Source organism: Pseudomonas grimontii, assembly GCF_007858185.1.
GTDB classification, from domain to species: domain Bacteria; phylum Pseudomonadota; class Gammaproteobacteria; order Pseudomonadales; family Pseudomonadaceae; genus Aquipseudomonas; species Aquipseudomonas grimontii.
Genome location: NZ_VFES01000014.1, coordinates 166,313 through 219,838, shown reverse-complemented (window position 1 = coordinate 219,838; position 53,526 = coordinate 166,313). Strand labels below are relative to the sequence as shown.

The 53,526-nt window shown below is 61.2% G+C and carries 45 protein-coding genes, 2 tRNA genes and 1 pseudogene (1 of these 48 running past the window's edge); 20 read left to right on the top strand and 28 right to left on the bottom strand.

What is annotated here, in order from left to right; translation table 11 throughout:
* Positions 1 to 167: 167 nt before the first annotated feature.
* The 4 genes from FIV39_RS21930 to FIV39_RS21915 all read right to left on the bottom strand — a co-directional run bounded on the left by FIV39_RS21930 (position 168) and on the right by FIV39_RS21915 (position 4,785).
* Positions 168 to 1,454 carry a virulence factor family protein gene (locus tag FIV39_RS21930; protein WP_090400626.1) on the bottom strand — a complete coding sequence of 429 codons (1,287 nt, stop codon included), beginning with the start codon at positions 1,452 to 1,454 and terminating at the stop codon, positions 168 to 170.
* On the bottom strand, positions 1,454 to 4,096 hold the full coding sequence (gene mprF, locus FIV39_RS21925) for a bifunctional lysylphosphatidylglycerol flippase/synthetase MprF (RefSeq protein WP_090400625.1): 2,643 nt from the start codon (positions 4,094 to 4,096) through the stop codon (positions 1,454 to 1,456). The genes FIV39_RS21930 and mprF overlap by 1 nt, the downstream gene beginning before the upstream one ends.
* A gap of 266 nt (positions 4,097 to 4,362) precedes the next feature.
* Positions 4,363 to 4,439: transfer RNA gene (locus FIV39_RS21920), tRNA-Met, on the bottom strand.
* A 269-nt stretch (positions 4,440 to 4,708) separates the two neighbouring features.
* Positions 4,709 to 4,785, bottom strand: a tRNA-Met gene (locus FIV39_RS21915).
* 282 nt (positions 4,786 to 5,067) lie between these two features.
* Here FIV39_RS21915 and dinB point away from each other — a divergent pair.
* Positions 5,068 to 6,126, top strand: coding sequence for a DNA polymerase IV (gene dinB / locus FIV39_RS21910; RefSeq protein WP_090400624.1), 1,059 nt, complete (start codon positions 5,068 to 5,070; stop codon positions 6,124 to 6,126).
* A gap of 131 nt (positions 6,127 to 6,257) precedes the next feature.
* Here the strand turns inward: dinB and FIV39_RS21905 are convergent, their stop codons facing one another.
* The 4 genes from FIV39_RS21905 to FIV39_RS21890 all read right to left on the bottom strand — a co-directional run bounded on the left by FIV39_RS21905 (position 6,258) and on the right by FIV39_RS21890 (position 10,993).
* Positions 6,258 to 7,211 carry a hypothetical protein gene (locus FIV39_RS21905; protein ID WP_065925011.1) on the bottom strand — a complete coding sequence of 318 codons (954 nt, stop codon included), beginning with the start codon at positions 7,209 to 7,211 and terminating at the stop codon, positions 6,258 to 6,260.
* Between the two features lie 20 nt (positions 7,212 to 7,231).
* The gene (locus tag FIV39_RS21900) at positions 7,232 to 8,947 is read right to left on the bottom strand and encodes a proline--tRNA ligase (protein WP_090400623.1); all 1,716 of its coding nucleotides are present in this window, start codon (positions 8,945 to 8,947) and stop codon (positions 7,232 to 7,234) included.
* A 155-nt stretch (positions 8,948 to 9,102) separates the two neighbouring features.
* Complete coding sequence (locus FIV39_RS21895; RefSeq protein WP_090400622.1) at positions 9,103 to 10,635, bottom strand: AmpG family muropeptide MFS transporter; 1,533 nt, start codon at positions 10,633 to 10,635, stop codon at positions 9,103 to 9,105.
* A 43-nt stretch (positions 10,636 to 10,678) separates the two neighbouring features.
* Positions 10,679 to 10,993, bottom strand: coding sequence for an MGMT family protein (locus FIV39_RS21890; RefSeq protein ID WP_276544300.1), 315 nt, complete (start codon positions 10,991 to 10,993; stop codon positions 10,679 to 10,681).
* A 192-nt stretch (positions 10,994 to 11,185) separates the two neighbouring features.
* Here FIV39_RS21890 and FIV39_RS21885 point away from each other — a divergent pair, with 192 nt between their 5' ends.
* From FIV39_RS21885 to groL, 5 genes are all read left to right on the top strand, one after another.
* Positions 11,186 to 12,193 (top strand): DUF481 domain-containing protein, encoded by a 1,008-nt coding sequence (locus FIV39_RS21885; protein WP_090400620.1) that lies wholly within the window; start codon positions 11,186 to 11,188, stop codon positions 12,191 to 12,193.
* A 94-nt stretch (positions 12,194 to 12,287) separates the two neighbouring features.
* Positions 12,288 to 13,019, top strand: a complete 732-nt coding sequence (locus FIV39_RS21880) for a HugZ family pyridoxamine 5'-phosphate oxidase (protein ID WP_090400619.1) — start codon at positions 12,288 to 12,290, stop codon at positions 13,017 to 13,019.
* Positions 13,020 to 13,085: 66 nt separating this feature from the next.
* Positions 13,086 to 13,562 (top strand): FxsA family protein, encoded by a 477-nt coding sequence (locus FIV39_RS21875; protein WP_024077215.1) that lies wholly within the window; start codon positions 13,086 to 13,088, stop codon positions 13,560 to 13,562.
* 248 nt (positions 13,563 to 13,810) lie between these two features.
* Positions 13,811 to 14,107, top strand: coding sequence for a co-chaperone GroES (locus FIV39_RS21870; protein ID WP_090400618.1), 297 nt, complete (start codon positions 13,811 to 13,813; stop codon positions 14,105 to 14,107).
* 50 nt (positions 14,108 to 14,157) lie between these two features.
* On the top strand, positions 14,158 to 15,804 hold the full coding sequence (gene groL / locus FIV39_RS21865) for a chaperonin GroEL (RefSeq protein ID WP_090400617.1): 1,647 nt from the start codon (positions 14,158 to 14,160) through the stop codon (positions 15,802 to 15,804).
* 78 nt (positions 15,805 to 15,882) lie between these two features.
* Here the strand turns inward: groL and FIV39_RS21860 are convergent, their stop codons facing one another.
* Complete coding sequence (locus FIV39_RS21860; RefSeq protein WP_090400616.1) at positions 15,883 to 16,602, bottom strand: phosphatase PAP2 family protein; 720 nt, start codon at positions 16,600 to 16,602, stop codon at positions 15,883 to 15,885.
* Between the two features lie 51 nt (positions 16,603 to 16,653).
* The gene (locus tag FIV39_RS21855; RefSeq protein WP_090400615.1) at positions 16,654 to 18,603 is read right to left on the bottom strand and encodes an LTA synthase family protein; all 1,950 of its coding nucleotides are present in this window, start codon (positions 18,601 to 18,603) and stop codon (positions 16,654 to 16,656) included.
* A gap of 201 nt (positions 18,604 to 18,804) precedes the next feature.
* Here FIV39_RS21855 and colR point away from each other — a divergent pair, with 201 nt between their 5' ends.
* From colR to FIV39_RS21830, 5 genes are all read left to right on the top strand, one after another.
* Entirely contained in the window at positions 18,805 to 19,488 is a 684-nt protein-coding gene (gene colR / locus FIV39_RS21850; RefSeq protein WP_027605482.1) for a two-component system response regulator ColR, read from the top strand.
* Complete coding sequence (locus FIV39_RS21845) at positions 19,478 to 20,758, top strand: sensor histidine kinase (RefSeq protein WP_090400614.1); 1,281 nt, start codon at positions 19,478 to 19,480, stop codon at positions 20,756 to 20,758. Before colR ends, FIV39_RS21845 begins: the two co-directional genes overlap by 11 nt.
* A 188-nt stretch (positions 20,759 to 20,946) precedes the next feature.
* On the top strand, positions 20,947 to 21,627 hold the full coding sequence (locus FIV39_RS21840) for a class I SAM-dependent methyltransferase (protein ID WP_090400613.1): 681 nt from the start codon (positions 20,947 to 20,949) through the stop codon (positions 21,625 to 21,627).
* Positions 21,628 to 21,631: 4 nt separating this feature from the next.
* The gene (locus tag FIV39_RS21835; protein ID WP_090400612.1) at positions 21,632 to 22,351 is read left to right on the top strand and encodes a lipopolysaccharide kinase InaA family protein; all 720 of its coding nucleotides are present in this window, start codon (positions 21,632 to 21,634) and stop codon (positions 22,349 to 22,351) included.
* Positions 22,348 to 22,575, top strand: a complete 228-nt coding sequence (locus FIV39_RS21830) for a hypothetical protein (protein WP_090400611.1) — start codon at positions 22,348 to 22,350, stop codon at positions 22,573 to 22,575. Before FIV39_RS21835 ends, FIV39_RS21830 begins: the two co-directional genes overlap by 4 nt.
* Before the next feature lie 88 nt (positions 22,576 to 22,663).
* Here the strand turns inward: FIV39_RS21830 and FIV39_RS21825 are convergent, their stop codons facing one another.
* The 3 genes from FIV39_RS21825 to FIV39_RS21815 are packed head-to-tail and all read right to left on the bottom strand — an operon-like array spanning position 22,664 to position 26,299.
* The gene (locus tag FIV39_RS21825) at positions 22,664 to 23,761 is read right to left on the bottom strand and encodes a DUF1513 domain-containing protein (protein ID WP_090400610.1); all 1,098 of its coding nucleotides are present in this window, start codon (positions 23,759 to 23,761) and stop codon (positions 22,664 to 22,666) included.
* 2 nt (positions 23,762 to 23,763) lie between these two features.
* Positions 23,764 to 24,828: an imelysin family protein gene (locus FIV39_RS21820; RefSeq protein WP_090400609.1), complete on the bottom strand. Its 1,065-nt coding sequence runs from the start codon at positions 24,826 to 24,828 to the stop codon at positions 23,764 to 23,766.
* A gap of 31 nt (positions 24,829 to 24,859) precedes the next feature.
* The gene (locus FIV39_RS21815) at positions 24,860 to 26,299 is read right to left on the bottom strand and encodes a di-heme oxidoreductase family protein (RefSeq protein WP_090400608.1); all 1,440 of its coding nucleotides are present in this window, start codon (positions 26,297 to 26,299) and stop codon (positions 24,860 to 24,862) included.
* A gap of 139 nt (positions 26,300 to 26,438) precedes the next feature.
* On the opposite strand from FIV39_RS21815, the gene FIV39_RS21810 reads away from it, so the two are divergent.
* A complete protein-coding gene (locus FIV39_RS21810) occupies positions 26,439 to 27,002 on the top strand; it encodes an NAD(P)H nitroreductase (protein WP_090400607.1) in 564 nt (187 codons plus the stop codon).
* 110 nt (positions 27,003 to 27,112) lie between these two features.
* On the opposite strand, the gene FIV39_RS34135 is transcribed toward FIV39_RS21810, so the two are convergent.
* The 8 genes and pseudogenes from FIV39_RS34135 to gap all read right to left on the bottom strand — a co-directional run bounded on the left by FIV39_RS34135 (position 27,113) and on the right by gap (position 36,375).
* Entirely contained in the window at positions 27,113 to 27,868 is a 756-nt protein-coding gene (locus FIV39_RS34135; RefSeq protein ID WP_390897239.1) for a methyl-accepting chemotaxis protein, read from the bottom strand.
* Positions 27,869 to 27,970: 102 nt separating this feature from the next.
* Positions 27,971 to 29,110, bottom strand: a pseudogene (locus tag FIV39_RS34130) (PDC sensor domain-containing protein); the annotation flags it as partial.
* 281 nt (positions 29,111 to 29,391) lie between these two features.
* Positions 29,392 to 29,793, bottom strand: a complete 402-nt coding sequence (locus FIV39_RS21800; RefSeq protein WP_090400605.1) for a YbaN family protein — start codon at positions 29,791 to 29,793, stop codon at positions 29,392 to 29,394.
* Between the two features lie 394 nt (positions 29,794 to 30,187).
* Positions 30,188 to 30,796 (bottom strand): biliverdin-producing heme oxygenase, encoded by a 609-nt coding sequence (locus FIV39_RS21795; RefSeq protein ID WP_090400604.1) that lies wholly within the window; start codon positions 30,794 to 30,796, stop codon positions 30,188 to 30,190.
* A 134-nt stretch (positions 30,797 to 30,930) separates the two neighbouring features.
* Positions 30,931 to 33,495 carry a TonB-dependent receptor gene (locus tag FIV39_RS21790; RefSeq protein WP_090400603.1) on the bottom strand — a complete coding sequence of 855 codons (2,565 nt, stop codon included), beginning with the start codon at positions 33,493 to 33,495 and terminating at the stop codon, positions 30,931 to 30,933.
* A 117-nt stretch (positions 33,496 to 33,612) separates the two neighbouring features.
* Entirely contained in the window at positions 33,613 to 34,581 is a 969-nt protein-coding gene (locus FIV39_RS21785) for a FecR family protein (RefSeq protein WP_090400602.1), read from the bottom strand.
* A gap of 74 nt (positions 34,582 to 34,655) precedes the next feature.
* Positions 34,656 to 35,174, bottom strand: a complete 519-nt coding sequence (locus tag FIV39_RS21780) for an RNA polymerase sigma factor (RefSeq protein ID WP_090400601.1) — start codon at positions 35,172 to 35,174, stop codon at positions 34,656 to 34,658.
* Positions 35,175 to 35,373: 199 nt separating this feature from the next.
* Positions 35,374 to 36,375, bottom strand: a complete 1,002-nt coding sequence (gene gap, locus FIV39_RS21775) for a type I glyceraldehyde-3-phosphate dehydrogenase (protein WP_090400600.1) — start codon at positions 36,373 to 36,375, stop codon at positions 35,374 to 35,376.
* Positions 36,376 to 36,596: 221 nt separating this feature from the next.
* Between gap and edd the strand changes: the two genes are divergently transcribed.
* The 4 genes from edd to FIV39_RS21755 all read left to right on the top strand — a co-directional run bounded on the left by edd (position 36,597) and on the right by FIV39_RS21755 (position 41,704).
* Positions 36,597 to 38,423: a phosphogluconate dehydratase gene (gene edd / locus FIV39_RS21770; RefSeq protein WP_090400599.1), complete on the top strand. Its 1,827-nt coding sequence runs from the start codon at positions 36,597 to 36,599 to the stop codon at positions 38,421 to 38,423.
* Positions 38,420 to 39,376, top strand: a complete 957-nt coding sequence (locus FIV39_RS21765) for a glucokinase (RefSeq protein WP_090400598.1) — start codon at positions 38,420 to 38,422, stop codon at positions 39,374 to 39,376. The genes edd and FIV39_RS21765 overlap by 4 nt, the downstream gene beginning before the upstream one ends.
* A gap of 134 nt (positions 39,377 to 39,510) precedes the next feature.
* A complete protein-coding gene (locus FIV39_RS21760) occupies positions 39,511 to 40,245 on the top strand; it encodes a response regulator (RefSeq protein WP_090400597.1) in 735 nt (244 codons plus the stop codon).
* Positions 40,235 to 41,704, top strand: a complete 1,470-nt coding sequence (locus FIV39_RS21755; protein ID WP_090400596.1) for an ATP-binding protein — start codon at positions 40,235 to 40,237, stop codon at positions 41,702 to 41,704. Before FIV39_RS21760 ends, FIV39_RS21755 begins: the two co-directional genes overlap by 11 nt.
* Positions 41,705 to 41,828: 124 nt before the next feature.
* On the opposite strand, the gene FIV39_RS21750 is transcribed toward FIV39_RS21755, so the two are convergent.
* On the bottom strand, positions 41,829 to 42,758 hold the full coding sequence (locus tag FIV39_RS21750) for an AraC family transcriptional regulator (RefSeq protein WP_090400595.1): 930 nt from the start codon (positions 42,756 to 42,758) through the stop codon (positions 41,829 to 41,831).
* Between the two features lie 327 nt (positions 42,759 to 43,085).
* Between FIV39_RS21750 and FIV39_RS21745 the strand changes: the two genes are divergently transcribed.
* Both FIV39_RS21745 and FIV39_RS21740 read left to right on the top strand, forming a co-directional pair.
* Positions 43,086 to 43,427 (top strand): antibiotic biosynthesis monooxygenase family protein, encoded by a 342-nt coding sequence (locus tag FIV39_RS21745; protein ID WP_090400594.1) that lies wholly within the window; start codon positions 43,086 to 43,088, stop codon positions 43,425 to 43,427.
* Between the two features lie 42 nt (positions 43,428 to 43,469).
* The gene (locus tag FIV39_RS21740; protein ID WP_090400593.1) at positions 43,470 to 43,715 is read left to right on the top strand and encodes a hypothetical protein; all 246 of its coding nucleotides are present in this window, start codon (positions 43,470 to 43,472) and stop codon (positions 43,713 to 43,715) included.
* Between the two features lie 125 nt (positions 43,716 to 43,840).
* On the opposite strand, the gene FIV39_RS21735 is transcribed toward FIV39_RS21740, so the two are convergent.
* From FIV39_RS21735 to FIV39_RS21715, 5 genes are all read right to left on the bottom strand, one after another.
* The gene (locus FIV39_RS21735) at positions 43,841 to 44,473 is read right to left on the bottom strand and encodes a flavin reductase family protein (RefSeq protein WP_090400592.1); all 633 of its coding nucleotides are present in this window, start codon (positions 44,471 to 44,473) and stop codon (positions 43,841 to 43,843) included.
* Positions 44,474 to 44,609: 136 nt separating this feature from the next.
* Entirely contained in the window at positions 44,610 to 45,929 is a 1,320-nt protein-coding gene (locus FIV39_RS21730) for an MFS transporter (RefSeq protein WP_065925869.1), read from the bottom strand.
* A gap of 168 nt (positions 45,930 to 46,097) precedes the next feature.
* Positions 46,098 to 47,432 (bottom strand): sigma-54-dependent transcriptional regulator, encoded by a 1,335-nt coding sequence (locus tag FIV39_RS21725; protein WP_090400591.1) that lies wholly within the window; start codon positions 47,430 to 47,432, stop codon positions 46,098 to 46,100.
* A complete protein-coding gene (locus FIV39_RS21720) occupies positions 47,426 to 49,192 on the bottom strand; it encodes an ATP-binding protein (RefSeq protein ID WP_090400590.1) in 1,767 nt (588 codons plus the stop codon). Before FIV39_RS21720 ends, FIV39_RS21725 begins: the two co-directional genes overlap by 7 nt.
* 106 nt (positions 49,193 to 49,298) lie before the next feature.
* A complete protein-coding gene (locus FIV39_RS21715; RefSeq protein WP_010208051.1) occupies positions 49,299 to 50,822 on the bottom strand; it encodes a fumarate hydratase in 1,524 nt (507 codons plus the stop codon).
* Between the two features lie 216 nt (positions 50,823 to 51,038).
* Between FIV39_RS21715 and FIV39_RS21710 the strand changes: the two genes are divergently transcribed.
* The gene (locus tag FIV39_RS21710) at positions 51,039 to 51,971 is read left to right on the top strand and encodes an iron-sulfur-binding ferredoxin reductase (RefSeq protein ID WP_090400589.1); all 933 of its coding nucleotides are present in this window, start codon (positions 51,039 to 51,041) and stop codon (positions 51,969 to 51,971) included.
* A 30-nt stretch (positions 51,972 to 52,001) separates the two neighbouring features.
* On the top strand, positions 52,002 to 52,751 hold the full coding sequence (locus FIV39_RS21705; RefSeq protein ID WP_090400588.1) for an enoyl-CoA hydratase-related protein: 750 nt from the start codon (positions 52,002 to 52,004) through the stop codon (positions 52,749 to 52,751).
* A 111-nt stretch (positions 52,752 to 52,862) separates the two neighbouring features.
* Here the strand turns inward: FIV39_RS21705 and pyk are convergent, their stop codons facing one another.
* Positions 52,863 to 53,526, bottom strand: partial view of a pyruvate kinase gene (gene pyk, locus FIV39_RS21700; protein WP_090400587.1) — the end only. It continues 788 nt past the right edge of the window; the window shows 664 of its 1,452 coding nt (coding positions 789–1,452); its start codon lies off the right edge, out of view — the gene reads right to left on this strand; it ends in the stop codon at positions 52,863 to 52,865.

Here is a 53,526-nt window from a genome sequence, read left to right as displayed (position 1 = left end):
GCTTGTCGTTATTTACTTGCCTTGAAGAGTGGGGAACGATAAGTCGGAAACTGCGTGAATCCCCGCGAAAACGGGGATACCAGCAAGATGAGCTATGGAGTGGGAGATTTGGTTAGCGCATATGGGGCAAGCCCCCTCCCACATTTTTTATCGCCTACAGCCTGAGATTACTCGGCTTTGTCCTTGGCCTGGTGCTTGACGATGATATCCACCAACCGCTTGGCCAGCGCCGGGTAGTTCTCATCGAAGTGATGCCCGCCCGGCAGCTTCACGGCCTCGCCCACGGCGGTCTTGTCGGTGCAGCCACTCTCGTCGACTTCTTCGGCACCGTAGATGCACACCACCTTGTCAGCCGGCAGCTTGGCCATTTCCGGGCCGGTCGCAGCTTCTTTGCCGGCGTTGCCCAACCAGCCTTCCACTTCGATTTCAAAGCTGCCGGTGCGGGCGAATGCCAGCAGGATGATGACGTCTACCCGCTGCTGTTCGTTTTCCGGCAGGCGGTTGTAGATCGCCGGCAGTACGTCGGCGCCGAACGAGTAGCCGGTCAGTACAAAGCGCTTGGTGCCCCACTTCTGCCGGTAGTGCTGCATCAGCTCGGAGAGGTCCTTGGCGCTTTGTTCCGGGGTCTTGTGCTGCCAGTAGTAGCGCAGGGTGTCGATGCCGACCACCGGGTAGCCGATCTTGGCCATCTCGCCGGCCACATCGCGGTCCAGGTCACGCCAGCCGCCGTCACCGGAGAGGAACAGGGTCACGGTGTCCTTGGCCTGGCCAGCCGGTACTTCCACTACAGGAATCGCCAGGCCGCCGTTGTCCGAACCCACCAGTCGCTTGCGCAGTTCGTTGTTCAGTACTTGCGGGTAGTGAATATCGTAGTCGCTGATGCTGGTGGTGGCGCGCGGAGTGTCACGTACGAAACTGGCGCTTTCATCGTCAGGGTTGTCGTTCCAGGCCACCAGCCAGTTACCGTGCGCGGCGGTTTTCGGCAGTGGGTCCTTGCAACCTTCCTGCACCAACGCGAAGCCGACGGAGATGGCGTTGGCCTTGTCGTCGTTCTGTGTGGCCAGCCAGCGCCAGGCGAGGGCGGCGCCAGGGCCGATGCCGCTGACCAGGGTCGCGGGCCCTTTGAGCTGGCCCAGGGCGCTTTGCAGCGCTTGTTCCTGCAGCTTGCAATCATCCTTTGGCAGGATCACCTGGACAATCTGCGCCTTGCCGCCTTGGCTCAGGGTAATCAGCTGGCTATCCGTCAGGGTTTCGTCAGCCATCACCGCTACCGCGACGCGGGCTTTCGGGGTGCCGGCCGGGGTCACGCGGGTCATCACCGAGCCGTCGGCCTGGGGCAGTTGCTCCAGGGTCGGCTGCGGGGCAGGGCGGTTCCAGAACCAAAAGCCGCCGCCCAGGACCAGGGCGAGCAGCACTACAAAGGCCAATACATACCGCCAGGAGCGTCGAATCATCAGCGTTTCACCAATCCAGTCAAGCCGCCCGCGATCAGGGCGGCGGTATCGGCCAGTGCCACCAGCGGGTCAAGTCCCGCGGGCACAGCCATGTAACGGGGTTCCCAGTCAGGCTGGAACTTGTCTTTGAAGCGGCGCAAGCCTTGGAAGTTATACAGTTGCTCGCCGCGACGGAACACCATCGAGCCCAGGCGCTGGGTCAGTGGTGCGCCGCGTCGCGGTTGCAGGCCCGACAACGGCACCATGCCGAGGCTGAAACGGGCGTAGCCGTGACTCTTATAATGTTGAATCAGGCCGACCATCATGAATTCCATGGTCAACTTGGGCGCATCCGGGTGGGCGCGCATCAGGTCGAGACTGGCCAGGTCGTGGTTGTAGGTCTCGAGCAGGTTGGCGAAGGCCACCGGGCGCCCTTCGAAGCGAATGATCGCGATGCGAAAGTGCTTGAGGTAGTCGTCGCTGAAGCGTCCGAGGGAAAAGCCTTTTTCCCGCACATTCTTACCGGTCAGCCAGGCGTCCGAGATGACTTTTAATTCATCCATCGGCGCCGTGCCCGGTTCAAAGATCTCCAGGGACAGGCCGTCGCGGGTGCCACGGTTCCAGGTGTAGCGCAGGTCCTTCATCTCTTTGCCCTTGGCTTCCAGGTCAAAGCGTTTGAGGTCGACGCGGGCCTCTTCGCCCAGTTTGATCGCGGTGAGACCGATGTCCATGTAATAGGGCAGGTTCTCGGCGCGTACCTGATAGAACACGGGGCGCGCATGATGGATGTCGCACAGGTCGCGGAACTGCCAGATCATTTCGGCACGGGGCTGGGTCGGGCCGATCGGGTCATACAAGGCCACCAGGCTACGCCCGCGACGGGCGTACATCAGGAACGCTTCGTCATTCGGGTGGAACAGCAGCGCCTTGTCGCCGGTCAGCGCCAGGCCGCCGTCGGGTTGCGACGACGCCATCAGGATCTTGGTGGCGCGTTCCAGCTCATCAGGTGTCGGCAGGTGGATCACCGGGCGTGCGGTGCGCAGCAACCAGGTCAGCGAGACGATAACCAGCAGCACCGCGGCGCCCAACAGCGAGCGCAGGCCGCGTGGGGCGTTGGCGTCGAGGGTGAACTGCCACCATAGTTGATGGCTGTACGGTACATCTTGATACGCGAACAGCAGCAGCCAGATAGAAGCCCCCAGCACACAGACACTGGCGACCAGATACAGCGGTGAAAAAGGCAGCTCGGTCAGGCGGCTGGCGCGATAGAACGAGCGGCGGAAGATCGCCAGCAGTATTGCCGTCATGGTCATCAGGCTGGCTTCTTCCCAGTCGAAACCCTTGAGCAGCGAGAGGAGGGCGCCCGCCAGCAGCAGCACCATGGTCAACATCCAGGCCGCCGACAAGCGTCGACGCAGGCCCTGGGCCAGTAACAGGCACAGCACGCCGATCAGGCTGGCACCAAAGTGCGAGGCGTCAATCAGGCGGTGGGGAATCAGGAAGCCGATGTTTTCCAGGCGTGAGTCGATTTCCGGCGTGGCGCCGGAAAACAGCAGGACCACGCCGGACAAAAAAACCAGTACGGCCAGCACCGGTGCGGCCAAACCCGAGGCTACCCGCAGGCTTTGCTGAGTCTGGAACAGGCGCTGGGCTTCGTTGACCAGCAGGAATACGCAGGCGATCAGCAGCGGCAGGACCACGTAGATCATGCGGTACAGCAACAGGGCGGCGGCCAATGGCGCGGCCCCGAGCTTGTCGGCGAATGCGGCGAGCAGGATGGCTTCGAAAACGCCTACGCCACCTGGCACATGGCTGAGTACACCCGCGGCCAGCGCCAGCAGATACACCAGCAGGAACGGGCCGAAAGGCGGTGCTTCCGGCAGCAGCATATAAAGGACGGTAGCGGCAGCGGCAACGTCCAGTGCGGTGATGATCAGTTGCAGGAGCGTCAGGCGCCGGCCAGGCAGGCGCAGGGTTCGACGGCCAGCTTTTACCAGCAGGTTGTCCGGGTACGGTTGTTCCGGCAGGCGGCGGCGATAGATGCCGATGCACAACACGGCCGACAGCAACAGCACCGCGCCGGCCACACCGCCGAGCACGCTTTGCGGTAAATGCAGGTAGGTCGACGCCGCCGGCAAGTTGCTCAGCGTGGCCAATGCCGCCAGCGGGGGCAGGGCGCAGCCCAGTGCCAGGCTGGCGAACACGGTCATGTGGGCGACTTCCGAAGCCCCGATGCCATGGCGTGCATATAAACGGTAGCGCACCGAGCCGCCCGAGAGCATCGACAAGCCAATGGCATTGCCGATCGCAAAGGCAGTAAAACCGCCAAGGGCCAAGGTCTTGGCCGGTAGATTCACCCCGGCATAGCGTGCGCCGGAAAACTCATAGCCCAACAGAATCACAAACCCGGCGACGGCGGCGGCGAATGCGCCGAGCAGCGCGGGCTTGGGCACTTCCAGGATCGAATCGTGGAGGGCGTAGAGGTCCAGTTCCAGCAACAGGTGTCGGCAGGCGATCAGGGCGATAGCGAACAACAACAAGGTCACGGCCAGCCCGATGGGTTGCCGGTATTTGCTCAACAGATCCAGCCAGCGCAAGCGGGTGGGAGCGATAGGTTGTTCTGCTGTGACGGTGTCTTGTGGTTCAGACGAGTTGGCGCGCATCAATCACCTCGTGGATTGTGCGCGACAGGATGGGGGTATCCAGCCAAGTTACCAATCCCTATGGACAAAATAATTACAAATATTAACGCGGATCACCGGGGGCGGCGACTGCGGCCATTGGTCGTAGAGGCGTAAGCGTAGCTTGCAATGAGATGGACTCTACAAACCGTCTACGGTTTCATGAAAGATGCCATGCCATTGTTTCAGAAGAACTTTTTCATCGGATACAAAAAAGGCCACTCTTTCGAGTAGCCTTTTTTGATGTTTGGTTGCGGGAGCCGGATTTGAACCGACGACCTTCGGGTTATGAGCCCGACGAGCTACCAGACTGCTCCATCCCGCGTCTGTGGGCGGCATTCTACAGCCAAGCGGCGAGGTGTCAACCGTTAATGAGCCGATGGGTCAAATAAGTGCGAAATAGCTGACATGTAACCTAAGTTCGCGATTGAAAACGCTTTTTGTAGTGAGCGGGCTTGCCCCGCGCCGGGCTGCGGAGCAGTCCGTGGTGAAGTGCACACTATCTTGTGTGGGGCGGCTTCGCAGCCCAGCGCGGGGCAAGCCCGCTCGCCACAACAAAAAAGGCCACTCTTTCGAGTAGCCTTTTTTGATGTTTGGTTGCGGGAGCCGGATTTGAACCGACGACCTTCGGGTTATGAGCCCGACGAGCTACCAGACTGCTCCATCCCGCGTCTGTGTGTCGGCATTCTACAGAGGATGCCGACTGTGTCAACCCGTGAATCGAAGAAAAGCGCTTGTGGTTCAATCGGTTAGCTCTCCAAACAGAGCCATTTTGGCCGTGCGGGCCAGTCGGGCCAAGGGTTTCAGCTCTATTGAGATGCTAATTTCGATTGAGAAAATAAATTCATCTGGGAAATCTCCTACCGCTCAGGCGGAAGATTCAAACTACTGGTGCTATATACAGGGGTGGATGCGATACTGCCCACCCGTTGGATTACACCCCTCTTCTATCTATGACGCAGCGCAAAATCATCCACGTTGACTGTGATTGCTTCTACGCCGCCATTGAGATGCGTGATGACCCGAGCCTGGCGCAAAAGCCCCTGGCGGTGGGTGGATCGGCAGATCGAAGGGGCGTGATCGCTACGTGCAACTACGAAGCGCGCGCGTATGGGGTGCGTTCAGCCATGTCATCGCGCCATGCCCTCAAGCTCTGCCCGGACCTGACCATCGTCAAACCGCGCATGGATGCTTATAAGGAAGCGTCGAAGGAAATCCAGACGATCTTTCGCGATTACACCGACCTGATCGAGCCTCTGTCGCTGGACGAGGCCTACCTGGATGTCTCCGACAGCCCGCACTTTGGCGGCAGCGCCACACGCATCGCACAAGACATTCGCCGCCGGGTCTCCAACCAATTGCACATCACCGTGTCTGCCGGTGTGGCGCCGAACAAGTTCTTGGCCAAGATCGCCAGCGATTGGAAAAAACCCAATGGCCTGTTCGTCGTCACCCCGGATCAGGTCGAGGACTTTGTCTCCCAATTGCGCGTGAGCAAGTTGCACGGCGTGGGCAAGGTGACCGCAGACAAGCTGGCGCGCCTGGGCATCGAAGACTGCCTGCAATTGCGCGAATGGAACAAGCTGGCGCTGGTGCGTGAATTCGGCAGCTTTGGCGAGCGGCTCTGGAGCCTGGCCCGTGGGATAGATGACCGTGTGGTGCAGAATGACAACCGGCGGCAGTCTATCAGTGTGGAAAATACCTACGATGTGGATTTGCCGGATCTCTCAAGCTGCCTGGCGAAACTTCCAGAGTTGATGGAAACCCTGGCCGGGCGAATGGCGCGTATCGACAGCAGCTATAAGGCGGGCAAGCCGTTCGTTAAGGTGAAGTTTCATGACTTTACCCAGACGACGTTGGAACAGGCGGGAGCGGCGCGGGATCTGGAGAGTTATCAACAACTGATGACCCAGGCGTTTAATCGCGGTGGGAAACCGGTGCGGTTGCTGGGGATTGGTGTGCGGTTGCTGGACTTGAGCACCGGCAATGAACAGTTGGAGTTCTCCTGGTAGAAATCGGGAGCAAAAAATGTGGGAGGGGGCTTGCCCCCGATTGCGGCGGGTCAGCTATATATAAGCTTGCTGATCCACTGCTATCGGGGGCAAGCCCCCTCCCACATTTGGATCTTCACATGGCTTGAAGCTCAGCGTGCGCCGGGATCCGCCACCAACCGCCCCGCATCCTTGGTCAGCGCTTGCAGGAACTCCTGCTGCAACTCGGGATCATTGCGGGTCAGTTCGATCAGGCTTTGTTCCAGTTCGCTGGCTTCTTCTTCCAGGCCCAGCTCCGACAGGCGCTTGACCCGGTGCACCCACTGGCTGACTTCATCGTCTTCCAGGTCGTCGTAGATCAGGCCATGGGCTTCCAGCAACTTGCCGCGCAGGGTGCTGCTGATCGCCAGGGTCGAGTCCGAGTGCACGTCGTCCTGGCCATCTTCCACGCTGATCTTCAAGGTTGTGACGCGGTTCAGGTCCTGCTCGGCAAACGGGCTGTCCAACAGGTTAAGGCGCAGGACGCCGTTGCGGTCGGTGGTCAGCTCATGGGTCTGTTTGCCGGCGGTGACCTGGACCGGGCGTTCGCTCCAGGGCAGGCTCGAATACTCCACGCGCTTGTCGCGCTGGACTTCATCGATACCTGCCAGGTTCTGTTGCGCACGGCCATGGGATTGCACGTTCATGAACGGGTTGAGACCGTCCACGCCGTAGGTCAGCCAGTCGTGGGTCATGCTGGTGGGCAGGTTGCCGAGGGCGAAGATGTTCGCCACATTGGCGCCCGCACCCGCTACCAAGGCAACTGCACCCAGGGGCATCTCATAGAGTTTGCGCCAGGGCTGGTAAGGGGTGTAGCGGTCGTAACGACGGGTGACTTCGAATTCGGTGACCTCGAAGGTCTTCTGCTCGTGAATACGAACCCGGCGTTGCGGCAGTTCCAGCACTTTGGGTTCGCCTACATCGATCTGCAGGCTGTGGTCGAGCAACTTACGCTCGACCCGCTCCTCGTGCTCACTGCGTTGCGACATCTGATTGGCGCAGCCGCTGACCAGCAGGGCGCCGCACAAGGCGGCGCCCCCCAGGGCTCTGGTGTTTCGCTTGAACATGACTTCTCTTGATCTGGTTTTCAGCGACGAATACGCGCCTGGAGGAAAGACAGCACGTCAGCCACCGGCAACGGTTGGGCTTCGGCTTCGGTCCGGCTCTTGTATTCCAGATTGCCATCGGCCAGGCCGCGGTCACTGACCACGATCCGGTGCGGGATGCCAATCAGCTCCATGTCGGCGAACTTGATGCCCGGGCTGGTTTTCTTGTCCCGGTCATCCAGCAGCACTTCAAAACCGGCAGCCGTCAGTTCGGCATACAGTTTGTCGGTGGCTTCGCGTACTTGCTCGGTTTCGTAACGCAGCGGTACCAGGGCCACCTGGAACGGCGCCAGGGCGTCACTCCAGATAATGCCTTTCTCGTCGTTGTTCTGCTCGATGGCAGCGGCAACCACACGCGATACGCCAATGCCGTAGCAACCCATGTCCAGGGTGATCGGCTTGCCGTTCTCGCCCAGCACTTCGCACTTCATCGCCTTGCTGTACTTGTTGCCCAGCTGGAAGATGTGCCCGACTTCGATGCCGCGCTTGATTTCCAGGGTGCCCTTGCCATCCGGGCTTGGGTCCCCGGCCACCACGTTGCGCAGGTCGGCAACGGTCGGAACCGGCAGGTCACGCTCCCAGTTCACGCCGAAGTAGTGCTTGTCGTCGATGTTCGCGCCGATACCGAAGTCGCTCATCAGTTCGACCGAACGGTCGATGATGATCGGCAGCGGCAGGTTCAGCGGGCCGAGGGACCCGGCACCGGCGCCAATGGCGTCGCGCAGTTCGGCATCGCTGGCCATGACCAGCGGGCTGGCCACGCCAGGTTGCTGGGCAGCCTTGATTTCGTTGAGTTCGTGGTCGCCACGGATCACCAGGGCGATCAGCTTGCCTTCTTCTTCGGCGTGCACGATCAGGGTCTTGATGGTCTTTTCAATCGGCAGATTGAATTTCTCCACCAACGCCGCGATGGTCTTGGTCTCTGGCGTATCCACCAGGCGCAGCTCTTCAGCCGGGGCTGGACGGGACGTTTCCCGTGGCACGGCTTCGGCTTTCTCGATGTTCGCCGCGTAGTCGGAACCGTTGCTGAACACGATGTCGTCTTCGCCGGACTCGGCCAGCACGTGGAATTCGTGGGAGCCGGCACCGCCGATGGAGCCGTTGTCCGCTTCAACCGGGCGGAACTTCAGGCCCAGGCGTGTGAACACGTTGCAGTAGGCCTGGTGCATGCGGTCGTAGGTGGCCTGCAGCGATGCCTGGTCAGCGTGGAACGAATAGGCGTCCTTCATGATGAATTCGCGGCCGCGCATCAAGCCGAAGCGTGGGCGGATTTCATCACGGAATTTGGTCTGGATCTGATACAGGTTGAGGGGCAGCTGTTTATAGCTGCTCAACTCGTTGCGCATCAGGTCGGTGATCACTTCTTCGTGGGTCGGGCCGGCGCAGAAGTCGCGGCCATGACGGTCCTTGAAGCGCAGCAACTCAGGGCCGTACTCTTCCCAGCGCCCGGATTCCTGCCACAGCTCGGCCGGTTGGGTGCTCGGCATCAACACTTCGAGAGAGCCGGCAGCGTTCATTTCTTCGCGAACGATGGCTTCGACCTTGCGCATCACCTTCAAGCCCATGGGCAGCCAGGTGTACAGGCCGGAGGCCAGTTTGCGGATCATGCCGGCGCGCAGCATCAGCTGATGGCTGATCACGACCGCGTCGGAAGGCGTTTCTTTCTGTGTGGCGAGCAAATATTGACTGGTACGCATGGTAGGCCGTTGTCGGTTGCTTGGACTTGAAATGACTTGGGATTGTACGGGCGCAAACTGCCGCCGTACAGGCATCAGAATGTAGGGCTGTTTGTAGGAGCAGAGCTTGCTCGCGATGGGGGCGCCGCGGTCTGGCTTTTAAAGGGCCCCCAAAATCAGTCCTCTGCCGGCGGATTCAGCCGAATCCTCCGATTCTCCTGATACCAGTGCAACGCAATCAGCAGCAGTGTCGGCACGCCCAGCATGCAGGTGATCAGGAAGAAGTTGTGATAGCCGAACTTCTCGACCATTACCCCTGAATACCCACCGATCAGGCGCGGTAGCAGCAGCATGATCGAGCTGAGCAGTGCATATTGAGTGGCGGAAAATTTGAGGTTGGTCAGACTCGACAGGTAGGCCACGAACGCCGAGGTGGCCAGGCCCGAGCTGAAGTTATCCAGGGAGATGGTGAAGATCAGCATCTGCAGGTCGGGGCCCATGTCGGCGAGCATCACGAACAGCAGGTTGGTGCCGGCCGACGCGATACCGCCGATAAACAGGATCGGCAGGATGCCGAAGCGCACGATCAGCAGGCCACCCATGCCGGCGCCGAGCAGGGTCATGATCAGGCCGAAAATCTTGCTGACCCCGGCAATCTGGTCCTTGGTAAAGCCCTGGTCGATATAGAACACGTTGGCCATCACGCCCATCACCGTGTCGGACATGCGATAGGTGGCGATCAGCCCCAGCAGCAGCAATGCCTGCCAGCGGTAGCGCAGGATAAAGTCGTTGACCGGCGTCAGCACCGGCGCCAGGCCCCGGCGCCCCATGGCCGACAGGCAAATCGCGGTGAGGGTGATATACAGAATGGCGCGCAGGAAGGCGCGGTCCTCCATCAGCAGGTCCCACAGGCTGACACCTTGAAACAGCACGCTGGCGAAGTCGGTGTTGTACAGCTGGGTAAACATGGCGGGCACCGACACCAGCAACACGATCAGCACAAACACCGACACCAGTTGATGCACGAAGCTGTAGCGCCCGGCTTGCAACTGGGTGCGCAGTGGCACATTGGGTTCGCGCATGAACAAGGTGGTCAGCAGCGCCGGGATCATCAGCACGCCGAACAACACATAGGTGCCGGTCCAGGCCGAGTGCTTATAGTTGAAGCCAGTGGAGCCGAAGCCTTCGGCAAAGAACAGCGCACCGGCCGTGGCCAGCAGGGCGGCGATGCGATAGCCGGACATATAACTGGCGGCGAGGGCGGCCTGGCGGCTGTCGTCGGCGATTTCCAGGCGGTAGGCGTCGACCGCGATGTCCTGGGTGGCGGAAGCGAAGGCGACCACGACGGCAATGGCGATCAACCAGGACAGGTGTTTCTGCGGGTCGCAGAAACCCATGCCGATCAATCCGAGGATCACCAGCGACTGTGCAAGCACAAGCCAGGAGCGACGACGTCCGAGTTTACCGAGCAGCGGCAGGCGCCATTGGTCAAGCAGTGGCGACCAGACCCATTTGAAGGCATACGCCAAACCGATCAGGCTCGCATAGCCGATGGTCTCGCGGGCCACACCGGCCTCACGCAACCACACCGAAAGCGTCGAGAACACCAACATGTAAGGCAAGCCGGCGGCAAAGCCGAGCAACAACAGCACTAACGTCGAGGGGCTGGCATAGGCGGCGAGCGTGGCGCGCCAGGTTTTACGGGGCATGGGCTGGAGTCTGCCTCAGATTCACGGAAACAAAGCGCGCACTCTAACCGCTGTGCTCTACCGGGCGCCAGCCATGGCGCTGAATATCCACGCGATTGTTGCGCACCGTGACGCCCTCGTCGCGCAAGCGCGCGCGTTGCTCGTCGCCTGAGGCGCTGCCCACCGGCAGACTTATCCGACCACCGGCACCCAGCACGCGATGCCAGGGCAATGTGGTGCCCTCGGGAAGTTGACTCAAGGTGCGTCCCACCCAGCGCGCCGCGCGTCCCAGCCCGGCCAGTTGCGCCAGTTCGCCGTAACTCACTACGCAACCTGGTGGAACTTGCGCCAGTGTCAGGTACAGCGCGGTGCGGCGCATCTCGGCGGGGCTTTGTGGCGCATCGGCAGGTTGATTCACTGTGGGCCTATCCGTTGGGATTGTCGGTCTTTTGTAAGAAACGTCTGTAAGTATGCTGATGAGAATTGAACTCAACACAAATCCTTGAGTCAGTCCTAGCTATCTAACACGATAATCGCCCCTTTTCGCCAACCTCGAGCTCCCTATCCGCTTATGTTGTCCAGAACCCTGCTGTGCCTCGCTGTTTTCAGTGCATCCACGCCCCTGCTGGCCGATACCGTCTGGTTAAAGAACGGTGACCGCCTGACCGGCAAGATCAAGGTCTTCGACGGTGGCAAGCTACTGATCCAGACCGACTACGCCGGCGCCATTCCGGTGGACTGGAAGCAGGTGAAAACCCTCGAGAGCGACCAGGAACTGCTGGTCAAGCAGGATGCTTATACCGGCGAGAAGGCCAAGTCCCTGCAGGCGGCGGACGATGGCAAAGTGGTGCTGGCCAATGGCGAGGCGCCCAAGACGGTCGAGCTGGCAAGTATCCAGCAGATCATCAAGCCTAAGCCGGTGATCGAAGACCTGGTGTGGAAGGGCAATGTCGATATGGCGCTGGACTACAAGCGCGCCGAAAAAGACACCAACGACTACGACATCGACTTCAAGACCACCGCGCGTCATGGCCAGTGGCGTCACACGGGGGAGGGCGAATACAACCGCGAGTTCCAGGACGACGTCACCACCACCGACAACTGGGCCCTGGAATACGACCTGGACCGCTTCATCACCGAACACTGGTTCTGGCAGGGCCGTCTGACCTATAAGCGCGACAAGGTCGAAGACTTGGCGCGCCAGCGCACCGTGGGTACCGGCCCGGGCTACCAGTTCTGGGACGACGAGCTGGGCGCATTCTCCCTTGGCTCGCTGGTCAACCGCACCGATTACGAATACGCCGATGGCGGTAAGGACAACTTCTATTCCCTGGCCATGAAGTGGAACTACAACCGCTACCTGGTGGGCAAGACCGTTGAGTTATTCACCAATGGCGAGGTGGGCAAACCTATCGGTGGCCCGGCGGAGTACTCCCTGGATGCGGAAATGGGCCTGCGCTACAAAGTGACCGAGTGGGCGTCGCTCAACCTCAAGGCCGAGCGCGACGTGATCAGCGGCGATTCGGAAAGCAGTTTGAGCAAGACCCGCTATACCGCAGGCTTCGGCGTCGCCTGGTAATAGAGGCGCTGGCAACCGGCGCGTATATTGATTACCTTGTGTTGAGATCCATTCCCATACGCTATGGGCGGCTGAATACCCGAGGAGTCATACGTTGAGCGCGCAGGTTGCCAAGAACGCCCGAGAGCTGTTGCTCAAGGAATACCGTGGGGCTCTCTCCACACTGTCCAAGGCCATGCCCGGCTTTCCGTTCGGCTCGGTCGTGCCGTATTGCCTGGACGAGCAGGGTCGCCCGCTGATCCTGATCAGCCGCATTGCCCAGCACACTCATAACCTGCAAAAAGACCCCAAGTGCTCGCTGCTGGTCGGCGAGCGCGAAGCCGATGACGTGCAGGCCGTGGGGCGCCTGACCTACCTGGCCGAGGCCGAGAAACTTGAGGAGGCGACCGCCATCGAAGCCGCGGCCGAGCGCTATTACCGCTACTTCCCCGATTCGGCCAACTATCACAAGGCGCACGATTTCGACTTCTGGGTGCTCAAGCCGGTACGCCACCGTTATATCGGCGGGTTTGGCGCGATTCACTGGATCGACCAATTGACCCTGGCCAACCCCTTCGCGGGCAAGGCCGAGCGCAGCATGATCGAGCACATGAACAGCGATCACACCAAGGCCATTGCCCATTACGTCGAGTTGGCCGGCTTGCCTGCTTTCGAACCCGCGCAATTGGCCGGCATCGACAGCGAAGGCATGCACCTGCGCATCGGCCAAGCCCTGCACTGGCTGCCGTTTGCGGAGTCTTGCAACACGCCGACACAAGTACGCGAGGCCCTGGTTTCATTGGCCCACGCCGCTGTCTGGCCGAAAAAAGCCGCTGCTGAAGCTTGAATTCACGAAACGGCGACGTCATCTAAGGTGGACTGGCAAGGCATTCTTGCGTTGAGGAACCATTTGATGCGCCCTTTTTTATTGCTCTTTCTGCTGTTCCCGGTGTTGGAGCTGTTCGTATTCGTTCAAGTCAGCGGTGCGATCGGGTTCTTCCCGGCTCTGTTGCTGATCATTCTCGGCTCGATGCTCGGCGTTCTGGTGCTGCGCGTCGCCGGCCTGGCCACGGCGCTGCGTGCCCGTGAAAGCCTGAATCGTGGCGAACTGCCAGCCCAGACCATGTTGGAAGGGCTGATGATGGCGTTGGCGGGTGGCCTGTTGATCCTGCCGGGCTTTATAAGCGACGTGGTCGGCCTGGTGATGCTGCTGCCGTTCACCCGCAAGCTGTTGGCGGGCAAGATGCGCCAGCGCGCCGAAGAAGCCGCGATTCGCCAACGTGCGTTCGCCGACGACCTGCAACCCCGTGGCGGCCCGGCTCCGCGCCAGCCGTTGGGGCGAGAAGGCGATGTGATCGAAGGCGAGTTCGAACACCGCGACAGCAAATAACCGTTTCACTGGCACGGCACCTTTTGGGTGCCGTGCTGCTTTCTATAGGCCGACCGACGCAAAAAAATTCATCCTCGGCCCCTTGTAATAAGCTTATGCGCCCTTATGTAACGGTCACCGCAAGGTTTCTGGTGGCAACACCAGACAGACTTCCGCGTTTCGCCCAGCGAACCGCGACCGGCACCGCCGGATTAAACCTGCCGGTACTGACACCGGCCGATGAAAAACACAATTAGGAGAGATCGACAATGAGCAAGCTTCGTCCTCTGCACGACCGCGTCGTAATCCGTCGCAGCGAAGAAGAAAAGAAAACCCCAGGCGGTATCGTTCTGCCAGGTTCGGTTGCTGAAAAAGCCAACCACGGTGTGATCGTCGCTGCAGGCCCAGGCAAGACTCTGGAAAACGGTGACGTACGTGCGCTGGCCGTTAAAGTCGGTGACAAGGTTGTATTTGGCCCTTACTCCGGTAGCAATACTGTGAAAGTCGACGGCGAAGACCTGCTGGTTATGGCTGAGAACGAGATTCTCGCTGTTCTGGAAGACTGATTTCCCCGCTCATTTTCCCGTTACTACAAAGTATTTAAGGAATATCGATCATGGCTGCTAAAGAAGTTAAATTCGGCGATTCCGCCCGTAAAAAAATGCTCACCGGTGTCAACATCCTGGCTGACGCAGTAAAAGCGACCCTGGGCCCGAAAGGCCGTAACGTGATCATCGAGAAGAGCTTCGGCGCTCCGACCATCACCAAGGACGGCGTTTCCGTCGCCAAAGAAATCGAACTGGAAGACCGTTTCGAAAACATGGGCGCGCAGCTGGTCAAAGACGTTGCCTCCCGTGCCAACGATGACGCAGGCGACGGTACTACCACCGCCACCGTTCTGGCTCAGGCCATTGTCAACGAAGGCTACAAGGCCGTTGCTGCCGGCATGAACCCGATGGACCTCAAGCGCGGCATCGACAAGGCGACCATCGCCATCGTTGCTGAGCTGAAAAACCTGTCCAAGCCTTGCGCTGACACCAAGGCAATCGCTCAGGTAGGCACCATCTCCGCCAACTCCGACAGCTCCATCGGCGACATCATTGCCGAAGCCATGGAAAAAGTCGGTAAAGAAGGCGTGATCACCGTTGAAGAAGGCACTGGCCTGGAAAACGAACTGTCGGTTGTTGAAGGCATGCAGTTCGACCGTGGCTACCTGTCCCCGTACTTCGTCAACAAGCCGGAAACCATGGTTGCCGAGCTGGACAACCCGCTGATCCTGCTGGTCGACAAAAAGATCTCCAACATCCGCGAAATGCTGCCAGTGCTGGAAGCCGTTGCCAAAGCCGGCCGCCCACTGCTGATCGTTTCCGAAGACGTTGAAGGCGAAGCCCTGGCGACCCTGGTTGTGAACAACATGCGTGGCATCGTTAAAGTCGCAGCCGTCAAGGCTCCAGGCTTCGGCGACCGTCGCAAGGCCATGCTGCAGGACATCGCAGTCCTGACCGGCGGTACCGTAATCTCCGAAGAGATCGGCCTGAGCCTGGAAAGCGCCACCCTGGAAAACCTGGGTAGCGCCAAGCGCGTGACCATCTCCAAGGAAAACACCATCATCGTTGACGGTGCTGGCGTTGAAGGCGACATCCAATCGCGCATCACTCAGATCCGTGCCCAGGTTGCCGAGACTTCCTCGGACTACGACCGTGAGAAACTGCAAGAGCGTCTGGCCAAGCTGTCCGGCGGCGTTGCAGTGATCAAGGTTGGCGCTGGTTCCGAAGTTGAAATGAAAGAGAAGAAAGCCCGCGTTGAAGACGCCCTGCACGCAACCCGCGCAGCCGTCGAAGAAGGCGTGGTACCTGGCGGTGGCGTTGCGCTGATCCGTGCCCTGGAAGCGCTGACCAACCTGACCGGCGACAACGCCGACCAGAACGTCGGTATCGCTGTGCTGCGTCGTGCCGTTGAAGCACCGCTGCGCCAGATCGCTGCCAACTCCGGCGACGAGCCAAGCGTTGTGGTCAACGAAGTCAAGAACGGCAAAGGTAACTACGGTTACAACGCTGCGACTGGCGTCTACGGCGACATGATCGAAATGGGCATCCTGGACCCTACCAAGGTGACTCGTTCCGCGCTGCAAGCAGCATCCTCCATCGGCGGCCTGATCCTGACCACCGAAGCTGCGATCGCTGATGCACCGAAGAAAGAAGGCTCGGCTGGCGGCGGTATGCCAGACATGGGCGGCATGGGTGGCATGGGCGGCATGATGTAAGCCAGCCTTACCCCTGTACTGAAAAAGCCCCGCCTGCAGTGATGCAGGCGGGGCTTTTTTTTGGGCGGTGACTTGGGGTCAGGTGGGCGTTGCGTGTTTGGATGGCCGGTAAAGCAACAGGCAATACAGCCCCAGGCAGATCAGCCAGCAGAAAATCGCCGTCCACACGTTATGGGAAAAGAAGTGCGCACCTTGCATCATACGGCTCACTGAAAAGACGCTGCCCAGGCCGACGGCAAAGATGAATGCGTAGCGCGCCATGCGCGGCTGTCGGTCACGCAGTGCAAAAAACAGGGCGAACAAGGCGAACCCGGTAGCGGCATGACCGCCAGGCCAGCAGCGCCCTGGTTTATCGGTGGGTGGGCGAGGGCTCAGCAGTTTGCTGTAGGTTTCCTGACCGCCGAACTCCTGGACGCTCCAGGGGCACTGGACGCCGGTGATGGTTTTCAGCGGAGAGACAAACGCGGTCGCCAGCCCGAGTGACAGCACCAGGCAGCCCAGTTCACGACGATAGGGTTTGAGCCGTCGGAGAATAAACGTGCCGGCAAATCCCAGGATCGCCAAGACCGAGAACAGGATGACCAACTGTTTGGCGCGGTCATGCAGGATGTCTTCGAGGAAGAAACTGTAGCGCCCGATGAAGCCGCCCTCCGCGCCGTTGTAGAACAGCTTGGCGAGGTCCATGTCCAGCGAGGTCAGCTCCAGCAACAGCAATACGAGCGCAGCGCCGCCGGGGATGCCCAGGCAGAGCCATAAGTTGAGAGGTTTGGAGACGGGTACGGCGGGGGTGGTGCTCATGGTGAACCCTGGTGGAAAACGTCCCGTACTGACCTGCACGGGACGTTTTGGTTAGCGCGTGCTCAGTGCCGGGGCCTCTTCCTTGGGCGCTCTCCAGCTCAGCAACTGTTGTTTGAAGCCATAGCTGGCGGCCTGGTAGTAGGTGATCGCCCGCTGGATCAACGGGTCATCGCTGCCGACCCGCAACTCCTGGCTCTCACCCAGGGCCTGGTCGTGGCGGCGCAGGCCCAGGCGTGGGCTGAGAATGGCCAGGTCCTTGCCGTCGAACAACCCCAGGTGCTGGTAGTTGCCGACCACGACCCGAGGTGGCAGTGGGTTGTCCTGCAGCAGGTTGCGGCCAAAGAAGGTGGATTCGTAGCTAAGGTTGAGCAGGCCCAGCAGCGTGGGCGCCAGGTCGATCTGGCTGGCCAGTTGCGCGCTTTCCCGTGGGTCGATCAGCTTGGGTGCATAGATGAACAGCGGGATCTGATAGTTGGTAATAGGCAGGTCTTCTTTACCTGCGCTGCCGGCGGTGTGGTCGGCGACGAAGATGAAGATCGTGTTATCGAACCACGGTTTTTGACGGGCGGCGTCCAGGAATTGGCCGATGGCGTGGTCGGTGTATTTCACCGCGCCGTCGCGGCCATTCCCGGATTTGATGTCAATACGCCCATCCGGGTAGGTGTAGGGGCGGTGGTTGGAGGTGGTCATCAGTTGCAGCAAAAACGGCTGCTGCCTGGCGTAGTCGGTGTCGGCCAGTTTCAGGGTTTGGTTGTACAGGTCCTCGTCAGCCATGCCCCAGGCGTTCTTGAACGAGATTTGCGACTCGGGCACGCTGCTCTGGTCCACGACGCGATAACCGTTGCCGCTGAAAAACGCGTTCATGTTATCGAAGTAGCCGCGCCCGCCGTACACGAACACGCTGTCGTAACCGACGGCCGTGAGTTGTTGGCCCAGGCTGGCGAAGCCGCTTTCACGACCAATGCGCTTGACGATCGAGCGTCCAGGCGTAGGGGGGATCGCCAGGGTGATCGCCTCCAGGCCACGGTCGGTGCGGGTGCCGGTGGCATAGAAATTATTGAAATACAGGCTCTGTTTACGCAGCGCATCCAGATTAGGCGTGAGGTTGCGCTCGTCGCCGTTGCTGCCCATGTACTTGGCGCTGAAACTTTCGATGGTCACCAGCACGATATTGGGTTTGCGCAGCGTGCCCGGATTGGTGATGGCACGACGAATATCCAGCGGGTCCTGGCCGATAAAGCGGGCGTTGGGTTCACTGAGCTCTGCACGCAGTTGCTTGGCGACAACGTCGGTCGGCAAGCTTTTGTAGAACTGTGGGTAATCCAGCTCGTTGTTACGGAATGCGGCGAAAAACTGATACGGACCATTGCTGGCCAGTTCGTTCTTGTAGGCATTGCCGCCCTGGGCGCGCGGGCTGTCCTGACTGATCAGTTGCAGGCTGAGGCCGGCGACGACCAACAGGGCCAAGGCATTCACCAAGCGGCCGCGCATTGCCGGCAGTGGGGCGCTCATCGCCGCATTGAACGGTTTGCGCAAGGCCAGGCTCAAGACAATCGCCAGCATGGCGAGCAGGCTCAGCAGTTTGCCGATCGGGTAGGACTCGAGCAGGTTGTTCAACACCTCATCGGAGTACACCAGGTAATCGACGGCAATGAAGTTGAAGCGCACGCCGAACTCATCCCAGAACAGCCACTCGGCCACCGAGGTAAACAGCATGGCGAACAGGCTGACGGTGAGCACGGCCTGCAGGAACCAGCGGTGGCCGCGACGACGCCACAGCGCGGGTGGGCACAGCAGCAAATACAGCCCCAGCGGCAGTGCCGCATAGGCGAGGAAACCCAGGTCGTACAGCAGGCCCACACTAAACACCGGCAGCAGGTTGCCGCCGACTTCATCCAAATGAGTGATGAGCAGCACGCTGCGAGTGAGCAGGAAAATAACCAGCCAGGCACCGGTTACCAACAGCAAATAGCGCATTGGCGCCGTCTTTAGAAACCCCATGTCCATGTTCCTTATATCAATGGGGGGCGATCTTCTGCCTGACACTGTAGTCAGTTTGTGAAGCTATAGTGAAAAACTCGTTGGTAAACTGAATCGGTTGAAAACCTTTATCGGCACGCCTTTCAGCTCTATCCCTGAGCCACACTTGGCCTTAAGCTGCGCGAGCCAACACGGCCGTTACCGCGTACGGAGACACTGCCCATGCGAATTCTATTGGTTGAAGACAACCGCGATATTCTGGCCAACCTGGCCGACTACCTGGGGCTAAAAGGCTACACCGTGGACTGTGCGCAGGACGGTTTGTCGGGCCTGCACCTGGCCGCGACCGAGCATTACGACTTGATCGTGCTCGACATCATGCTGCCTGGCATCGATGGCTACACCTTGTGCAAACGCCTGCGTGAAGACGCCCGCCGCGACACACCGGTGATCATGCTCACCGCCCGCGACCAGTTGGATGACCGGCTGCAGGGCTTCAAGTCCGGCGCCGATGATTATTTGCTCAAACCGTTTGCCCTGTCGGAATTGGCCGCGCGCATCGAAGCCGTGCTGCGCCGTGCCCAAGGAGGCGGTCGCCGCGCCCTGCAAGTGGCCGATCTGAATTACGACCTCGATACCCTGGAAGTTACTCGCGAAGGGCGCCTGCTCAAACTCAACCCGGTCGGCCTGAAGCTGCTCGCGGTCTTGATGCAGAAAAGCCCCCACGTACTGCGTCGCGAAGTGCTCGAAGAAGCGCTGTGGGGCGATGATTGCCCGGACAGCGACAGCCTGCGCAGCCACGTGCACCAGTTGCGCCAAGTGATCGATAAGCCGTTCGCCAAGCCGTTGCTGCAAACGGTGCATGGTGTGGGTTACCGCCTGGCCGAGGGCCGTGATGGAGTTTAAGCAAAGCCTTGCCCAGCGGATCATCATTGCCTTTGCCTTGATGAGTGCGTTGGTGGCGGGGGCCTTCGCCATGGGCATCGTCGCGACCGTGCACCTGGTGGAAGAGAAGTTGATTTCGGCAGGCTTGGGCGGTGACTTGCAGCGCCTGCTGTTGATGGACACCGTCGAGGACTGGCGGCACCGGCCCGAGCCCGACCAGCTGTTTTACTTCAGCGGTGGCCCCGGCGATTTTGAATTGCCCAAGGACCTGCGACATCTGGAACCAGGGTTTCATGAGGTGTTTCGCGAGGCGCTGTCGTACCACGCCATGGTCGAAGTGGTCGACGGTCGGCGCTATGTGCTGCTGCAGGATCAAAGCGATTTCGAAGAGCGTGAGCGCGTGCTGTTTGCCGTGGTGCTGGTGGGCTTCGTGCTCAGCCTCGCGCTGGCGGTGTTCCTCGGCTGGGTGCTGGCCCGCAAAGTGATGGCGCCGGTGGTGCGTCTGGCCCGCCAGGTGCGGCACCGCGACCAATTGCTTGGCCTGGCACCGCCCCTGGCACCGGACTACGCGGCCGACGAAGTCGGGGAGCTGGCCGTGGCCTTCGACGCCACGCTGGGGCGCCTGCGTCAGGCGCTGTCCCGCGAGCAGTTGTTTACCAGCGATGTCAGCCACGAACTGCGCACGCCCTTGATGGTGCTGGCCAGTTCGTGCGAATTGCTGCTGGAAAACCCCGCCATCGATCAGCGTGGGCGCAACCAGGTCGAGCGAATTGCCCGTGCCTGTGAAGAAATGCGTGAACTGGTCCAGACCTTCCTGATGCTCGCTCGTGCGCAACATGACGACGGCAGCATGTCGCCCAAGGTCAACCTGTCGCAGGTGGCTGATGATCTGCTCGGCATCTGGCGCGAGCCCATCGAGCACAAGGGCCTGGAGTTGATCTACCAGCCGGGCAACCCCTTGGATACCCTCTACAACGCGACCTTCCTGCATGCCGTGATGGGCAACCTGTTGCGAAATGCCCTGCACTACACCGAGCGCGGCTTCATCCGGCTGACCCTCGAACCGACCGGATTTGTGGTGGAAGACAGCGGCGTCGGCATTCCCGAAGACAAGCGTGAAGCGATGTTCGAGCCGTTCGTACGCGGCAGTGAGAAGCGCGGTGAGGGCCTGGGGTTGGGTTTGTCTCTGGTCCAGCGCATCTGCGAGAACCAGGGCTGGAGCGTTACCCTCAGCACCATGGAGCCCAATGGCTGTCGCTTTCATGTCCAGTTGAGTCAGGTCAACGCCTGACCATTCCCCCTGCCGCTATCCTGCCAGAGATCCCCGTAATTCGGCGAAGATGGCCCCATGATATTGCTTGTGTCTGTAAAGTTTTGAAATGTATGAGAGTGGACAGGACAAGTTTTTCACAAAGGGTTGACCTGTTGATCACAGGTCGCTGCTTAAGGTCGTAGGCATCAGCAACAGGAGATCCGTTGATGCCTACCCCGATCAAGCTCGAATTTTCCGACAAGTACGACGATCAGCACGCCCAAGAATATTTGCTCAAGCATCAGGACAATCTGGCTCGCCGGTTGTCCCACAAACGCGACGAGCAACTGGCCCGTGGCGCGCTGGCAATGGCCGGCGAGCCTGGCCTGGTGCTGGACCTGCCGTGTGGCGCCGGGCGTTTCTGGCCGCTGCTGGCGGAAAAGCCCAACCGTGTGATCATCGGCGCCGACAATTCGGCATCCATGTTGAAGGTAGCGACGGTCGCCCAACCCGCGGATGTGGTGAAACGGGTACGGCCCTTGCAAACGTCTGCCTTTGATATTGATTTGCCGGATAACTCGGTCGACAGCATTTTCTGTATGCGCCTGCTCCACCACATTGGTGACCCGGCGCACCGGCTGGCGATTTTGCGCGAGTTTCAGCGGGTTACCCGTGACAGCGTGATCATTTCGCTGTGGGTCGATGGCAATTTCAAAGCCTGGAAACGCAAGCGTCTCGAAGGAAAGCGTCGCAAGAAAGGTGAGCAGGAAGGTTACCAAAACAGATTTGTGTTACCGGCTGCTACTGTTGAAGCAGAGTTCGAGCAAGCCGGTTTCCGTGTTCAGGATTCCCTGGACTTCATTCCGCTCTACGCCATGTGGCGTGTGTATGTATTGCGCAAGAGGTAACAGGATGGCAGTTGAGTGCGTAGCAGGCAGTCACGTAGCTCCCGAAGAACGCTTCGATTATTTCTGGCGTCAGCAAGGCGAATGGGTCGAAGAGCCCAATCGCCGGCGTGGCGGTGAGAGTGGTGTACAGCGTGTAATGACTGCCAATGGCCGTTTGCTCTACAGCAAGCGCCAGACGGGCCATATCTACCGCAGTTGGCTGCACCCGTTTGGACGCCCCACCGTGCTGCGCGAGCGTGATGCCCTCAGGGGCTTGCGGGGGTTGGATGTACGTGTCCCCGAAATGGTCTTTTGTGAGGCGCGTCGTGACCCCGAGCACCACTGGAAGGCGCTGCTGGTTACCGCTGCCCTCGACGGCTTCGACGAAATTGAAAACTGGTACGCCGCCGGTGCCCGCGAACAGTACGGCGAGCGTGTGCATGAGCGCTTGCTCAAAGAGTTGGCCACCACCCTGGCCCGTATGCACAAAGGACGCTGGCAGCACGGTTGCCTTTACATCAAGCATATTTTCGTGCGGGTGACGGGCGAGGGCGACGCGGCCCAGGTGGAAGTGGCGTTGCTGGATTTTGAGAAGTGCCGCCAGCGCTTGACGGCTTATCGTGCGGCTTCCCATGACATGTTGCAGCTGCGTCGCCATTCGTCGTGGAATAGCACCGACTGGGAAAAACTCAGCTACTTTTACGAGACGGCGTTTGGCAGCGCTATCAAGGGTTTAACCAAATGAAGTTAGAAATAGCACGAGGTTTGTTCCTGATCGGGGCCCTGGGCATTGCAGCCCTGGCCCTGGCAGCATGGGAGCAACCTCGCACACAAGTGCTCAGCGCGGTGCCAGGTGGCGCGCAATGCCTGCTGCCGCGCGTCGCCAAGGCGAGCACGGCGGCCAAGCCTGATCATGAGCTGTTGCTGTTCATGTTTGGGATGTCTCAAGGGATGAGGCCGCAGAGTTGAAACGATTCAAACCCCCGAAAAAGGGCCTTGCGATGCGAGGCCCTTTTTTTTGCCTTTCAAACCTTATCCGCAACGCGTCTGACGCAGTTCAGATCAGATGCAGATGGTTATCCCAAAGCCCCGCCGGTAATTCCAACGGTTTGGCGACCAGCTGTTTCTGGCGGCAATCGTAGTAGCGGCAACGGCCCTGGCCCGAGGTGACGACAAACCCGTCTGCCACCGCACCGACGCCTGCGCAATCGGGCAACGGTCCATCCAGGCGCAGCTCAGCGGTGTCCATGTCCCAGATAAAGAAGCGGTTGCCACGCGGTGCGGTCAACGCCACCAGGCGCAATTCGCTGTGCACTGCGACGCTGGCGGTGTAATGCCCCATGGCCTGCAACTGCTCATCGGCCGCTGGGAAGGCCACGAACGGCTGGCCCGGACGCTTGATCGCGAGCAACTCGGAACGCTCCTGGGAAGGCCCCATGAACTGCTGGCCGGTCAGAATGGTGCCATCGCTGGCGATGCCCATGTGGCGCACGCTGTTCATTTGCTGGCCGAGGGTTTCCTTGCTGATCAGGGTGCCATCGCGCTGCATCAGCACCAGGCTCGGTTCCATGGCGTTGAGGTTCATCTCCACGCGGCTTTCGGCTTCGGTGCGAATGCCGCCATTGGCCACCACCAGGGTTTCGCCGTCGGGCATCCACGACACCTGGTGCGGTCCGATGCCATGGGTGGAAATCTCGCCGCTGTGCACCAGCCGCTCGCCTTCAAACTTATACACACCGAGCAGGCCACGGCCGGGCTCGGACGTGTCGTTCTCGGTGGCGTACAGCCAATCGCCGCTCTTGTGGATGACCGCATGGCCATAGAAGTGGCGGTTGGCGTTCGAGGTGATGGTTTGCAGCAGGCTGCCATCGCGCAGGTCGATCAGGTAGCTCTCGGTGCCCGGCCGGCGGGCAACGAACAGCGCAATCGGCAGCGTCGGGTGGTTGATAATGTCGTGGCAGCGCTGGCCGACCTGGGTGGTAAACACCTGCTTGCCGTCCAAGTGAAAGCCTACGGCGTAGTGCTTGCCGTCTGCATCATCGCGCGCCGACAGCAGCAGCGGGCGCTTGTCTTTCCCTTTGAACAGCGTCCAGCCACCCAACGTGAGTGCGCTGAGCAGCACGCTGCCGATGGCCAAAGCCTGTCGCCTGAGCATCATCAGTCACCGTCGTTGGCATTGAAGCCCAGTTGGATCCCCAGCGCCTTGGCCAGCTCGCCTTCGTGCAGGCGGTGGACGACGTTGAGGCTGTCGTAAATGTCGTTGAGCTGCTGGCGCCCGGCGTCATCGTTCAACAGTTCGTTGAGGGTGCGCTGGTTGCTGGCGAACAGTTTCAGCGAGGCGGCATAGGCCGCGTCGATCTTGTCGGCCAATGGCTTTTGATCCGCCGGCAGCAAACCACGCAGGCCCTTGTTGTCGACACCGACCCACACGGTCTGGGCGGCGGCGAGGCTGGCCTCCAGGCTTTGCAGGGACGACTGGCTGCGCCATGCATCGGCCTGGAACGGCTGCGGGATGCCCTTGGTCTGGCGGCCCATGGGCGTGCCGAGTTTTTTCTTCAGGGTGTCCAATGCGGTCACTTGTACGCGCAGCAGGTCGGCGATGGCTTCGTGGGAATCGGCGTAGCGCTGGTTCGGAAACTTGCTCATCTGCGCGAGCATGCCGTCGGTGCTGTTCCAACTGGCCAGGATTTCTTCGGCCAGGGCTTTCTGGCGATCACCGATGGCTACCAGCAGCGGGCAGTAGCGGGCTTTCTGCGCATCGTCGGCGATGTCGGTCTTGGCGTCATAGAGAATGTATTCGTAGGCCGACAGGCCCTGAACCACCACGCTGGACTTGGCCAGTGCGGCGCCGTCGATCTGCGGCTGGGCGGCGACCAATTGCTCGACCTGGCGGCCCACGAGGTTCTTCTTGTCCGGCCAGAACTGCACCTGCCACGAGCGGTTGCCCTCGGCCAGCGGGCCGATCAGCAGCGGCTGCAACTCGGCCCAGGCTTTTTGCGCGTGGAGGAAGTCGGCGCGGGCGGTGTCCAGGCTTTCCTTGCCCTGGCAGTAGGCGAGGGCGCTGACGGCCAACTGGCGGTCGGCTTCGACCCAACGGCTGTAGGTCGGCAGGATCACCTGCTTGGCGATCGCCGCCGAGGTCACGGCTTGCGGGTCTTGGGGCGAGCAGGCACCCAGGGCGAGGGCGGCCAGGCTGGTGAACAACAACTTGGGACGGAACATGTCGAGCTCCCTTCTGTAATTGGGGCGAAGCTTATAAAGAATTCAGGAACGCCAGCAACGCAGCGCGCTGCTCGGCATTGAAGGACAACACATGCTGCTGCGCCGCTTGTGCTTCACCGCCGTGCCACAACACGGCTTCGAGCAGGTTGCGGGCGCGGCCGTCATGCAGGAACTGGGTATGGCCGCTGACGGTCTGCGTCAGCCCGATGCCCCACAACGGCGGCGTGCGCCAGTCGCGGCCACCGGCCTTGAATTCTGTGCGGTGGTCGGCCAGGCCTGGGCCCATGTCGTGCAACAGCAAATCGCTGTAGGGGCGAATCACTTGGTTGGCCAACTCGGGTTCGGCGGCATTCCCGGCGGTGGTGAATGTCGGTTTATGGCAACCCTGGCAACCGGCCTGGTAGAACAGGTTTTTCCCGGCCAGCACCTGCGGCGTGTTGACGTCGCGGCGCACGGGCACGGCCAGGTTGCGGGTGTAGAACAGCACCAGGCGCAGGATGTTATCGCTGACTTCCGGCTCGCCATCGCGGCCATTGCCGTTGGGCGCCTGTTTGCAGGCGACTTGGGCGTCGGTGCAGTCATCGAAGGGTCTCAGGGAGGTGGTGAGGCCCATATCACCAGAAAACGCGTGAACATTTTGTTGATTGAGGTTGGGTTGCCCGGCTTTCCAGCCAAAACGCCCGAGTACGGTTTTTTGCGCGTCGTCATCCCAGACCCAATTCGCCCGGCCGATGAGGGCTTCCTTGTCGGCGGTCTTCGGCTCGGTGTTGCGCAGGATGTCCGCGTCGCTGATGGCTTCGAGCAGGCCCAGGCCGATCATCGGCGGGGCGATGCGCGCGGAGAAGCGCGTGTCCGGGTGCATCGGGCCATAGCCGAGCTGGGTGATCTGCAGGTCGGGCTTGCGCAGCTCGACGACGCTGCCGTCCTTGAACGTGACGTTGACCGGTGTGTAGTCGACCCGGACCTTGCCTTCAGGCGGCACGCCGGGCACTGCCATGTCCTGCAATTGCCCGCCGTAGACGGGCTCGGGCACCACGCCCGCCTGCTCGATGAGCTTGGCGTAGAGCGGCTGCTCCTGGATAGACACGGGGATCGACAGGCGCACCAGCATCGACACCGCATTGGCCGCGTCGGGCAGCGGCGGGTGGCCACGGCCGTCCTTGATATGGCAGTTCTGGCAGGCGTTGGTGTTGAACAGCGGGCCCAGGCCATCACGGGCGGTGGTGGTGGACGGCGCGATCACCCAAGGGCTGCGAAAGAAGCTGTTGCCCACGCTGAAATCCAGGCGGCGCGTGGGCGACAGGTTGGCCGAGGGCAGGGAAAACGCATTCTGGTCGCGCTTGTTCACCGTCGTCGCGCCGCCCGCTCGCGATTCACCCGGCTCGGCGTTGGTGAAACGCGGGGCGTCATCGCAGGCGGCCAGGCTCAAGGCCATCAACGCTGCGCACAGGCGAATAAGCGAACGAAACATCGAGTTTCCCGGACGAAGGCTGAAAATAAGGTCGCAAAGTCTAACAGGGCCGGGCGGATTGAATAAGAGCAATTATCGTTTGGTGGCATCCCGATTGATTCCCGCTAGAATGAGCGCACATTTTTTCTGGAGGTGGCCAATGCAGGCTCTCGACGCTTTGCTCAACCGTGTTTCCGTGCCGCGTTTGCTGGAACCGGCACCGACCCAGGAGCAGCGCGATGTGCTGTTCGCCGCCGCCATGCGTGCGCCCGACCACGGCCAACTGCGCCCTTGGCGTTTCCTCACCGTGGAAGGTGCCGCCCGTGAGCAGCTGGGCACGCTGTTGGCCGAAGCCGCCCGCCTGCAAGACGCCGATGCCCCGCAAGCCGCCATCGATAAGGCCCAGAACGGCCCGTTGCGCGCGCCGCTGGTGGTGGTGGTGATTGCCCGCCTGCAGGAGCACTTCAAGGTGCCCAAATCCGAACAACGGCTGGCAGCCGCCTGCGCGGCCCACGGCATTCTGCTGGCGGCCTATGCCCAGGGGATTGGTGCGGTGTGGCGCACGGGTGAATTGTCCTACTCGGCCCACGTCGCCAAAGGCCTGGGGCTGACGGCGGATGAGGAAGTGATTGGCTTCCTCTATTTGGGGACACCACAGAATCCACCGCGTACCGCAGCTAAAGAAGATGTGGCGGCGTTTGTGAAGGCCTGGCCTGGTCTTTGACAATGTGGGAGGGGGCTTGCCCCCGATTGCAGTGTGTCAGTCAACTCATCTGTAGCTGACACATCGCCATCGGGGGCAAGCCCCCTCCCACATTGGTCCTGTGGTGTTTCTTAAACCTTGAACTGATCCATGAGTTTCATCTGCTGGCTGGCCAAGGCATTGAGCTGGCTGCTGATGGCCGCCGATTCGGTGGCCTGGCCGGTGAGGGTTTCGGTCACGGTGCGGATCGCCGAGACGTTGCGGTTGACCTCTTCGGCCACGGCGCTTTGCTGCTCGGCGGCGCTGGCGATTTGCAGGTTCATGTCACTGATCACCGTCACTGCATCACTGATCTTGCCCAAGGCCTGCACGGCTTGATGGATCTGTCCGGCATTGCTCTGGGCTTGGCTTTGGCTGGAGTGCATGGTCGCCACCACCCCTCGGGTGCCGCTCTGGATGCGTTCGATCACCAGGCGGATTTCCTCCACCGAATCCTGGGTGCGCTTGGCCAGGTTGCGCACTTCGTCGGCCACCACCGCAAACCCCCGGCCGCTTTCCCCGGCGCGTGCCGCTTCAATTGCTGCGTTGAGCGCCAGCAGGTTGGTCTGCTCGGCAATGCTGCGGATCACTTCCAGGACTGAACCGATCTGTTCGCTGTTGACGGCCAGGGCTTCGACTTCGCCCACGGCCTTGCTGACTTCTTCGGCGAGGGTGGTGATGTCGCGGGTGCTCTGCTCGATGATCGACATGCCTTCACGCGCTGACTGGTCGGCGCCGCGCGCTGCGTTGGCAGCATTGGAGGCGCTGTTGGCGACGTCGTGGGCGGTGGCGCTCATCTCGTTGGACGCCGTGGCCACTTGGTCGATTTCGCGGAACTGCACCTGCATGCCTTCGCTGGTCTGGCGCGCGATGGCCGAGGACTGGTCAGCCGTGCCGCGTGCTTCGGTGATGCTTTGTTTGATCTGCGCGATGGTCGGTTGCAGCTTGTCGAGGAAGCGGTTGAACCAGTTCACCAGTTCGCCCAGCTCATCCTTCTTGGCGTAGGCCAGGCGCTGGGTGAGGTCGCCGTCGCCGCTGGCGATGTCTTTAAGCATGGCTGCCACGCTGTTGATCGGACGGGTGACGCCGGTGGCGGTGAGCCAGATCAGCAGCAAGCCGAGCAAGCCGGCGGCGGCACCGACCAGCAGGGCCTTGAGGGTGCCGCTGGCCTGGGCTGCGTCGAGCACGCCTTGAAGTTTCGTGCTGTCGGCAAGCATCACGTGTTTGGGCAGTTTGATCACTACGCCCCAGGCTTTGGCATCGGCAATGGGCTTGACCGGGTAAACCGCGCGGATGGTGTCGCCTTGTTCGCGGTTGACATAGCTGCCACTGGCGAGCAGTTGCACGATCTCCTTGCCTTCTGCACCGAGGGTGTCGACCAGATTTTTTCCAACCTTGGCGGGTTCGCCACTGTAGGCCGCAATCAGGCCGTTGCTGGAAATGATCTCAAGGTGTGCCGCACCGTCGAACAGCTCTTTTTGCGCGGCGTCCGTGCTGGCTTGCAGGGTGTTGAGGGCGATATCGACACCGACCACGCCAATGACTTTCCCGTCCACGATCATCGGCAAGGAGATGGTGGTCATCAGTACTGGTGTGCCGGTCACCGTGTCTTCATATGGGTCCAGCAGGCAGGTGCTTCGGGTGTCCCGGGGGCAGGTGTACCAAATGTTGTAGGGCGTTCCGCTGAGGTTGAGGGTGGTCTTGGTCAGGTCTTCCTCGAGCATGATGGTGTTCAAGGGTTCACCACCGACGCGGTTCCAGTAGCTGGAGAAGCGGCCTTTTTCATTGGACGCGCGGGTCTTGTCATTGGCGAACTCGCTGTCCTTGCCGTCCAGGCCATTGGGCTCGAACGCCAGCCAGATGCCGAGCACTTTGCTGTTGCGTTCGAAGGTGGTTTTCAGGCTCTGGTTGAGTTCTTCACGCAAGGCGCCGGGGTCCAGCGAGCGCTTGGTGGCCAGGTTGCGCAGGTCTTTGACCTGATCGGCGATGGCGGTGATCACGGTAAGATTTTCACCAAAGGTTTTCCGCAGCAGCACGGCTTGCTCCGCTGCCTTGGCTTGCAGCAGGTTCTGCACGCTGCTGGTGAGCATTCGCGAGCTTGAATCGCTGATCAGATGGTCGTTCTGGTTGGTTTCGTAAAGGTTGATGCTGATGATCAACGCTATTACGCCCAGCAGACATAGCCCGGACAGCAGCACGATTTTCAAACGTATGGAGAGGGTGTCGAACATAGGTTCACTCGCGAATGGGCGTGTGGAAATGCATGCAATCCAGGGCCAAGTCCATTCAGCGCTATGTCTGAAACATCGGCGTAACAGATCAATTCATGAGAGATAGGCGATGGGCGGTAGGAAAACACCTACAGCCAGCGTCACACGGGCTGTGCGAGCCGTTCGGGGCGTGACCAGATCCACAGGTTGCCCAGGCTCATCCCGGCAATCGCCAGGTAGATCGGCCAGCCGTGGTCGAGCATCACCAGCATCAGGATGGCGCACAGCAGCATGCTCACGGTGGCACTGACTTTGGCCTGGCGCGCGATGATCTTGCCGTTGCGCCAGTTGAACAGGATCGGCCCGAACAGGCGGTGGTTTTCCAACCAGGCACTGAGACGCGGCGAGCTTTTGGTCGCGGCCCAGGCGGCCAGCAGGATGAATTCGGTAGTGGGCAAACCCGGCACGACAATCGCCACCAGCCCGATGCCGAGGCTGACGTAGGCCAGCAGGCCGAAGAGGATCTGCGCGATTTTCGAGGTGGATTGGGGTTTGCGGGTCATGGTGTGTGCAAAGTAGGGGATAACAAAAGAGTCGGCATTGACATGCGGTTTAAATGTGGGAGGGGGCTTGCCCCCGATAGCCATAGGTATCTACACAATTTTCAGAGACTGGCGAGTTCCCCTGTGGCGAGCGGGCTTGTCCCGCGTTGGGCCGCGTAGCGGCCCAAAAACAGCCGCTATGGAGTTTCTGATACACCGCATTCTGCTTTACTGGGCTGCTACGCAGCCCAACGCGGGACAAGCCCGCTCGCCACAGGGAGATTTGTCAGGGGCTGAAAAGTTGTGTAGATACCCATGCCCCGATAGCGGTGCATCAGCCAACAAATAGGTAACTGACCCTCCGCCATCGGGGGCAAGCCCCCTCCCACAGTTGATTGCATTTCAATGTGGGCGATCAGGCAATTTCAGGGGCGCTAGCGTACGCCTGTTCCAGCAGCACGGTGAAGCGTACAAACGCATCCACCGCGCCTTTTTCCGCTGCGGCTTCTTCCTCGGCGCTCAATTGCAGCGCATCCAGGGTGCGAGTGAAGCTTTTCCAGCCTTCGGCGCGACCACCGGCCGGCTCACCCAGGTGGCGGGCACCGAAGGTTTCGCTCAGGCCCAGGCCTACGGCGCGCTTGATCAGGAACGCAGCGCCCAGCTTGGAGCCTTCGGACACGAACAGCCAGCCCAGGGCTTCGGCCTTGCTCGGGTTCTTCAGTGCACCCGCGACCGGGGCAGGCACTTCGGTATCCAGGTCTGCCAGGTCCAGCTTGGCGGCCTCGGCGCGGCAGCGTTCGGCCAGGTCAGGCACGATCTTGATCAGTTCGGCATCGTTGTACAGGGGCGCCAGTTCCGACTGAAACAGGTACTGCGCGACCACGAAACGCGCGAAGTTGGCCTGGGTTTCAAACGGGGCGTGGGCCTTGACCAGTGCATCCAGCTTGGTGTGCGGCGCGTGGGTGATCTGGTTCAGGCGCTGGGAGCGCAGGCTTGGGCGTTCTGCGGTAGGAGAAGCGGTCATGAAAAAGTCCTTGAGAAGGGGAGCGCCTTGTTGCCCTAAAGAGAGCTGTTATCAACTAGACGAACAAGAAGACGCGGCACAGTAAAAAATCCTCACCTCGCCGCTGAAATTTCGACGAGGTGAGGAAAGCTTTGTCAGATGTCCCAGATCACGTTGATCGCAAAGTTGCGGCCTGGCTGGGTCAGGCGGTCGAGGTTGGCCGGGCCGGTCACAGCGGCTTCGCCGACACTGTCGTAGCTGCGCACGTCATCCCAGTTCCAGTATTTCTTGTCGGTGAGGTTGTAGAGACCGCCGTTGATGGTCACGTCGTTGGTGACTTTGTAGAAGGCAGTCAGGTCGACAACACCGAAGCCAGGGGTTTTGAAGGGGCCGCTGGTGTCGCCGTCCGGCGCGTGGAAGGTACTGCTGTCGACGCGATCCTGCTTTTTCACCAGGGTCCAGCTCAACAGGCCACCGTAGTTGTCCTGGTCGTAGCCCAGGCCGAATACGCCCTTGAGCGGGTTGACGCTGTTCAGCGGCTCGCCGTTATCGTCGTTGCGGCCGTAGGCATAGGACACCGAACCCTGGGTGTAGAGCCCTTGCGGGGCTCCGAATGCATCCAGGTTCAGGCGGCCTTTGGCTTCGGTCCCCCTGATGGTGGCGCGCTTGATATTGACGGCTTGGAACTGCTCAACGGTGCCGCCGACGACGGCGTTATCTTCGTCGATAAAGTCGCGGTACTTGTTGTAAAACACGGCGATCTCGAAGGAGCCTTCGTCGAACTTGCCGCGAATCCCGGTTTCGATGCCTTTGCTGGTTTCTGGCTTGAGGTCGGGGTTCGGCTCGACGGTGTAGCCCAGGTTCAGGTTTTCAAAGCGGCCGTACAGCGCCTTGGCGGATGGCGTACGGAAACCTTCGGCATATTGACCGAACCAGGTGTATTGATCGGTCAGGGCATAGGTCAGGCCAAACTTGGGCGTCACACGGTGCCAGGTTTTTTCCTTGTCGCTCACCGGGTCCGCACCTGTCGGGTTGACGGTGTTGAGGAACTCCTGGGTCAGCTTGGGTTTGAGCTGGGTGTAGTCGTAGCGCACGGCGGGCAGGAAGGTCCATTTGTCCCAGCTGATCTGGTCCTGTGCGAACAGCGAATACGTGTTGATGGTCGGGTCGGGGAAGTCGCTGGACTTCTTCACACTGTCGGAGGCCATCGGGCTGGGCGCGCCGATGGCGGTGCAACCACTGCCGACGGCCACGCAGGTCGCGTTGCCCTCCCGTGAGCCGGTGACTTTCTGCTGCTTGAGGGTGGTGCCGTAGGTCACTTGGTGATCGGTTTCACCGAGGCTGAACGCTTTGTCCAACTGGGCATCGAAAATCCACTGTTTTTCCTGGTAGAGCGTGTCGCGGGTGCGCAGGACACGACGGCCTGACTGATAGATCTCGGCGGTGGTCTGGTCGGTCTTGGCGATCTGGTAATTGAGGCTGGTCTTGATCCGGTCGGCAATCGGCGACTCAAGGGCGAAGCTGTTTTCCAGGCCGAAACGTTCACGGGTAATGGTGTCGTTACCACGACGATCGCGGTAGAGATTGAAGCCTCGGCCGCCGACGAACGGGCCGCCCACCGCGTTCTTCAGGTTGACGTCGCGATCATCCTTGTACTTCTCATAGGTCAGGCCCAGGCGGTTGTCATCGCCATAGTTCCAGCCGAGCTTGGCCAGGATGTTGGTGGTGCGCGCGTCCTCGGGGTTGGCGCCGGTACGGGCCAGGCCGGTGGCGTTGTTGCCGTCGTAGGACTCGGTCTCGTGGCCGTTGCGCTGGCTCAGGTGCAGCAAGCCATCGAAGTCCTGCACGCGGCCGGCGACAGTGCCGGAGGTGAGCCAGCTTTCATCGGCGGAGCTGTAGCCGGTCTTCAGGCGTGCGCCGACGTCCTGGCCGGGCTTGATGATGTCATCCGGGTCGAGGGTGAAGTAACTCACGGCGCCGCCGATGGCGCTGCTGCCGTAGAGGGCCGAGGCCGGGCCGCGCAGGATCTCGACGCGCTTGACGATCTCCGGGTCGACGTAATTGCGACGGGTCTTGGCGTAGGGGCCGTTGAAGAAGTTGTCGGGCACTTCCACACCGTCCACCTGGGTGAGGATGCGGTCGCCGTCGATACCGCGGATGTTGAAGCCGGCATTGCCGGCACGGGTGCCTGCGCCGCCCACCGAGACGCCGGGCTCGTAGCGCACCAGTTCGCGGATGTTGTTGACGTTCTGGCGGTCCAGCTCTTCGCGTTCATGCACGCTGACGGTGCTCGGTACGCTGTTCACATCCTGCTCGTTACGGGTGGCGCTGATGGTCACCTGTTGCAGGTTGAGGGTGCTGCCCGCCGTGCGCTTTTCCAGCACGATGTTGTTATTGCCCAGCTTGCGGTAGCTCAGGTTGGTCCCCACCAACAGCCGGTCCAGGGCTTTCTCCGGCGACAGTGCGCCGCGCACGCCAGGGGACGACACGCCCTGGCCCAGCTCGGCGGGCAGGCCGACTTGCCAGCCGGTCACGGTGGTAAAGGCGTTCAGGGCCGAGACCAGTGGCTGCTGCTCGATGCTGAAGCTGTAGTTACCGTGACTGCGGGCGGTAGGTTCGGCGGCAGTCGCGGCCATCACTGGCGAACCGGCCAGCAGGATGGCGGCGGTCAGCAAGGACAGCACGGGCGAGGAGGACCGGCGGTTGAAGCAAGAGGACATCGAGAGCGCTCCGGAAGGTACGAATCTTATAGTTGCGAACCGAATCAAATAGGAATCAGTTGCATTGGCTAAGACGAGACGTACCGCCGAGGGCTATCGAGTAAAAATAATTCTCATTTAGTTCAAGATCACCAGCGCGGGGTATTCCGTCAACGTGGCGGACGTGATGTGGGCCAGCGAGCGCACTACGTCGAGGGGCTGATCAAGGCGGTAATTGCCGGTGACGGCAACGCTGGCGAGCTTGTCGTTGGTGTTGACGATCCAACCGGGGTAGTAACGACGCAACTCGGCGAGTACTTCGCTCATCGGGCAGTTTTCGAAAATCAGCCGGCCTTGTACCCAGGCCAGGTCCTTGTTGGCATCCAGCCTGGCCGGTTGGCCAAAGCCCTTGGGCCCGATGCGGATGCTTTCCCCGGCGCGCAGGCGTACGCGGGCATCGTCGAAGGTGTTGCTCAGGTCGACATCGCCGCGTTGCACCTGCACCTGGGCTTCGCCATTGAGGTAGCGCACGGCAAAGGCGGTATCACGCACGCTGGCGCGCACGGGGCCAGCGTCGATCTCCAGCGGCAGGCCATGGCCGGGCATGATTTCGAAAAAGGCTTCGCCCTGATACAGGCGGGCGATGCGCTGGTGGTCCTTGATGCTGCTGGAAAACGCCGAATTGGTGTTCAGCAACACTTTCGAGCCGTCGTCCAATTGCAGGCGTTGGCGTTCGCCCACCACCGTGAGATGGTCGGCTTGCAGGCGCACCGGCAGGTTGCTGAAGCTGAACAGGCCGATCAACAGCACGGCGGCGGTGGCCAGCGGTTTCCAGTGCGGCTTGATCCGGCGCCAGCCGCTGGGCTTGCGCGGCGCGGCCAGGGCGACTGCGGCGCTGTGTACCGGCGCGCCACCCCAGGCGGCCTGGGCCTTGCCGAAGGCGTGGACGTGGGCGGGGTCTTGGGCCAGCCAGGCTTCAAACTTGGCCTGCTGCCCAGGCGCTGGGCACTGCAAGGCGATCAGCCAGTCGAGGGCTTGGTCCATCGCCGTGTCTTGCAACACCTCATGAGCCAGCTCATGGGGGCGCAGTTTATTCGGGTCCGTCACGGTGTTCCTCGGGTCTTCGCCACGTTCTATTCATCTTTCCTACAGCTTGGATCGACACTTCTGTCGGCTGAAGCTTAAGGCCGATCCAGTCTTTCGGCCACACCTACACAAATAGCCATGATCAATTTCAGTTCCTTTTGCACGGTGCTCAAGGACACGTCCAACTGATCGGCAATCTCCTGGTAACTGCACCCGTGCAGGCGGTTGAGGATGAAAATCTGCTGCTGGCGAGCGCTCAACTGGCCGAGGCTGATGCTCAGGTGCTCAAGCAATTGCTCGGCCTGGGTTGCGTCTTCGGGGGTGCTGATGGGGGCGGCGACGCTTTGCAGGATGTCCAACGGTACATCTTCCTGCAACGTACGCGCCTGAATCCTGCGCGAACGCAAGTGATCCAGCGCCAGGTTACGCGCGGTTTGGTAGACGAAGGGTTCGAGGTGATCGATCGGCCGCTCGCTGAGGGCCCGGGTGACGCGCAGGTAGGTTTCCTGCAACAGGTCCTCGGCGGTGCTGTGGTTATTCACCATCCGCTGCAAGGTGCGTAGCAGAATCACCCGTTGGGTGAGAAAGACTTGATTGAAGCGAGATTGGCTCACAGTGATACCAGACCGATTTGCAGTTAATGATAATGCTTATCATCAACTTAAATGGCAAGTGGCTATTTCTGCAGGCGTACATAGATCAAATGTGGGAGGGGGCTTGCCCCCGATTGCAGTGTGTCAGCAGTACATTCATAACTGACCCACCGCCGTCGGGGGCAAGCCCCCTCCCACATAAGCTCATCACAAGACGGGGTTACTCTGCGTTGCACAGCGCCAGGCAGTTATCCAGCATGCGGTTCGAGAAGCCCCACTCGTTGTCGTACCAGGCCAGCACTTTCAGCAACTTGCCGCTGACCTTGGTGTGGTTGGCATCGAAGATCGACGACAGCGGGTTGTGGTTGAAGTCACTGGAAACCAGCGGCAGGGTGTTATAGCCGAGGATCTTCGAGTGTTGGCTGGCTTCCTTGAGCAGTGCGTTGACTTCGTCGGCGGTGGCTTCTTTCTTCAACTGCACGGTGAGGTCCACCAGCGACACGTTGATCACCGGTACACGCACGGCCATGCCGGTCAGCTTGCCTGCCAGCTCCGGCAGCACCAGCCCGACCGCTTCGGCGGCGCCGGTCTTGCTCGGGATCATGTTCTGGGTGGCCGAACGCGCGCGGTACGGGTCGGTGTGGTAGACGTCGGTCAGGTTCTGGTCGTTTGTGTAGGCATGGATCGTGGTCATCAAACCGCTTTCGATGCCCAGCTCGCGGTGCAGCACCTGGGCGACCGGCGCCAGGCAGTTGGTGGTGCACGACGCGTTGGAGATGATCTGGTGGGATTGACGCAGGATGTCGTGGTTCACACCGTAGACCACGGTCGCGTCCGCGCCTTTGGCCGGGGCGGAGATGATCACCTTGCGTGCACCGGCGGTAATATGGGCGGCAGCCTTGTCGCGGTCGGTGAACAGACCGGTGCATTCGAACACCACGTCGACCTTGTGCGCAGCCCACGGCAGGTCGGCCGGGTTGCGAATGGCGCTGACGGCAATCCGGTCACCATTGACGGTCAGGCTTTCCTGATCGTGGGCGACCTCTGCATCGAAAGTGCCATGGACGGTGTCGTATTTAAGCAGGTGGGCATTGATCGAGCTGTCGCCCAAATCATTGATGGCGACGATCTGCAAATCCTGGCGATAGCCTTGGGTATACAGTGCGCGCAGGACATTACGGCCGATACGGCCAAAACCATTGATTGCGATACGAAGAGTCATTGGAAAGTGCCTGTCGTCGATTTGTTGTAAGAATTACAAGATTATTCGCATAAAAATAGAAAACAAGCCTTTTTAGTGGCAATATTTTGTTCAATCTACAACGAGTGACCTGAATCAACTGGTCCGATGATCCAAACGACTCCCTGCCATCCGATGAGCGGTGGGCGTTTGATCAGCATAGACACTCAGGTCGCCACATCCGTTAGCCTGGAGTTCTACACATGCATCCCCGCGTCCTTGAGGTCACCGAACGGCTTATCGCCCGCAGCCGCGCCACTCGTGAGGCTTACCTTGCGCTCATTCGCGGCGCAGCCAGCGACGGTCCGATGCGCGGCAAGCTGCAATGCGCCAACTTCGCCCATGGCGTGGCCGGTTGCGGCACCGAAGATAAAAACAGCCTGCGCATGATGAACGCCGCCAACGTGGCAATTGTTTCGTCATATAACGACATGCTCTCGGCGCATCAGCCGTACGAACATTTCCCCGAACAGATCAAGAAAGCCCTGCGCGAAGTCGGCTCGGTCGGCCAGTTCGCCGGCGGCACCCCGGCCATGTGCGACGGCGTGACCCAAGGCGAGCCCGGCATGGAGCTGAGCCTGCTCAGCCGTGAAGTCATCGCCATGTCCACGGCGGTAGCGCTGTCCCACAACATGTTCGACGCGGCGCTGATGCTGGGCATCTGCGACAAGATCGTGCCCGGCCTGATGATGGGCGCGCTGCGCTACGGCCACCTGCCGATGATCTTCGTCCCGGGCGGGCCGATGCCGTCGGGTATCTCCAACAAGCAGAAGGCCGACGTGCGCCAGCGCTACGCCGAAGGCAAGGCCAGCCGCGAAGAGCTGCTGGAATCGGAGATGAAGTCCTACCACAGCCCCGGTACCTGCACCTTCTACGGCACCGCCAACACCAACCAATTGCTGATGGAAGTGATGGGCCTGCACCTGCCCGGCGCCTCGTTCGTCAACCCGTACACGCCGCTGCGTGACGCCCTGACCCGCGAAGCCGCGCACCAGGTCACGCGCCTGACCAAGGCCAACGGCAACTTCACGCCGATCGGCGAGATCGTCGATGAGAAATCCATCGTCAACGCCATCGTTGCGCTCAACGCTACCGGCGGTTCCACCAACCACACCCTGCACATGCCGGCCATCGCCATGTCGGCGGGCATCCTCCTCACTTGGGACGACATGGCCGACCTCTCCGAGGTGGTGCCGACCCTGTCCCACGTGTATCCAAACGGCAAGGCCGACATCAACCACTTCCAGGCAGCGGGCGGCATGTCGTTCCTGATTCGCGAACTGCTCGAAGCCGGCCTGCTTCACGACGACGTCAACACCGTGGCCGGCAAGGGCCTGAGCCGTTATGTCCAGGAACCGTTCCTGGTCGATGGCGAACTGGTATGGCGCGACGGCCCGATCGAAAGCCTCGACGAAACCATCCTGCGCCCTGTGGCGCGCGCGTTCTCGCCGGAAGGTGGCCTGCGTGTGATGGAAGGCAACCTCGGTCGCGGTGTGATGAAAGTCTCTGCTGTAGCCCCTGAGCACCAGATCGTCGAAGCACCGGCGGTGGTGTTTCAGGACCAGCAGGACCTGGCCGATGCGTTCAAGGCCGGCCAACTGGAAAAAGATTTTGTCGCGGTGATGCGCTTCCAGGGCCCGCGCTCCAACGGCATGCCGGAACTGCACAAGATGACGCCGTTCCTGGGTGTGTTGCAGGACCGTGGTTTCAAAGTCGCGTTGGTAACGGACGGGCGTATGTCCGGCGCGTCGGGTAAGATCCCCGCCGCGATTCACGTCAACCCCGAAGCCCAGAGCGGCGGGCCGCTGGCGCGGGTGCGCGATGGCGATATCATTCGCGTGGATGGCGTCAAAGGCACCTTGGAACTTAAGGTGGACGCCGAAGAATTTGCAGCGCGCACGCCTGCCACGGGCCTGTTGGGCAATAACGTGGGGGCCGGTCGCGAGCTGTTTGCATTTATGCGCTTGGCCGCAAGCTCCGCAGAGCAGGGCGCCAGCGCCTTTACCTCTGCCTTGGAGACGCTTAAGTGAAGTTAGCGCTGGTCGGTGACATCGGGGGTACCAACGCCCGTTTTGCGTTGTGGCGAGATCAGGCACTGCATTCGATTCGGGTGCAGGCCACGGCTGATCACCAAAGCCCTGAGGACGCGATCAAGGTCTATCTCAAGGAAGAAGGCCTGGAAATTGGCGACATCGGTGCCGTGTGCCTGTCCGTCGCCGGGCCGGTGAGCGGGGATGAATTTAAATTCACCAACAATCACTGGCGCCTGAGCAAGACTGCGTTTTGCCAGACGTTGCAAGTGGATGAGCTGCTGCTGGTGAATGACTTCTCGGCCATGGCCCTGGGCATGACGCGCCTCAAGCCCGACGAATTCCGCGTGGTGTGCGAGGGTACGCCGGAACCGTTGCGCCCGGCGGTGGTAATCGGTCCGGGCACCGGCCTGGGTGTCGGTACCCTGCTGGACCTCGGCGCTGGCCGTTATGCGGCGTTGCCAGGGGAGGGCGGTCACGTCGACCTGCCCCTGAGCAGCCCACGGGAAACCCAGCTGTGGCAGCATATCTACAACGAGATCGGCCACGTCAGCGCCGAAACCGCCTTGAGCGGCGGCGGTCTGCCGCGTCTGTACCGGGCGATTTGTGCGGTCGATGGCCACACACCGGTGCTCGACACGCCCGAAGCCATCACGGCGGCGGGCCTGGCGGGCGACCCGGTGGCCATGGAAGTGTTGGATCAATTCAGCATCTGGCTGGGCCGGGTGGCCGGCAACAATGTGCTGACCACCGGTGGACGCGGTGGTGTGTATATCGTGGGCGGGGTGATACCGAGGTTTGCCGACTTCTTTATCAACAGCGGTTTTGCCAAGAGTTTCAGTGACAAAGGCTGCATGAGCGACTATTTCAAAGGTATTCCGGTGTGGCTGGTGACCGCGCCGTATTCCGGGTTGACCGGGGCTGGCGTCGCGTTAGAGCAGGCATTTGCTTAGGCCGTGATGGCCTCATCGGGGGCAAGTCGAATCGTCGCACCGCGCCTCCCACATTGGAATGCGTTTCAAATGTGGGAGGGGGCTTGCCCCCGATGAGGCCATCAAGAACACCCCATAACAACAAGGAGGACCCCGTGAGCGTAATCAGTAAATCGATTCTCCTCGTCGATGACGACCAGGAAATCCGCGAATTGCTGCAAACCTACCTCAGTCGCGCCGGTTTCCAGGTGCGTGGCGTGCCGGACGGCGCGGGGTTCCGCCAGGCGATGAACGAGGCGCCGTGCGACCTGGTCATCCTCGATGTGATGCTGCCGGACGAAGACGGTTTCAGCCTTTGCCGCTGGATTCGCCAACACCCGCGCCAAGCTCAGGTGCCGATCATCATGCTCACCGCCAGTTCCGACGAAGCCGACCGCGTGATCGGCCTGGAACTGGGGGCCGACGACTATATCGGCAAGCCGTTCAGCCCGCGCGAGTTGCAGGCACGGATCAAGGCCCTGTTGCGTCGCTGCCAGTTCGGCCAGGAGCGCGGCGGAAATGGTGATGTGCTGGTGTTCGATGAATGGCGCCTGGACATGATCAGCCACCGGCTGTTCCATGTGGATGGCGAAGAGGTGATCCTCTCCGGTGCCGACTTTGCCCTGCTCAAGCTGTTTCTCGATCATCCCCAACAGATTCTCGACCGCGACACCATCGGCAACGCCACCCGTGGCCGTGACCTGATGCCGCTGGACCGGATCGTCGACATGGCTGTCAGCCGCTTGCGCCAACGCCTGCGCGACACCGAAAAACCCCCGAGGCTGATTCGTACCGTGCGCGGCAGCGGTTATCAACTGGCAGCCAGCGTGGTTGCCGGCAATGCCCACTGAACTGCTGACCGAGCGCCGCCGCCGCTTCCCGGTCCCGCGCTCGTTGCTGGGGCGCATGTTGCTGCTGACCTTGCTCGCGGTGCTGTTCGCGCAGACGCTGTCCAGCGTGATCTGGGTCTCGCAGTTGCGTGCCACCCAGCTCGAAGGCCTGGTCACCAGCGCACGTAGCCTGGCGCACTCGATGACCGCCAGCGTGAGTTACTTCCGTTCGTTGCCGGTGGCCTATCGCCCGTTGGTCCTCGACCAGTTGCGCAGCATGGGCGGGACCCGTTTTGTCGTGACCCTCAATGACCGGCCGCTCGACATGCAAGTGTTGCCGCAAACCCCGCGTAAACAGGCGGTGCTGGTGGCCGTGGATGACGTCCTGCGCCAGACCTTGGGCGCTGACGTACCTATCTCGGTGGAGTTCGTCAGCGCTGAAGACCTGCGCATCTTCAACGCCGGCTTGAAACTGGATGAGTTGCCACGCTCCTGGGCGCATTACGCGCTGACCCTGGAACCCGTCAACCCGCCGGTATTGGTCACCCAGATCGAACTCGCCCCCGGCGAATGGCTGTACATCGCTTCGCTGTTGCCCGAGCCCTACACCAGCCTGGAAGAACAGGGCCTGCCGTCCCAGCAAGTGTGGTTTATCGTGCTGACCAGCGGCTTTTTGCTGCTGTTCATCGGTCTGTTGGTGCACTGGCAAAGCCGGCCGCTCAAGCGCCTGGCGCGGGCGGCGCGGGACATGTCCCTGGGGGCCGATGTGGAACCGGTGGCCGAAGGCGGCGGCAGTGAAGTGGTGGAAGTGGGCCGCGCGTTCAATGCCATGCGCGAGCGCATCAGCCGTTACCTGACTGAGCGCAGCCAGTTGTTCAGCGCGATTTCCCACGACCTGCGTACGCCGATTACGCGTCTGCGCCTGCGCGTGGAATTGCTCGAAGACGAGAACCTGCAAACCAAGTTCGGCCGTGACCTGGATGAGTTGGAGTTGCTGGTCAAAGGCGCGCTGCAATGTGTGAAAGACACCGATATTCACGAGAACATCCAGCCGGTCGACCTCAACCATGTGCTCGAATGCCTGGTGGAGCCTTATGTGGCCCCCAACGGTAATGGCCGGGTTACCCTGGACGGCGCAGCAGTGGCGGCGTACCCGGGCAAGCCGCTGGCGCTCAAGCGCTGCATCGGCAACCTGATCGACAATGCCTTGAAGTACGGGCAGAACGCCCATTTGCATATCGAGGACGATGGCGCGGAGTTCATCCTGCACGTCGACGACGAAGGCCCCGGCGTGCCGGAACAGCGCCTGGAACAAGTGTTCGAACCGCATTTTCGCCTGGCCGGCCAGCAGCAGGGTTACGGTTTGGGGCTGGGCATTGCGCGCAATATCGCCCACAGCCATGGCGGTGAGGTGAGTCTGCAGAATTTGCGCGAAGGCGGCTTGCGGGTCACCCTGCAACTGCCCCGGACCTTGGACTGAAAAATACCATTGGGCAAATGTGGGAGGGGGCTTGCCCCCGATGGCGGTGGGTCAGCGACAGATAAACTGACTGATACTCTGCCATCGGGAGCAAGCCCCCTCCCACATATTGATCTTCATTGGGTCAGACGCTTTGGCGCAGTCTGGCCAAATCCCTCAGCGGTGGTGCCCCAAACAACCGGCTGTACTCCCGGCTGAACTGCGACGGGCTTTCATACCCCACCCGATACCCCGCCGCCGACGCTTCCAGCCCTTCGGCAATCATCAGCCGACGTGCCTCCTGCAAACGCAACTGCTTCTGGTACTGCAGCGGGCTCATGGCCGTAATCGCCTTGAAACGGTGGTGCAGGGTCGAGACGCTGAGGTTCACTTCCTTGGCCAGGTCATCGATGCGCAGCGGTTGTTCGTAGTTGCCATTAAGCCACTTGATCGCCTGGCTGACGCGATGGCTCTGGCTGTTGGCCACGGCAATTTCGTACAGGCGATAACCCTGCGGCCCGCGCAGCAAGCGGTAGAGAATTTCACGATTGATCAGCGGCGCCAGCATGGCGATGTCTTTGGGCGTATCCAGTAAGCGTGCCAGGCGCAGTACTGCGTCGAGCAACTGGGGGTCGATGCGGTCCACATACATCCCGCGCGATGTCGGGCGCGTTGGCACGCCCATGGGGCCCGCCTCGGCGATCAAGGCCGTGAGCTGCGCCGGGTCGATATTGATGCGCACTGACAGGTTCGGATCTTCCGGCGTGGCATCGATGATCCGCCCGGCCACCGGCATCGCCACCGAGAACACCAGGTAATTGAGTGGGTCGTAGGCAAAGATTTCGTCGGCCAGGCGCACTTCCTTACTGCCGTTGGCGAGGATGCACAATGCCGGCTCCACCAGCACCGGCATGAAGTCACGCGGTGTGTTATGGCGGTTCAGGAACAGTGACGTAATCGCCGTGCCATAGGAGCCGTCTTCCCAAGTATGACGACGCACGATGCTCGCCAGTTCGGCGCGCTGTTTTTCCGTCTCGGCATCGAGGGGCATGGACTGATGTTCGGGCGACGGCATAAGGCGTCCTCTGCATGCTTTTTTGATGGGCTCAGCTTAGCGGCGGCTTTTCAAACAGTGTTAGGTCGATTCTGCACAATCCTTGCCTGATCCTGCGACACCGCGTGAATCAGGCAAGCGTCGGGGCTGTCATCTCCCTGAAACAAGGCGTTGGCCTGTGGAATAAACCGGCGGGGCAAACGTCCTGTCTGCGCTTCTCGCAGGATTGTGCAATAAGCCTGCAGGAATTGACTAACCGCGCCCGCACCCGCGCCGTTATCTTTGATCCTGTGGCAACACGCCCTCACAGTGCTTGCCGAGCATCACTTCTCAACGGGAGAGTCGAACATGTCCACCCCCATTCCCGCGAGCCATATGGCCTTTATCCGCGCCCGCATCGGGTGCAGCACCGAACTGGGTGCACGCTTGAGCAGTTTGATCGAACCGGGCCGTCAGGCTCAGGGTTGCCTGCAATTCTCGTTGCAGCATTCCCAGGTCGATCCCGATGTCTGGTTGATCTCGGGTTTCTGGAGCAGCGAGCAGGCGATGAGCGCCTACTTCAACTCTCCGGCCCTGATGATCTTTACCGAGCTGTTGAACGACATGGTCGTGCGCAGCATGGACTTCCAGACCTTCACCGACGCAACCGCCGCGAATGCCTACGGCGAGTACCTGCAACTGGCCGGTTAATGGTTAGAATGGCCAACTTTTCCATTGGCCAGGACCTGCAACATGGCACGTAAACAATTTGCCCACCACGAAGCCGTATCCGCCGTAGTACCGGGTGAAGGGGGCTACAGCGCCGCCGTCGCCGTCAAGGCACTGGATGGCATGGGCGCACCGCAGTTTCACAAGATCCTGGATGGACAGACGTTCAAGACGGCCTCCGATGCCGATGATGCAGCCACCGTGCAGCTTGAGCGGTTGATCGGCGTGGATGAAGAGGGTCAGCTGACCTGGGCGAGCGCCGCCTGCTGAACAACGCCGACCATCTAATGTGGGAGGGGGCTTGCTCCCGATAGCAGTGTGTCAGTCAACAACGATGTTGGATGTGCCATTGCCATCGGGGGCAAGCCCCCTCCCACTTTTTTGGTGTATTTCAGTCAGGGTTTGCTGGCGCCTGGGCGGTACATCTTGAACAACGCCTCCGGTCCCAGCTGGAAGTAATCCGCCGGGCCACCGCCACGCAAGATCGGCTTGGCGGCGGCGGTGTCGTACACCCCATCCTTGAGCAACCACTTGGCAATGTGCACCGCGACCACCTCGCCCAGCACCAGCCAGCTTGGCACCAACTGCTGGTCGGCGCGCTGCAGCTGGATGATCTGCGTCACCTTGCACTCGAAAGACACCGGACTCTCGCCCACCCGTGGTACGCCGACGATTTTCGACGCCACCGGCGTCAGGCCGGACAACTCGAATTCATTCACATCCGGCGAGACTGCCGCGCAACTCTGGTTCATCTGCTCGGCCAACGGGCGGGTGGCCAGGTTCCACACAAACTCGCCGGTCTGTTCGATGTTGTTCAGGCTGTCTTTGCGCCCGACGCTGGAAAACCCAATGATCGGCGGAATGTAGTTGAACGCATTGAAGAAACTGTAGGGCGCCAGGTTCAGGCGGCCTTCGTGGTCGTGTGACGAGATCCAGCCGATCGGCCGTGGTCCGACGATGGCATTGAAGGGGTCATGGGGCAGGCCGTGGCCGTTGGCGGGTTCGTAGAAATGGATAGCGTCAGACATGGCCGGGGTTCTGTTCTTAATTCTGGGGCAAACATCATAACCAATGTGGGAGGGGGCTTGCCCCCGATAGCAGTGTGTCAGTCAGCTGGTTTGTCGCTGACACACCGCCATCGGGGGCAAGCCCCCTCTCACATTTTTAGTCGGTGGTAATCCGCGAATGCTTGCGTGTGTCCTTCATGGTCACATAGACCACGAGTGACACCGCGATGCACGCGGTCACGTACCAGTAGTAACCGGTTTCCATGCCGATGCTCTTGAACCACAGCGCGATGTATTCAGCGGTGCCACCGAAGATCGACACGGTCAATGCATACGGCAGGCCTACGCCCAGGGCGCGGATTTCGGTCGGGAACAGTTCAGCTTTGACCACTGCGTTGATCGACGTGTAGCCGCTGACGATGATCAGCGCCGCCATGATCAGGAAGAACGCGCCCCACCAGGTCTGGATGGTGTGCAGGGTGGTGAGGATCGGCACGGTGAACAGGGTGCCGAGGATGCCGAAGGCGATCAGGATCGGCCGACGGCCGACTTTGTCCGACAGCCCACCGACGATCGGTTGCAGGCACATGAACAGAAACAGCGTTGCCGCCGAGATGGTGGTGGAGTCGGAAATGCTCATGCCGACGGTGTTCACCAGGTACTTCTGCATGTAGGTGGTGTAGGTGTAGAAGGCCAGGGTGCCGCCCATGGTCAGGCCGACCACGGTCATCAGTTCCTTGGGGTGGCGCATCAAGGTGCGCATGGCGCTTTCCTTGGCTTTTTCCTTCTTGGTAAACGACTCGGTTTCTTCCATGCCGCGACGCAGGTATAGCGCGACCACTGCGCACAGGGCACCGATGGCAAACGGGATACGCCAGCCCCAGTCGTACAGTTGCTCGGTGGTGAGCACTTGTTGCAGCACGATCAGTACCGCCAGGGCGATGAGCTGGCCGGAGATCAGGGTCACGTACTGGAAGCTGGAGAAGAAGCCGCGACGCTCCTTGGTCGCCATTTCACTCAGGTAGGTGGCCGAGGTGCCGTATTCGCCACCCACCGACAAGCCTTGCAGCAAGCGGGCGAACACCAGCAGGATCGGCGCGCCGACGCCGATGGTTTCGTAACCGGGGCTCAGGGCGATGATCAATGAGCCGAAGCACATCAACAGGACCGAAGCCATCAGTGCCGCTTTACGACCCGCACGGTCGGCGTACAGGCCCATCAGCCAGCCGCCGATCGGGCGCATCAGGAAGCCCACGGCGAAGATCGCGGCGGTGTTGAGCAATTGGGCGGTGGTGTCGCCTTTCGGGAAGAAGGCTTTGGCGAAGTACAGCGAGAAAGCGGCGTAGACGTACCAGTCGTACCACTCGACCATGTTGCCGACGGATCCGCTGAAGATCGATTTGATCCGGCTGGTGGTGGTGCGTTCTTTAGCCGGCGCGGCCGCCGACCCCAGAGGCAAGGTGTTGGAGTTATCCATTAAAAGGATCCTTCATCTAGTTGTTTTTATGGAGCGGCGCGAGCGCAGCCTGGCTGGGGCTATAGCACGAGCTGTGCCAGATAGATGAAGGCCCGGCCCAGAAGGGTTTGGGGTTTTTTTTGAGCGGAAATTCGCTGACGTTTTTGAGGGTGATGAGCGGAAATCCGCTTATTCGTCTTTGAGGAACATGTCCCTGGCCAACCCATGGCGCTGCATCTTTTCGTTAAAGGTGCGCCGTGGCAGCTGCAACTCCGCCAGCACCGCCTTGATGTCGCCTTTATGCCGGGTCAATGCGGCCTTCAGGCAATGCGCTTCGAACGCCTCCTGCTGCGCGGCCAACGATTGCCCGGCTTCGATACCTTCCGGCTCCGGCTCGCCAAGGCCCAACACCTGGCGTTCGGCGACATTGGCCAACTCGCGCACGTTGCCCGGCCAGTCATGGCTGAGCAGGCGCCCCAACTGCGCACCGCTCAGCGGTTCCACGCAGCGGCCCAGGCGCTCGGCGGCGCTTTGGGCAAAGTGGTCGAACAGCAGCGGGATGTCTTCGCGGCGCTCGCGCAGAGGCGGCAGGCGCAGTTGTGCGACGTTCAGTCGATAGGCCAGGTCTTCGCGAAAGCGCCCGGCGCGGGCTTCTTCCAGCAGGTCCGGCTTGGTGGCGGCAATGATGCGTAAATCCACATGAATGCTTTGATTGGAGCCCAAGCGTTCCAGCTTCTGGTCCTGCAACACCCGCAACAGCTTCACTTGCTGGGCCAGGGGCATGCTTTCGATTTCATCGAGGAACAGCGTGCCGCCATGGGCGTACTCCAGTTTGCCGATACGCTTGCCCTGGGCGCCGGTGAAGGCGCCGCTTTCGTGGCCGAACAGTTCGGCCTCGAACAGTTGCTCGGGGATCGCCGCGCAATTGAGCGCCACAAACTGCTTTTTCGCGCGGGGGCCGAAATCATGCAGGCAACGGGCGACCAGCTCCTTGCCGCTGCCGGTCTCGCCACGAATCAGGACGTTGACCGGCAAGGTCGCCAGGTCGAGTACCTGCCGGCGCAGGTTCTGCAAGCCACGGGAGACGCCGAGCAGGCTCGACTCCAACTGCGCTCGATGATCGGCTTGTTGGTGCAGGCGGCGGTTTTCGAGGATCAGCCTGCGCTTGTCCAGCGCGCGGCGCAGGCTGTTGAGCAGGGCATCGGGGCTGAAGGGTTTTTCGAGGAAGTCGTAGGCACCGTCGCGCATGGCTTCGACGGCCATCGGTACATCGCCATGTCCGGTCAGCAGGATGACGGGCAGGTCGGCGTCACGGCGCTGCACTTCGGCCAGCAGCTCCAGGCCGCTGAGCCCGGGCATGCGCACGTCGCTCAGGATCACTCCGGGAAAGTCCTTGGGCAGTTGTGCCAGGCAGGCTTCGGCGCGGCTGAACAGCTGCACCTCGAACCCCGACAAGCTCAACCATTGCTCGACGGCCGTACGAATGCTGGCTTCGTCATCGACCACAATCACCGCGTTCAACATAAGTCGGGTGTCTCCAGCGCGATAGGCAAGGTCAGGGTAAATACCGCGCCGTCGCCACGGTTACTGGCGATCAGGCGCCCGCCCAATTCGTGCACGATAGCGTAGGAAACCGCCAGCCCCAAGCCGAGCCCGTCGCCCACCGGCTTGGTGGTGAAGAACGGGTCGAACACGCTGTTGAGGTGCTCTTCGGCAATCCCGCCGCCGCTGTCGCTGACCGTGAGTTGCCACAGTTGCTGATCGGCGTGCAGGCGGATTTCCAGGCGCTTGCGTGGTTTGTCGGCCATGGCGTCGAGGGCGTTGCGCAGCAGGTTGATCAGCACCTGTTCGAGGCGGATCGCATCGCCACGTACCCAGGCGGGGCGGGTCAGGTCCAGCACGGTGCCGATGGCTTCATCACGCAGGCGTGCGTCGAGCAGGTGCAGGGATTGGTCGACCACGGTGGCCAGGTCCAGGCGTTCGCGCAGGCCGCTGGGGCTCTTGCGCGCAAAGGTCTTGAGGTGGCCGGTGAGCGCTGCCATGCGTGTGAGCATATCGTCCAGCGGGGTCAGGGCCTTGTAGGCGTCGTCCACCCGGCCGTGGTCCAGCAGCAATCGCAGGGTCGCCAACTGCATGCGCTGGGCGGTCAGGGGCTGGTTGATCTCATGGGCGAGGGCGGCGGACATCTGCCCCAGCGCCGCCAGCTTGGCCGATTGCACCAAGCCATCCTGGGCGGTGCGCAGGGCCTGGGTGCGCTCTTCGACAAGCTGTTCGAGTTCTTCGCGGCTGCGCTGGCGCAAACGGGCCAGGCGCCAGCGTTGGCTGAGGAACAGCACCAGGAACACCAGCGCCAGCCAGGAGCCGGCGGCGGCGAGGCCGGCGTTGCGTTGGTCTTCAAAGGCGAACTGGGGTTTGCGCAGCAGGTGCAGGGTCCAGCCCTCGGCCTTCAGCGGGAGGGACTCCCAGATGTAATTGGCGTTGCCATCGGGGCCGTTGACGCGCATCAGGTGGCTGTTTTCGTCGAAGCGTTGCAACGTTTGGGTGTCCAGCGGCTGCAGTTGTTTCTTGTCGTATTGGCGGGTGGCCTTGAGTTCGGCGAGGTCACTGGCGGACAGCGCGCGCAGGTTGCGATAACGCCAGCCCGGTTGGTTGGCGATAAACACGATGCCGCGTGCATCGCTGACCAGCAACAGGTCATTGCCCTGGGCCCATTCGCGCTCCAGCTCAGGGAATTCCAGTTTCACCACCATGGCGCCAAGGAACTGCTCGTGTTCATCCAGCACCGCGCTGGAGAGGAAGTACCCCGGAATCCCGGTGGTCACGCCTACCGCGTAAAAGCGCCCGGTGCCCTGGCTCTTGGTCTGGCTGAAATATGGCCGAAACCCGTAGTTGTGCCCGACATAGCTGCTCGGCAACGCCCAGTTGCTGGCCGCCACGGCGAGGCCGGTGCGGTCCATCAACTCCAGGGTGGAGGACTGCGCCGCACCGTTGATGCGTTCGAGCTTGCGATTGAGCAGGTCCTGGGTGCTGGCATCCAACGGGCCTTTGAGCGCGTTGATCATCTCCGAGTCCAGCGCGAGCACGGCGGGCAGGGCGCGGTAGCGTTCAATCAGGGTGTGCAGGGAATTGGCGTACAGCGCGAGTTGCTGGTTGGCGCGGGCGGCATCGTCCACCAACGCCTGGCGTTCGGCATGGCGCGTGGCCAAGGCGGCGGCGAGCAACGCACCGGCGATGATCAGCAGGGAATAGAAGGTCAGGCGCAGGGGACGAGGGATCACGATCATACAGTGATGGGCAGGCACAGTAAGGGGAGTGCACCATAGCATGCGCCATGAAAAAGGCGACTGGGCCATGGGGCCGCAGTCGCCTTTATCCGTGCGGGAAAAGTGCTTACTGCACTTCTACCGCCAGGCTTTCACTGATCTTTTTCTGCCAGATGGCAGGACCGGTGATGTGGACGGATTCGCCCTTGCTGTCCACCGCAACGGTGACCGGCATGTCTTTTACGTCGAACTCGTAGATCGCTTCCATGCCCAGTTCGGCGAAGGCAACCACGCGCGACTTCTTGATGGCTTGCGCCACCAGGTAAGCGGCGCCGCCCACGGCCATCAGGTACACGGCCTTGTGGTCCTTGATCGCTTCGATCGCGGTAGGGCCGCGCTCGGATTTACCGATCATGCCCAGCAGGCCGGTTTGCTCGAGGATCTGACGGGTGAACTTGTCCATCCGCGTCGCGGTAGTCGGGCCAGCTGGGCCAACCACTTCTTCGCGCACCGGATCAACCGGGCCGACGTAGTAGATGAAGCGACCCTTGAGGTCCACCGGCAGGGTTTCGCCCTTGTTCAGCATCTCGACCATGCGCTTGTGCGCCGCGTCGCGCCCGGTGAGCATCTTGCCGTTGAGCAACACGGTTTCGCCCGGTTTCCAGCTCTGCACTTCTTCCGGGGTCAGGGTGTCGAGGTTGACGCGACGGGCCGATGGGCCGGCTTCCCAGACGATTTCCGGGTAGGCGTCCAGCGGAGGCGCTTCCAGCGACGCCGGGCCCGAACCGTCGAGCACGAAGTGCGCGTGACGGGTGGCGGCGCAGTTGGGGATCATGCACACCGGCAGCGACGCGGCGTGGGTCGGGTAGTCCATGATCTTCACGTCGAGCACGGTGGTCAGGCCACCCAGGCCCTGGGCGCCGATGCCCAGTTGGTTGACCTTCTCGAACAACTCCAGGCGCATCTCTTCGATACGGTTCTGAGGGCCGCGCTTTTTCAGCTCGTGGATGTCGATGGATTCCATCAACACTTCCTTGGCCATCACTGCGGCCTTCTCGGCGGTGCCGCCGATGCCGATGCCGAGCATGCCCGGTGGGCACCAGCCCGCGCCCATGGTCGGAACGGTCTTGAGCACCCAGTCGACGATCGAGTCGGACGGGTTGAGCATGGCCATTTTCGACTTGTTCTCGGAACCGCCGCCCTTGGCCGCCACGTCCACTTCCACGGTGTTACCCGGCACGATGGAGTAATGGATCACGGCCGGGGTGTTGTCCTTGGTGTTCTTACGTGCGCCTGCCGGGTCGGCCAGGATGGATGCACGCAGGACGTTTTCCGGCAGGTTGTAGGCGCGACGCACGCCTTCGTTGATCATGTCGTCCAGGCCCATGGTGGCGCCATCCCAACGTACGTCCATGCCTACGCGCACGAACACGGTGACGATACCGGTGTCCTGGCAGATCGGGCGATGGCCGGTGGCGCACATGCGCGAGTTGATCAGTATCTGCGCGATGGAGTCACGGGCTGCCGGCGATTCTTCGCGCAGGTAGGCCTCGTGCATCGCCTGGATGAAGTCAACGGGGTGGTAGTAGGAAATGAATTGCAGGGCGTCGGCAACGCTCTGAATCAGGTCGTCTTGCTTGATCACGGTCATGAGTCGCGCTCCTCTATAAGGGAACATTCAATAAAGGTGGCTCCAGTGTTGCATCGGTCGGCTGAAACCACCTTTCCAAGGCACGCCAAAGTGGTGCAGGCGCGACGCTAAAAAGGCGCGGCAGTATAACCCGGCACGGTGGCCGATACACCCGACTATGGTCAAACTGTCGCAGGCATGATTCCCTGTGCGCGCCCCTTGTGATTGAGTCCTGATATGCCTGAACTGTACGTCGGCGAACGCCATTGGTCGGTAGCCACCGGCAGCAACCTGCTGGATGCCTTGAACCAGGCGGGTGTGGCCGTGCCTTACAGTTGCCGTGCCGGCAGTTGCCATGCGTGCCTGGTGCGCTGCCAGGGCGAGGTCGAGGACCCGCAACCCGCTGCCCTGAGCCCGGTGCAACGCCAGGAGGGCTGGCGCCTGGCGTGCCAGTGCCAGGTGATCGGCGATCTGCAGGTCGAAGCCTTCGATCCGCTGCGTGACGGTTTGCCGGCCCAGGTCGTGGGTGCCGATTGGTTGAATGCCTCGGTGCTGCGTCTGCGGCTGCAACCGGAGCGCGGGTTGCGGTATCGCGCCGGGCAGCATCTGGTGGTGTGGGCGGGGCAGGTGGCACGGCCTTATTCCCTGGCCAGCCTGCCTCAGGAGGATGCCTTCCTGGAGTTTCATATCGATTGCGGCCAGCCCGGCGCATTCAGCGATGCCGCGCGCGCGTTGTCGGTGGGTGATCACCTGCGCCTGGGAGAGTTGCGTGGCGGCGCGCTGCAATACGATCCCGACTGGCAATCCCGGCCGCTGTGGCTGCTGGCTTCCGGTACCGGCCTGGGACCTTTGTGGGGTGTGCTGCGCGAGGCGTTGCGCCAGGATCACCAGGGCGCCATCCGCCTGATTCACCTGGCCCATGATGGCGACGGGCATTACCTGGCTGGGCCCCTGGCCGAGCTGGCGGCACATCATCCCAACCTGACGGTGGAGTTGTGGACCGCGGCGGAGTTGACCCAGGCATTGGCGCAACTGCGGCTTGTTTCCCGGCAAACGCTGGCCTTACTCTGCGGGCACCCCGTCAGCGTCGAGGCGTTTTCCAAACGCTTGTTCCTGGCGGGACTGCCGCGCAATCAACTGCTGGCCGACGTGTTCCTGCCCCGTGGTTGAGTGCTGAATTCCACTGCCGTGAGATTCGCCATGACCGACGCCATCCTGCAGCACCGCGAGCGCGGGCTGCTGACCCTGCAGCTCAATCGCCCGGACAAGAAAAACGCTCTCACTCGAGCCATGTACAGCCAATTGGCCGAGGCGTTGGAGCAGGCCGACGCGGACCCGGACATCAACGCCGTGCTGATCCAGGGCAGCGGCGAGTGTTTTACCGCCGGCAACGACATCGGCGATTTTCTCGAACAACCGCCCAGCGACCTCGACAGCCCGCCGTTTCACTTCATGAAAAGCCTGCTCAACTGCCGCAAGCCGGTGATCGCAGCCGTCGCGGGTGCGGCGGTGGGTATCGGCACGACCCTGCTGCTGCATTGCGACCTGGTGTACATCAGCCGCGATGCACGGTTGCGCATGCCGTTCGTCAATTTGGGGCTGTGTCCGGAGTTTGGCTCCAGCCTGATCCTGCCGCGTTTGCTGGGGCACGCGAAGGCGGCTGAATTGTTGCTGCTGGGCGAAGGGTTCAGTGGTGAACAGGCTGCCGCGTGGGGCATCGCCACCGAGGCGTTGGGCAGCGGTGAAGCTGCGTTGGCCAAGGCACGTGAGATAGCCTTGCGCTTTGAAACCCTGGCGCCGGGCGCGGTGCAGGTGACCAAGCAGTTGATGAAAAGCGTTGATCGCGAGCAGTTGAGGCAGGTGATTGAGGAGGAGGGCGCGCTGTTTACCCAGCGACTGAGGTCGCCGGAGGCGATTGCGGCGTTGTCGGGTTTCAGGGACAGGCGCTAACCAAATGTGGGAGGGGGCTTGCTCCCGATGCGGTGTGTCAGTCAGCTAGTTTGTAGCTGATTCACCGCCATCGGGAGCAAGCCCCCTCCCACATTTTTTTCAGCGGGTCACTCAGACCATTGGGTCGCCAACGTGCAGGATCTTCATGCCGTTGGTGCCGCCGATGGTGTGGTAGCTGTCGCCCTTGGTCAGGATAACCCAGTCGCCTTTCTCTACAACGCCGCGCTTGATCAGCTCGTCGATGGCAGCCTGGCTGACTTCATGGGGCGGCAGAGAAGCCGGGTCGAACGGTACGGTGTACACACCACGGAACAGGGCCGCACGGGCCTGGGTTTCGCGGTGCGGGGAGAACGCGTAGATCGGCACCGAAGAACGGATACGCGACATGATCAACGGTGTATAGCCACTTTCGGTCAGGGCAATGATCGCTTTCACGCCCGGGAAGTGGTTGGCGGTGTACATGGCTGCCAGGGCGATGCTCTGGTCGCAGCTCTCGAACACTTTGCCGATGCGGTGGCTGGAGGTCTTGCTGGTCGGGTGCTTTTCGGCACCGACGCAGATGCGCGCCATGGCCTGCACGGCTTCCAGTGGGTACGGACCGGCGGCACTTTCAGCCGAGAGCATCACGGCGTCAGTGTAGTCGAGCACGGCGTTGGCCACGTCGGACACTTCGGCTCGGGTCGGCATCGGGTTCTGGATCATCGACTCCATCATCTGGGTCGCGACGATCACCGCTTTGTTGTGGCGGCGGGCGTGCAGGATGATCTTCTTCTGG

Excerpts from the sequence above, each read along its gene's own strand:
- FIV39_RS21930 (WP_090400626.1), bottom strand. The coding sequence starts at position 1,454 with ATGATTCGACGCTCCTGGCGGTATGTATTGGCCTTTGTAGTGCTGCTC.
- mprF (WP_090400625.1), bottom strand. The coding sequence starts at position 4,096 with ATGCGCGCCAACTCGTCTGAACCACAAGACACCGTCACAGCAGAACAA.
- dinB (WP_090400624.1), top strand. The coding sequence starts at position 5,068 with ATGACGCAGCGCAAAATCATCCACGTTGACTGTGATTGCTTCTACGCC.
- FIV39_RS21905 (WP_065925011.1), bottom strand. The coding sequence starts at position 7,211 with ATGTTCAAGCGAAACACCAGAGCCCTGGGGGGCGCCGCCTTGTGCGGC.
- FIV39_RS21900 (WP_090400623.1), bottom strand. The coding sequence starts at position 8,947 with ATGCGTACCAGTCAATATTTGCTCGCCACACAGAAAGAAACGCCTTCC.
- FIV39_RS21895 (WP_090400622.1), bottom strand. The coding sequence starts at position 10,635 with ATGCCCCGTAAAACCTGGCGCGCCACGCTCGCCGCCTATGCCAGCCCC.
- FIV39_RS21890 (WP_276544300.1), bottom strand. The coding sequence starts at position 10,993 with ATGCGCCGCACCGCGCTGTACCTGACACTGGCGCAAGTTCCACCAGGT.
- FIV39_RS21885 (WP_090400620.1), top strand. The coding sequence starts at position 11,186 with ATGTTGTCCAGAACCCTGCTGTGCCTCGCTGTTTTCAGTGCATCCACG.
- FIV39_RS21875 (WP_024077215.1), top strand. The coding sequence starts at position 13,086 with ATGCGCCCTTTTTTATTGCTCTTTCTGCTGTTCCCGGTGTTGGAGCTG.
- FIV39_RS21870 (WP_090400618.1), top strand. The coding sequence starts at position 13,811 with ATGAGCAAGCTTCGTCCTCTGCACGACCGCGTCGTAATCCGTCGCAGC.
- groL (WP_090400617.1), top strand. The coding sequence starts at position 14,158 with ATGGCTGCTAAAGAAGTTAAATTCGGCGATTCCGCCCGTAAAAAAATG.
- FIV39_RS21860 (WP_090400616.1), bottom strand. The coding sequence starts at position 16,602 with ATGAGCACCACCCCCGCCGTACCCGTCTCCAAACCTCTCAACTTATGG.
- FIV39_RS21855 (WP_090400615.1), bottom strand. The coding sequence starts at position 18,603 with ATGGGGTTTCTAAAGACGGCGCCAATGCGCTATTTGCTGTTGGTAACC.
- colR (WP_027605482.1), top strand. The coding sequence starts at position 18,805 with ATGCGAATTCTATTGGTTGAAGACAACCGCGATATTCTGGCCAACCTG.
- FIV39_RS21845 (WP_090400614.1), top strand. The coding sequence starts at position 19,478 with ATGGAGTTTAAGCAAAGCCTTGCCCAGCGGATCATCATTGCCTTTGCC.
- FIV39_RS21840 (WP_090400613.1), top strand. The coding sequence starts at position 20,947 with ATGCCTACCCCGATCAAGCTCGAATTTTCCGACAAGTACGACGATCAG.
- FIV39_RS21835 (WP_090400612.1), top strand. The coding sequence starts at position 21,632 with ATGGCAGTTGAGTGCGTAGCAGGCAGTCACGTAGCTCCCGAAGAACGC.
- FIV39_RS21830 (WP_090400611.1), top strand. The coding sequence starts at position 22,348 with ATGAAGTTAGAAATAGCACGAGGTTTGTTCCTGATCGGGGCCCTGGGC.
- FIV39_RS21825 (WP_090400610.1), bottom strand. The coding sequence starts at position 23,761 with ATGCTCAGGCGACAGGCTTTGGCCATCGGCAGCGTGCTGCTCAGCGCA.
- FIV39_RS21820 (WP_090400609.1), bottom strand. The coding sequence starts at position 24,828 with ATGTTCCGTCCCAAGTTGTTGTTCACCAGCCTGGCCGCCCTCGCCCTG.
- FIV39_RS21815 (WP_090400608.1), bottom strand. The coding sequence starts at position 26,299 with ATGTTTCGTTCGCTTATTCGCCTGTGCGCAGCGTTGATGGCCTTGAGC.
- FIV39_RS21810 (WP_090400607.1), top strand. The coding sequence starts at position 26,439 with ATGCAGGCTCTCGACGCTTTGCTCAACCGTGTTTCCGTGCCGCGTTTG.
- FIV39_RS34135 (WP_390897239.1), bottom strand. The coding sequence starts at position 27,868 with ATGCAGGTGCAGTTCCGCGAAATCGACCAAGTGGCCACGGCGTCCAAC.
- FIV39_RS21800 (WP_090400605.1), bottom strand. The coding sequence starts at position 29,793 with ATGACCCGCAAACCCCAATCCACCTCGAAAATCGCGCAGATCCTCTTC.
- FIV39_RS21795 (WP_090400604.1), bottom strand. The coding sequence starts at position 30,796 with ATGACCGCTTCTCCTACCGCAGAACGCCCAAGCCTGCGCTCCCAGCGC.
- FIV39_RS21790 (WP_090400603.1), bottom strand. The coding sequence starts at position 33,495 with ATGTCCTCTTGCTTCAACCGCCGGTCCTCCTCGCCCGTGCTGTCCTTG.
- gap (WP_090400600.1), bottom strand. The coding sequence starts at position 36,375 with ATGACTCTTCGTATCGCAATCAATGGTTTTGGCCGTATCGGCCGTAAT.
- edd (WP_090400599.1), top strand. The coding sequence starts at position 36,597 with ATGCATCCCCGCGTCCTTGAGGTCACCGAACGGCTTATCGCCCGCAGC.
- FIV39_RS21755 (WP_090400596.1), top strand. The coding sequence starts at position 40,235 with ATGCCCACTGAACTGCTGACCGAGCGCCGCCGCCGCTTCCCGGTCCCG.
- FIV39_RS21750 (WP_090400595.1), bottom strand. The coding sequence starts at position 42,758 with ATGCCGTCGCCCGAACATCAGTCCATGCCCCTCGATGCCGAGACGGAA.
- FIV39_RS21745 (WP_090400594.1), top strand. The coding sequence starts at position 43,086 with ATGTCCACCCCCATTCCCGCGAGCCATATGGCCTTTATCCGCGCCCGC.
- FIV39_RS21740 (WP_090400593.1), top strand. The coding sequence starts at position 43,470 with ATGGCACGTAAACAATTTGCCCACCACGAAGCCGTATCCGCCGTAGTA.
- FIV39_RS21735 (WP_090400592.1), bottom strand. The coding sequence starts at position 44,473 with ATGTCTGACGCTATCCATTTCTACGAACCCGCCAACGGCCACGGCCTG.
- FIV39_RS21730 (WP_065925869.1), bottom strand. The coding sequence starts at position 45,929 with ATGGATAACTCCAACACCTTGCCTCTGGGGTCGGCGGCCGCGCCGGCT.
- FIV39_RS21725 (WP_090400591.1), bottom strand. The coding sequence starts at position 47,432 with ATGTTGAACGCGGTGATTGTGGTCGATGACGAAGCCAGCATTCGTACG.
- FIV39_RS21720 (WP_090400590.1), bottom strand. The coding sequence starts at position 49,192 with ATGATCGTGATCCCTCGTCCCCTGCGCCTGACCTTCTATTCCCTGCTG.
- FIV39_RS21715 (WP_010208051.1), bottom strand. The coding sequence starts at position 50,822 with ATGACCGTGATCAAGCAAGACGACCTGATTCAGAGCGTTGCCGACGCC.
- FIV39_RS21710 (WP_090400589.1), top strand. The coding sequence starts at position 51,039 with ATGCCTGAACTGTACGTCGGCGAACGCCATTGGTCGGTAGCCACCGGC.
- FIV39_RS21705 (WP_090400588.1), top strand. The coding sequence starts at position 52,002 with ATGACCGACGCCATCCTGCAGCACCGCGAGCGCGGGCTGCTGACCCTG.